This window comes from uncultured Roseobacter sp., assembly GCF_947493125.1.
Taxonomy (GTDB): Bacteria; Pseudomonadota; Alphaproteobacteria; order Rhodobacterales; family Rhodobacteraceae; genus Roseobacter.
In genome coordinates, this window is the sequence record NZ_CANLQB010000001.1 from 441,382 (window position 1) to 497,400 (window position 56,019).

A 56,019-nucleotide genomic window follows, 5' to 3' on the forward strand; every position below is an offset into this window, starting at 1 on the left:
GGACCGAACTGTCCTGCGTCACGTTGAAGAGATCCGTGGTCAGCCCGAGCGTCACATCGGCCCGGAGCCCGGCGCCGAGCGTCCAGCTGCGCAGCCAGTCCGCCTCGGCGCTGGCGCGCGAAACGTCGCGGCCCAGGATATCGTCATCGGAATAACGGTAGTGGCTGTGCGCATTCAGCGCCAGCCGCAATTCACCGCCGAGGCGTTGGGGGAAATAGCGCGCTTCATAGATGCCGTCGGCCACCAGCGTGGGCAATTCCGCGTTCACATCTTCCTCGCGCAGGGACTTGAAGGCGATGAGCCCGCCGGAGATGTATTCATCGCGCCGCGCCCGGCTGATGGTGATGGCGCTGTCGAGCCGGTCCTTCCCGGAATAGTCGTATTGCGTGAGGTAGGAGTCGTCTGTTGTGACCTCGATGTCGAAGGTCAGCTTGAAGTCATTCTCCAGATCGAAACTGCCGTCGGCAAAGACGTAGCCGCGGGTGTCGCCGGGGCGCTCGTCGTCGCGGGAGATGGCGCCGTTGAATTCGATGCGACCCGTGCGGAAGGCCTGCCGGTAGCGCAGCTCCAGCGTGCGGGTGCCCGGCGCGATGTAGGGCGTCACCGTGAGGTCGCGGTCGGGCGCGATATTGATGAAATAGGGGATCTTGATCCCGAAGCCGAATTCCGTGTTCTGCCGGAAGCTTGGAAAGAGAAAGCCGGTGGCACGGTCCACGGTCGGGTCCGGCAGTCGCAATTGCGGAATGTAGAAGACCGGAATGTTGCGGATCAGGAACTGTGCGCCGTCGAAGTAAAGCTGGCGCTCCTCTTTGTCGTGCACGACCCGCCTGGCCCGGATCTGCCAAAGCGGCGGGCTGCCGTCCTCGCAGATCTGGCAGGAGGTGACGGCGGTCTTGTAGAGCTGGCTGTAGCGGCCGTTGACCCGCTGGATCTGTACCGCGGCAAGCTGCAGCTGCTGGTTCAGCACCATGCGCGCGCCGCGCAGCAGGCCGGTGCGCAGCGTGCCGTCGAGCTCGGCCGCGGAGGCCAGCACGGTGATCCCCTCACCGTCTTCCATGGTGATCGGGCCCGTGATCGTGAGCGCGCCGGTGCTGCGGTCATAGCGGATCTCGGAGGCGGTGATCCGCGTGGTGCCCTGGAAGGCCTCCACATTGCCGCGGGCGATCAGCTCTCGATCATTGGCGATGAAGAGCTCATCGGCAATCAGCACCGCCGGGGCGGAGGCGTCATCCTGTGCGGCGGTCAGGGCGGGGGTGAGCAGGCCCAGGGGCCAGATCAGAAACAGGAGGGCGCGCAGCAGGGGTCTCACGTGTCAGCCGTCCTCGGCATGCAGCAGCAGGCCCAGGGCCAGCAGCACCGCGGCGACCGGAGGGGCCCAGGCCGCAAGGTAGATGGGGATCTGGCCGTTTTCACCCAGGATCTGCGCAAAGCTACGAATGAAATACAATCCAAACCCCAAAAGCACCGCCGCGAGCACCGATATCCCGGTGCCCCCGAAGCGGGTATGCCGCATGGTGAAGGCGCTCGCAACAAGAACCATGGACATCAGGAACAGCGGGCGGGCAAGTTCCGATTGGAACCAGACGCGGTGCTGGCGCGAGGAAAACCCGGCCTGATCGAGTTGCGCGATGAATTCGGGAAGGCTCCAGATCGAGATCGCGCTGGGCCGTCCGAAACTGTCGCGAATGCGGTCGAGGGTGAGCGTCGTGGGGATGGTGTATTCGGTGTGATACTCCGCGTTGGCCTCGGCGTTGGTGCCGGCCTGCAGCGGCCAGAGCTTGACGTTGCTCAGCACCCATCCGCCTGCCTCGAGCGTGGCACTTTCGGCAGCGATCCGCTGTACGGGGCCGCCACCGGGCGCGTAGGAGAGGAAGGTCACATCGTAGAGCGTCGAGGCGTCGGCGTTCGACCGCCAGGCGCGGATCACCGTCTGCCCATCGGCGCCGCCCTGGCGCAGCCAGAGCCCTTCGCCGGAGATCGACAGGGTAGAGGCGCCGCCCGTGCGGTAGCTTTCGGAGAGCTCGCTGTAGCGTTTGGAGGTGCCGGCCACGATGGGGTTGAGCATGGTGACCGCAAGCCCTCCGATGATCAGTGCGACGACCACGGGCGCGATCAGGGCGCGCAGGGCCGAGCGGCCCGCGGCGCGTGTTGCCACCAGTTCGGAGGAGCGGGCGAGCCCCACGAACAGCACGATCGTAGCCAGGATCATGATCAGCGGCAGGATCTCGTTCACCGTCTCGGGCGCCTTGAGCAGGGTCAGCCCCACGATGCGCCCGAAGCTGACATCGAGATCGCTGAAATCGCCCGCCTGATCCACCAGGTCGATGAGCGCGACGAGTGAGAACAGCACGAGGGTCAGAACGAGGAAGCTCGTCAGAAAGCGCCGGGCGAAGTAGACATGCAGGATCATGCCGTGGCCTCCCCGGCGGGCTGTGTGCGGCGGCGGCGCCTGCGGGGGCGGGCGACGTACCACAGCATGCCGACAGAGAGCAGCGCGCCGATCACGGTTGGCAGGTAGAGCAGCGGCCACAGGCGCGCGTCGCCCCGCACCGGATTTTGAAATGTGGACCCCAGGCCGTCGATCATCAGCAAGAGCCCGAAGGCCACGACGACCTCGCGCCAGACGCCGAAGCGCGAATAACCGCCCACCAGCAGGGTGGTGAAGCCGATCATCGCCGCCACCACGCAGAACAGCGGCTCGGCGAAGCGGGTGTGGAACTCCTCGGCGATGTCACCGATCCGCTGGCGGGCCTCTTTGGCGAGGGGGTCCCAGGGGGTCATGAGGCGCCATGTCGTGATGTTCTGCGCCCGCTGCACCTGGGAGGCATCGTTGCGGACCAGCGCGCTGATGTCGAAGGAGAAGTCCCGGAACTTGGCGGTTGAGAGGCGGTTGGTCTCGGTGCTGAGCCGCTGCGCCATCCCGTCCAGCATGATCAGCGTCGTGATGTTCTGATTGCGCAGCAGGTAGGCTTCGGCGGCGTTGTAGATCACGCCCTCTTCGGGCTTGCGCCGGTCCGACAGGAAGACGTCGCGGAGCACGCCGTCCTCGGTGATTTCGCGCGCATAAAAGGTCACCGCCTGGGAGGGATGCAGGAAGGTGCCTTCGGTCAGCAGCCGCGAGGTGGCGTTCTGCGAGATCTCGGTCTCGCGCTCGTTGAGTTGCTGCAAGGCGAGGGGCAGCAGGATGTGGTGCAGCATCGAGGCCATCAGGAAGACGATCATGCCGAAGACCAGGACGGGCCGGGCCAGCCGGTATGGGCCGGAGCCCGTCGCCTGCATCACCGTGAGCTCGCTTTCGTTGTTCATGCGGTTGGTGACATAGACCGCGGCGGCAAAGGCGGAGATCGGCAGGATCGTGGTCACCAGCTTGGGCAGGCCAAGCGCGGTGAACTCCAGAAACACCAGGGCCGACTGGCCGTCGCCGATCAGCCGGTCGAAGAGCACGACGGCCTGGTTGATCCAGAAGACGGCGACGAGGACGAGGGAGAAAAACCCAAACAGCACCAGCAGTTGCGACAGCATATATCTGTCGATCTTGCGCACCGGGTCCCCCTTCGGTTTTTGCCTGCTTTGTTATGAGCGACGATAGACCAAACTGCGGGGCTGTAAAACTGCTATCTGGTCTTTGGGCAAGGAGCGCGCTAGGTCGGGGGGACACCCCATTTGGAAAGGCTCTTCTCATGACCACGCCCACTGCCGTCACCTTCAGCGAAACCGATATCGACCGTCTGGGGGATCACGCGGGGCGGATCGGCCTGATCGTCGACGCTGCGGGGCGTCTCGATGTGGCGGGGCGCCGGGTCAACCGGCTTTGCAAGGGGGCGCTGAAGCGGGCGCTGGAGGCGCGGGTCGAGGCCGGGTTCAAGGAGGGCGACAGCCTGACCCTGGCCTATCCGGCGGGGATGGCGGCGGAGGCGGTCGATGTGATCTGCCTCGCGCGCAATGCCGCGGAGATCCCTGCGCGCCATGCGGGCGCTCTGCTTGGACAGAAGCGCGGCAAGGCGGATCTGTTGCTTGTCGCCGGTGCGCTGCGCCGGGCGGCCTGGGTTGTGCAGGGTGCTGTGCTGCGCGACTATTCCTTCCGGGATCACAAGACCTCCGGCGAGGTGCCGGAGGGGGCCATCGAGGTCATGGCGAACGATCCCGCGGCGGTCGAGGAGGCGGTCGCGCCCTTGCTGGCGGTGGCTGACGGAACATTCATGGCCCGCGATCTGGTCAATGAACCGGCGAATATCCTGACCACCACCACGTTCGCCGACCGGCTTACGGAGATGACCGCGCTGGGGCTGAAGGTCGAGGTGCTGGAAGAGGACAAGCTGGAAGAGTTGGGGCTGCGTACACTGCTGGCGGTCGGGCAGGGCTCTGCGAGCCCGTCCAAGGTGGTTGTCATGCAGTGGGACGGCGGTGCGGACGACGCGGCACCGCTGGCGCTTGTCGGCAAGGGGGTGGTTTTCGACACCGGCGGGATCAGTCTGAAGCCGGCGGCGGGCATGGAAGACATGACCATGGATATGGGCGGTGCGGGCACCGTGGCCGGCGTGATGCGGGCACTGGCGCTGCGCAAGGCCAAGGCCAATGTGGTGGGCCTCGTCGGGCTGGTGGAGAACATGCCCTCGGGCACCGCGATCCGGCCCGGCGATGTGGTGAAATCCATGAAGGGCGACACGGTCGAGATCCTCAACACCGATGCGGAGGGGCGTCTCGTGCTCTGCGACGTGATGTGGTATGCGCAGGAGCGGTTCGAGCCCGCCGGTGTGATTGATCTCGCGACGCTGACCGGGGCCATCATTATCGGGCTCGGGCATGAGAACGCAGGTGTCTTTTCCAATGACGACACGCTCTGCAACGCCTTCCTGAAGGCGGCGGACGCCGAGGCGGAGGGCGCCTGGCGCATGCCGCTGGGGCAGGCCTATGACGACATGCTGAAATCGCCCATCGCGGATATGAAGAACATCGGCGGGCGGCCCGGCGGCTCGATCACCGCCGCCCAGTTCCTGCAGCGATTCATCAAGGAGGACATGCCCTGGATCCATCTGGACATCGCCGGGGTGGCCTCGCTCAAGTCCCCCAGCAAGCTGGCGCCCAAGGGGGCCACGGGCTGGGGCGTGCGCGCGCTGGACCGGCTGGTCGCGGATATGTTTGAAAAAGGCTGAGCCCGTGGGCGCGGCGCTCTTTTACCATCTGACCCGGCGGCCGATGGAGCAGACGCTGGCGATGCTGCTGGGAAAGGCGCGGGGCGCGGGCCTGCGGGTCGTTGTGCGAGGCACTGATCTCGCGCGTCTGGGCTGGCTCGACGAAAAGCTCTGGCTGGGTGCGGAAGAAGGGTTTCTGCCGCATGGGCTGGCGGGCGGGCCGCATGACGCGCTGCAGCCCATTCTGCTGACCACGGGGCAGGAGGTACCGAATGGTGCGGCCTGCCTGATGACGGTGGATGGTGCGGCGGTCGACGCGGATGAGGTGGCGCGGATGCAGCGGGTCTGCGTGCTGTTCGACGGCAATGATGCGGCGGCTTTGGAGACGGCGCGGGCGCAGTGGCGCAGGCTCAAGGACGCGGGGGCTGCGGCGCAATACTGGTCGGAGGAGAGCGGGCGCTGGGAGATGAAGGCGGAAACCGGCGGGGCGGTGGCCTGAAGCCCACCGAACCTGCCGGAGGCCGGGCGGTTTGACGCAGGAGTGAGACGCCCGGATGGCCTTTGACGGTCGCGCCGCAGGCAACCAGACTTAGCGCGTGAGTGTCAGTTCCCCGCCTGAAATCTCGATCTTGCCCCAGCGCTGCAGGTAGGTCATGCCGAGAAGGCTTTGCGACATCTCTCCGCTGTTCACAACCGCGGGGATGTTGGTGTCGGTGGCGGGGCCCAGGGTCAGCCTGTCGAGCCGGACGGGGGCGGTGCGCACCTCGCCATTGGCGGTCATGGCGCGGCCCGTGTAGTCCAGCGCATCCGGGTCGAGCCCGGCGGCGGCGGCGTCTTCACGGGTCAGCACCAGCATGGTGGCGCCGGTGTCGAGCACGAAATCGACAGGTGCGCCGTTCACCTCCGTGCGGATGTAATAGTGCCCGTCTGGGCTGCGCGGCACGACGATCTTGCCCTGATCGGCGAAGACGGCCTGCTGCGGCTGCACGGTCTGTCGGATGTCGTCCCAGAGACCATAGGCCGCAATCACACCGAGAAAGATCAGGCCCCAGATGGCGACCTGTTGCAGCAGCTTGTTCGTGGAGAGACGGTTCTGGGCAAAGAACCAGGTACAGACCATCAGCCCCAGAATGATGAGGTAGATCAGCCGGCCGGTGTCGTAACCATCCATGGTGCGCTCCTGCGATTCCTACAGTCAATATAAGCAGGCGCGGGCCGAAATCACCCCGGGCCGGGGCCGAAGCCGAAGGCGCTGAGCCCGTCGAGGACGAATTGCACCGACAGGGCGGCGAGCAGCATGCCGAGCAGGCGGGTCACCACGGTCACGCCGGTTTTGCCGAGCGCGCGTTCGATCAGCCCGCTGGCGAGGAAGAAGGCCAGCACGATCAGCATCACGACCCCTGTGGCGCCGAGTACGTGCAGGGTGCCCTCCAGCCCCGGGCGCTGGCCCATCAGCAGGATCACCGAGGCGATGGCACCTGGCCCCGCGATCAGCGGGATCGCGAGCGGGAAGACGGAGGGGTCATCGTGGTCTTCCTCCTGCTTGTCCTCGCGGCGTTTGGTGCGCCGTTCGAAGAGCATATCCAGGGCCGTGAGGAAAAGCAGAATGCCGCCCGCCACCCGGAAGGCGGGCATGGAGATGCCGATGAAGGCCAGCAGAGCTTCGCCAAAGGCCGCGAAGGCCAGCAGGATGACGATGCCCACTGCCGTTGCGCGCAGGGCGATGCGCCGCCGGGCGGCGTCGGTCATGCCTTGTGTGAGTGCGACGAAGAGCGGCGCGAGGCCGATGGGGTCGATCACCACGAACATGGTCACGAAGGCGGTGATGAAGAAGGCCGTGTCCATGATCAGCAGCAGATCGGGGCGGCGCCCCAACCCTCCGCAGATGCGCGCCCGGACGACATATTGGTCATGCGGCCTCGGCCTTCTCCAGTTTTTCCAGCGCGCTCATCCACAAGGTCTCGGCGCGCTCCAGCGCCTCCATCACTTCGGCGTATTTGCGGTTCCAGACCTCCAGCTCGCCCGCCTTGGTGTCTTCGTAGAGCGCGGGGTCGGCCAACTTTTTGGCCAGCTTGTCGCGCATTTCGTTGAGTTTTTCCACGCGGGCTTCGGACTTGCGCGTTTCGGACCTCAGGGCGAGGAGTTCGTCGCGGCTGGCGCGTTTCGGCTTGGGCGCGGCGGGTGTCTTGGCCGGCTTGTTGGCAGGCTTGTCGGCGCTCAGCAGCATCTTGCGGTAGGCTTCGAGGTCGTCGTCATAGGGCGTCACGGTGCCGTTCGACACCAGCCAGAGCCGGTCGGCCACCATGGAGAGCAGGTGCATGTCGTGGCTGACGAGGATCACGGCGCCGGAATAGGCGGTGAGCGCCTCGACCAGCGCCTCGCGGCTTTCGATGTCGAGGTGGTTGGTGGGCTCGTCGAGGATGAGCAGGTGCGGGGCGTGGAGGGTGGCGAGCAGCAGTGAGAGCCGGGCCTTCTGACCACCCGAGAGGCGGCCCACTTCGGTTTCGGCCTGTTCCGGACCAAGCCCGAAGCCGGCCAGCTGCGCGCGCAGTTTCGACGGCATGACGCCGGGACGGGCGGAGATCATGTGCTGCAGCGGGGTTTCATCGACATGCAGCTCCTCCACCTGATGCTGGGCGAAGAAGCCGATGCGCAGCTTGCGGGACTGCACCGATTTGCCGGCCATCAGCGCGAGGCGGCCCGAGAGCAGCTTGGACAGGGTGGATTTGCCCTGGCCGTTCTTGCCGAGCAGCGCGATGCGGTCGTCCTGGTCGATGCGCAGGTTCAGCCGGCTCAGCACGGGCGTGTCGGCGTACCCTACGGCGCCGCCTTCCAGCGAGATGATCGGGGGCGACAGCTCTTCGGGTTCGGGGAAGCTAAAGACGCGCTTGGCCGCCTGCTCGGGGCTGGCGATCATGTCCATCTTTTCCATCATCTTGAGCCGGGACTGCGCCTGTTTCGCCTTGGAGGCCTTGTAGCGGAAGCGGTCGACGAAGGCCTGCATATGCGCCCGCCGGGCCTGCTGTTTCTTGGCCATGGCGGCCTGCACCGCACGCTGTTCGGCGCGCTGGCGGGCGAACTGATCGTAGGGGCCCTGGTAGAGGGTGAGCTTGCGATCCTCCAGATGCAGGATCGCGCCGACGGCCCGGTTCAAGAGCCCCCGGTCGTGGCTGATGATGATCACGGTATGGGGATATTTGGCGAGATAGGCCTCGAGCCAGAGCGCGCCTTCGAGGTCGAGATAGTTGGTGGGTTCGTCAAGCAGCAGCAGGTCCGGCTGGGCAAAAAGGACGGCGGCAAGCGCCACGCGCATCCGCCATCCGCCCGAAAAGTCGGAACAGGGCTTCTGCTGGTCGGCGTCGTCGAAGCCGAGACCTTTCAGGATGCTGGCCGCGCGGGCCTCTGCGGACCAGGCGTCGATGTCTGCGAGCCGGGTCTGCACCTCGGCGATGCGGGTGGGGTCCGTCGCGGTTTCGGCTTCGGCCAGCAGGGCGGCGCGCTCGGTGTCGGCTTCCAGCACCGTGTCGAGCAGGGAGGTCGCCGAGGACGGCACCTCCTGCGCCACGCCACCGATCCGGGCGCGGCTCGGCAGGGAAAACGCGCCACCATCGAGGGTCAACTCGCCGCGAATGATCCGGAAGAGCGTGGTCTTGCCGGCGCCGTTGCGCCCCACCAGGCCGACCTTGTGGCCATCGGGAATCACGGCGCTCGTCTCCTCAAACAGAGGGCGCCCTTCGACCGCGTAGCTGATGTTGGAAATCCGTAGCATGGGCGGGGTGTGCCGCATCCCCGGCCTTGCGTCAATCGCCGCTTTTCATGCCCGATTGCGCGTGATAGGTGGGCCGCGAAATTCAAGGCGTCAGGGGCTGCGGCCCGGCGCGAAACGACAAGCGGAGACTTCCATGGCCCTCGAGCGGACTTTCTCGATCATCAAACCCGATGCCACGCGGCGCAACCTGACCGGCAAGATCAATGCCAAATTCGAAGAGGCGGGTCTGCGGATCGTGGCGCAGAAGCGCATCCACATGACCAAGGCGCAGGCCGGTGTGTTCTATGCCGTGCATGCGGAGCGGCCGTTCTATGATGAACTGTGCGACTTCATGGCCTCCGCGCCGGTGGTTGTGCAGGTGCTGGAAGGGGAAGGCGCCATTGCCAAGAACCGCGAAGTGATGGGCGCAACCAATCCTGCGGATGCAGCCCCGGGCACGATCCGCGCTGAATTCGCCGAAAGCGTGGGCGAGAATTCCGTGCATGGGTCTGATGCGCCCGAGACGGCGGCGATCGAGATCGCCTATTTCTTCTCGGGGCTTGAATTGGTCGGCTGATGCCAACCGGCTATCGTCTGGAAAGGGGCCTCTGTGCGCAGGGGCCCTTTTTGCATCAGGACGGTGCGCGCACGCCGATCTGATCCATCATCTGTTCGAAGGCATCGCGGTCGGCGTCGAAGGACGAGGATTTGATCGCATCGAATCGTTTGCGAAGGGCCGTCTTCTCGGCGCCCTTGCAGTCGTTCCAGGGCCGGTTCTGCAGCGCCATGACGAGCACATAGTAGCCGATGAAATGCGGCTTCATCCCGGATTGCAGCATCCGCGCATAGGCTGCATCGGCGCCGATCTTGCGCAACTCCTCGGCGGAAGTGATGCCCGCGCGGTTACAGGCCGCCTCATAAGCGGGGCCGAGATTGCGGATTGAGGACACCGGGTTGGACATGGGGCAAGATTATGCCGTCCCGCCCGCCTGTGTCACTCCGCAAACGGCACTAGATGCTGGCGTAGTCCGTGATCGGCGGGGGCGGTGGGGGCGAGGCCTCCTTCTGGCCCTGTTCCTGGGGCTTGGGCGCCGGCTTTGGCTGTTCTTTGGTCATAACACCTATCCTGATTACAAAGCACGACGGGTGCCGCACCTGTCAGCAGCCTGCGAGGCGTTCCTGCCGATGACGCGGCGCCAACATGACCAGAGTAGGGCGTTTGGATTTAAACTTAATGAAGGGAGCGGCGCAGCCCCGCGCGGTGCCGGACGAGGCCGCGCCCGTGCGGCTGCGCGTGCTCAGCTCTCCGGCAGCCGAAGGGGGTTCGCCGGGTCCGTGCTGGTGAGGTGCATTTCTGTGGGCTGCGCGTGCCCGATGCCGGCGTTGAAGATGAACCGCTTGAGCAGTTCGGTCTGGAACTCGAATTCGCGCGCCCGCTCGGAAAAGCCGCGGGGCAGACGCTGTTTCGCGTCAACCTGCGCATATTCCAGATCGTGGCACATGTTCAGCAGCGGCAGGCAGATGTCGGCCAGCACGTTGGTGGCCAGACGTTCGGCATGGTTGGCGTAGGGCTCTTGCAGGCCGATGTTGGACAGAAAGGCGTTGTTCAGCGTGCCCATGAATTCCTTGAACCGGAAGATGGCGTTGCGGACCCCATCCTTGACTTCCATGATCAGGATATGTGCGCCGCAGAGCACCAGCCCCGGCAGTTCCACGAGGAACTCGGGCAGCGACAGAACCTGCGTGCCGTCCGGAACGGAGGCAAGGCATTTGCGCAACGCATGTGCGAGCCGCGGCTCCAGCACATCGTCGATATCGTCGGATCCTTGAAATGAGACACGATTGCGAAACCCGCGCCCCAGCATCTCGGACGAGCGGAACAAAATGGTCTTGTCGTCCTTGACCATGAGGTTGAAGGTCAGGACGCGGTCGGACAAATCGGATGGCAAAGGCACGACGTTTGTATGTTCTGTCATGTCATCTATCCACGAATAGCAATCAATGGCCAAAGGGTGCCGCAAAAAGCGTAGCCAAGTGTAAACGCACCGTACGGTGCCCGTTGCGCATCGGATAGAGAAATAATAGGCACATCGATATCTTTCGGTTGAATCTATGGCACCATCGTTCATAGATTGCAACCAAGGGTTGCTCTTGCGCACTGCTCACCCAGACCGCGCGACGGCGATATGGGTGACCATCGCAGGTGGGAGTGCGGTTTTGGACGGTGCAGACACAGAAGAGTTAACCATTATCGGAATCGGGTCGTCAGCCGGAGGGCTTGAGGCGATCCGCGAGTTGGTTGCGACGCTGCCCACGGATCTGCAGGTGGCCTATGTGGTCGTGCAGCACATGTCGCCGCATCACAAGAGCCTGATGACCGAGCTGGTGGCGCGCCAGACCAGCCTGGTCGTCCGTGATGTGATCCATGGATCGGTTCCGGAGCCGAACGTCATTTACGTCACACCGCCGAAGACAGATGTCGTCTATGAGGACGGCAAGCTCAATCTGGTGGATCCGAGCCACGAGGTGGCCTCGCCCAAGCCGTCCGTGGATCGGTTCCTTTTGAGCCTTGCGGACGGGCATGGAGAGAAATCCATGGCGATCATCCTGTCGGGCACCGGGACCGACGGCGCCTATGGCGTGCAGGCGATTCGCGAGGCCGGCGGCATCACCATCGCGCAGGACACCGAGAGCGCGAAGTACGACGGGATGCCGATGGCGGCGATGCAGACGGGCTGTGTCGATCTGGTTTTGCGCCCCTTCGAGATCGGCACGCATCTGCAGAAGATCCTGACCTCGCCGCGGGACTTCGACGCGTTTCGCCAGGAAGCCTCCGAGAAAAGCCCGGCGTCGGATCTGCTGCAGATCCTGCTGGCGCGCACGCGGGTGGACTTTCGCGAATACAAGCAGACCACCATCAACCGGCGCATCGAGCGGCGGATGATCGCGCTGGGCATCGAAAACCACGAGGAATACACGCAGTTCTGCCGGGTCAATCCAAATGCGGTGGATGCGCTCTTCAAAGACTTGCTGATCTCGGTCACGCGGTTCTTCCGCGACAAGAGCGAGTTCGAAGCGCTCAAGGAGCTGTTGCCGGGCCTGCTGAAGAAGAAGACCAACGCTCCCTTCCGGGTCTGGATTGCGGGCTGTGCGACCGGGGAAGAGGCCTATTCCATCGCGATCCTGCTGTGTGAGGCGCTGGGCGGCGCGAAGGTGCAGCTCAAGGATCATGTGCAGATCTTCGCGACGGACATCGACAAGGAGGCGCTCGAGGTCGCGCGCAAGGGCATCTATGGGATGGCGGCGCTGAACGACATTCCGAAGAACCTCGCGGATCAGTACTTCATTCAGCAGAACGACGGCATCCGGGTGATCGACTCGTTGCGCTCGGCCATCCTGTTTTCGGATCACAACGTCTGCCAGGACCCGCCGTTCCAGAAGGTGGACCTGCTCTGCTGCCGCAACCTGCTGATTTATTTTGGCAATACGCTGCAGCACAAGGTGATGTCGCGATTCCATTACGCGCTGACCGAAAGTTCGCTGATGTTTCTTGGGACGGCGGAGACGGTGGCGGGCTCGGACGAGCTCTTCATCCAGGACAGCCAGTCGGCCCATATCTACCGCCGCCGCTCGATCCGCCGCTCGGAACACACGCCCTTCTCCAATGCCCGTACGGTGCCGCAGTCACGCAAGATCGTGCCTGCCACGACAACGAGCCCCGCGCCCGGCTATTCGACGGATCGGCAGATGTTCGAGGCGCTGGCGCTGGCGCTTGGCAAGAATTCGGTTCTGGTCACCGACGAATACTCCATCGTGCGGATTTACGGCAATGTGAGCCCGTTCATCGAGATGAACGAGTCCAGCAATCTCAAGATGCACATTGACCTCTTGCGCCGTCCGTTCCGGGAAGAAGCGCGCAGCCTCGTCACGCTGGCGCTGAAGAACGGCGAACACCGGTCCGGCGTGCGGCATCTGCTGGCTGAGGACGATGACGCGGAGATCCGGCTGGACGTCTATCCGATCATTGCGCGGGACATCAACGAGCGGGCGGCGCTGGTGGTCTTCAGCGAGGTGCAGGTCGATCGCTCCAAGGGCAAGGAGACCAAGCCCAACGCCGATGGGGAGGCGTTCGAAAGCGACCGCATCCGACTGCTCGAAGACGAGGTGGCGACCACGCGCGAGGCGCTGCAGCAGACCATCGAGGAGCTGGAGACCTCGAACGAAGAGCTGCAATCGCTGAACGAGGAGTTGCAGTCAACCAATGAGGAGCTGCAGGCGACCAACGAGGAGCTCGAAACCTCAAACGAGGAGCTGCAGTCCACCAACGAAGAGCTGATCACCGTCAACGAAGAGTTGCAGGTGACGGCAGCGGAATTGAGCGGTCGAACGGGTGAGCTGATGTCCGTGCTGGAAACCGCGCCCTTGGCCATCATGGTGCTGGACACGGCGCTGCAGATCAGCCAGGCGACCAACGCCGCGGCGGAGATGTTCGGGCTCACGCGGCCTGTGTCCAACCCGCACATCAGCCAATGTGTCTTGCCGGAGAATTGCCCGTCGCTGGCGCCGATCTGCAATGAGACGTTGAAGCTGGGCGAGCCGATCTCGCGGGAATTCACTTCGAGCGGTGCGCGGTACAAGCTGACATGCTCGCCCTTCTTCGACATGCGCGGGCAGATGAAGGGCTCGACCATGGTTGTGTCGGAGTTCCCGGGACTGGCGCAGGAGCTCGATCTGATTCTTGATCATGCAGAGATCTACATGCTTAACCGGGCCTCGGACGGCACCATCCTGCGGATCAGCGAGAAATCCGCCAATGTTCTTGGCACCACGCGGCAGAAGGCGGAAGGCCACAACTTCGCCAAGCTGATCGGCAAGGACGCCGCGAAAGACTATCAGGCGCGCGATGAGGCGCTGATGAAAAGCGAGTCGGGCCGGATCAGCGACGTCAGCGCGCTGGTCTCCCAGGAAGACGGCAAGCGGTACTGGATGAGCACGGAGAATTTCGTCTTTGCCGATCCTTCTCTGAACAGCCGGTCCATCTATTCTGTCGGCACGGATATCACCGAGATCATCGAGGCGCGGGATGCAGCCGAGGAGTCAGTGGTTCAACTCGAACTTCTGCAGAACCTCGCCAAGATCGGGTATTGGTCGCTGGAGGTGGAGACAGGCCAGATCTACTGGTCATCGGAGGTGTGCCGGATCCACGGTGAAGATCCAGGGTTTGCGCCGAAGGATCTCGAAAGCGGCTTGTCGTATTACCACCCCGATGATCGGGACATGGTGATTAAACACGTCGAGAAGGTCTCCAAGAAGGGAGGCGACTTCCATTTCAAGCATCGTCTGATCAACCGTCAGGGCGACACGGTGCCGGTGGAATCCTTCGGGCTGGCGCGTGAGGATCACAACGGCAAGGTGACCAAGATCATCGGTGTTTTCCGGGACCTGCCGAACGAAAGCTGATCTGTGCGCAGCGCTCCTGGTGGCGGCCCCGAGCCTTGGTCGCGCGGGGTCTTTCGCCTTGACCGCCCGATCTGACCTGCGCATGTATAAGCAAAAATCAGATGGGAGATGCGACATGACACTTAGAACAACGGCCAGCGCGCTGGCGTTCCTTTCGATGGCGGGGGTTGCAGCGGCAGATTGCTCTGAGGTGACATTCTCCGACGTGGGTTGGACGGATATCACGGCGACAACCGCCGCCACCACAGTCATTCTGGATGCGCTCGGCTATGAAACCGATATCAAGGTACTGTCTGTTCCGGTGACCTATACCTCCATGGCGCAGGGAGACGTTGACGTGTTCCTGGGCAACTGGATGCCGACGATGGAGGGCGATATCGCACCCTACCGTGAGGCAGGCACAGTAGACACCGTGCGGGAGAATCTGGAGGGCGCGAAATACACGCTCGCCGTCAACAAGGCCGCGCTTGACCTTGGAATCAAAGACTTTTCCGATATCGCGCAACACGCCGATGCGCTCGACAATCAAATCTATGGCATTGAGCCGGGCAATGATGGCAACCGCCTGATCCAGTCGATGATCGACGCCGACGCCTTTGGGTTAAGCGAGTTCGAGGTCAAGGAAAGCTCCGAACAGGGGATGCTGGCGCAGGTCGAGCGTCTGTCGAAGAAGGACGAACCCATTGTCTTTCTTGGCTGGGAGCCGCATCCGATGAATGCCAACTTCGACATGGGCTATCTCACCGGAGGCGATGACTACTTCGGCCCCGATCTGGGCGGCGCAACGGTCTACACCAACACCCGGGCGGGCTATGTCGAAGAGTGCCCGAATGTGGGCAAGCTGCTGACAAATCTCAAGTTCACGCTGGAGATGGAGAACGAAATCATGGGCGCGATCCTTGACGATGGCACCGAGCCCTCCGAAGCCGCCACGGCCTGGCTGACCGCAAATCCAGACGCCTTTGTCGCCTGGCTTGATGGTGTGACCACGCTGGATGGCGGAGATGGCGCCGCCGCGGTAAAGGCGGCCCTCGGCCTCTGACCATCCGACACCACCCCGCGCCAGACCCGGCGCGGGGTTTTTCCGTCTGCGGAGGAGGGTGCCCGTTTTGCTGGATTGGCTCACTGAGACAAAAATACCTGTTGGCCAGAGTGCAGCGGCATTCTTTGATTGGCTCCAGACCAATGGCGCGTGGTTTTTTGATGGGCTTGCGGTGGTGATGGAGTGGATGATCGACGCGATCCTCTGGGTGCTTCAGACACCGCATCCCTTCGTGATCATACTGGCGTTTGTGGCGCTGACCTGGGTGTTGCAGCGCAGCTGGAAAGTCTGCCTTTTTGTGGCGCTCGGGTTTCTCTTCATCCTCAATCAGGACTATTGGGAGGAGATGACGGAGAGCATCACGCTGGTGCTTTCTGCCTGTGTGGTCTGTATGGCCATCGGCGTGCCCATCGGCATTGCCGCAGCCCATCGCCCGCGGCTCTATCAGGCGATGCGGCCGGTGCTGGACCTGATGCAGACCCTGCCCACCTTCGTCTATCTCATCCCTGCGATTGTGTTCTTTGGGATCGGAATGGTCCCGGGGCTGATCGCGACAGTGATTTTTGTGGTGCCGGCCCCCATCCGTCTCACGCATTTGGGGATCAGCACGACGCCCAAGCCGCTCCTGGAGGCCGCAGACGCCTTTGGGGCTACGCCGATGCAGAAACTCTGGAAGGTCGAGCTGCCCTTTGCGTTGCCGCAGATCATGGCGGGGCTGAACCAGACGATCATGTTGTCGCTGTCGATGGTGGTGATCGCGGCTTTGGTGGGGGCGGATGGTCTTGGCGTGCCGGTCGTGCGCGCGCTCAATCAGGTCAATACCGCGCTCGGGTTCGAGAGCGGTTTCATCATCGTGGTTGTGGCGATCATGCTCGACCGGATGCTGCGAGTGGACCGCAAATGACCAGTGCGGTTGAATTCGACAACGTGTCTATCGTGTTCGGGGAAGCCCCCAAGAAGGCACTGCCGGAGATGGATGCGGGCAAATCCCGGACCGAGGTGCAACAGGCCACCAATCAGGTGCTGGGCGTGCATAATTGTTCGCTGGACGTGGCTGCGGGCGAAATCCTGGTGCTCATGGGCCTGTCCGGGTCCGGCAAATCGACGCTCCTGCGTGCGGTGAATGGGCTCAATCCGGTGGTGCGGGGGGCCGTCCGTGTGCATGACGGTGACTGGTCCTGCGACGTGACCCACAGCTCCGCCAATGATCTGCGTCGGGTGCGGCGCGAATGCGTGTCCATGGTGTTTCAGCAATTCGGTCTTCTGCCCTGGCGCACGGTGCGCGAGAACGTCGGGCTCGGGCTCGAACTGGCGGATGTGTCCAAGGCGGAACGTCTGGAGCGAGCCGATCGGCAGTTGGAGCTCGTCGGCCTGTCAGACTGGGCAGACCGCAAGGTTGGAGAGTTGTCGGGCGGGATGCAGCAGCGGGTCGGGCTGGCCCGGGCCTTTGTGACCGAGGCGCCGATTCTGCTCATGGACGAGCCGTTTTCAGCTCTCGACCCGCTGATCCGGAACCGGTTGCAGGACGAGTTGATCGACCTCCAGCGTGATCTGAAGCGCACGATCATCTTCGTCAGCCATGATCTGGACGAGGCGTTCAAACTTGGCGACCGCATCGCCATCATGGAGGGCGGGCGCATTGTGCAATGCGGCACCCCGCAGGAGATTTTCTCCAATCCGGTCAACGACTATGTCGCGGACTTCGTCGCCCACATGAACCCGCTGGGTGTGTTGTCTGCGAGCGACGTGATGGAACCGGCAGGGGACGCGCCTGCGGAACGCGTCGCGGCGGATACTGACGTCGAAACCGTCATGCGCAAGCTGCTTAATGTCGATGGCCCCGTCGGTGTGGAGAAAGAAGGGGCGCTGGTTGGTCAGGTGACGAAAAGCGGAGTGATCGCGCGCATCCTCGATCCGCGCGATACACCTTAGGCTCAGAGGCTAGTCCTGGATGGTCCTCAGCCAGGCCACCAGATCGGCGACCGGTTGGCTGGTCATCACTGGCTGTCCGCTTTCTGTCGCGATGGCGACGCCAGTGCCTTCGAAAAACCAGCCATAGACTGGCATGTCGCTGCCGTGGCTGACCAATGGATCCCTGCCGTCGATCCGCTTGACGACCCGGTAAACCGGGAAGCTGCCTTCGTGCCGTTCGGACAGCGTCGTCAGATCTGCCGGTTGGATCAGCAGAATAGGGGCCATGGGCCCCTTGCCCTCTGCTTCAGCGCCATGACAGGCGGCGCAGTGCAGGCGAAACAGCCGTTCCCCTTCCTCTGTATCCTGGGCCGCCAGTGGTTGGCCAAGGCAAACCGCGAGGGCGAGCAAAAAACGCATATTCAGCTCCTATTTCTGTTTTCCTGCAGCGTAGTGCAGACTGCGTTGGTGCACGTTGACCTACGTCAATACCGCGGCGGGCGACGACGGGGCAATTTCTTAGCTGTCCTAACCTCACAAAACTGTGCCGCTACATTGGTTTTTGGAGGAGGACGTGGAATGGCGCGGAAACGGCGGTAAAACGACGATGTATTGAAGCTGATGCGTGAGATCGAGCTGAAGCTATTCAACGTCTGTCGGGTCGATGATGACCACCCGGCCGTGCAGTGGTCCGCCCGGTGCAAATTCCTTCAAACCGGCAATGTTGCGGATGAGATCACCTTGGCGGTCGAGCACAACCACGCTTTGCTCGCCTGCCGGCACGACCTGAAGATCGTTGGCAATCAGATACTGGAGCGTCTGGGTTTTGCTGTGCCCGCTCCCAGCGACAATATGATGAGGTTCAAAACGCACCGGCTGCGGGACGGTATAGGTGACGGCCTGATCGAAGATAGCCGCAAGGGATGTTCCAGACAGATAGGATTGCACCAATCTGACTGGGTCTTTCTCGTCGGGTTGTGATGGTGTTTTCGGTTGCCTGGTGAACGAGCCAGGATCAGCCGGATTATGCAGCCTAGAAAAGCCTGAGTGGGCGATTGTTGGTATCACGTCGCCGATACCAACAAAACGGTACCAACACTTGTGGGACGTATTGGGACGTCCTAAGACTAACTTATAGCTAAAATATTGATTTTATTCAATCTTATCCGTCGGAAATTGCCTCAGTTTGATTAGTGGTGCGCCCAAGCGGAGCAAGTTCGAACCATATTTTAGGTGATTTTGCGGACTGTGCTGGCGATGAAGAGCAGTCATTTGAGCGACTTGTTCCCGATGACTTGTTTGAGGAGTTAGAGCGTTGGCATGATGTCTTGAAGCCTCATGCCAATGAGTTGCGGGGGCCGCGGCCATGAGCAATGTCCAGACCAAGAACAGCAGACTAAAAAGAGCCGCGCCGCTGTCGCTAAGACTGAGCAAGGCCGAACGTCAGCAGCTTGAGTGCCAGGCTGGTGGCATGGCTCTGGGGGCATACATCAAGTCTATGGTGTTTGCCGATGCGGCTCCCAAATACCGCAAGAGGCAAAAACCACCTGTTGCGGAGCAACAGCTGCTTGCTGAGGTTTTAGCACGGCTGGGACAATCGCGGACTTCCAGCAATCTGAACCAGATTGCCAAACACCTCAATCAGGGCACGCTGGTGCTGGATGACGAGTTGACCGCTGGTCTCAATCGCGCCGTCGCAGAAGTCGCATGGATGCGCATGACCTTGATGCGCGCCCTTGGAATCAAATTGTGATCTTGATCGCCTCACAGCGGTCCGGTGCGCATGCTTTGGCGGATCATCTGATGAACGCCCATGACAACGATCATGTCGAGGTGATCGAGATATCCGGCTTTGTGGCAGATGATCTACATGGGGCGTTCGCAGAAGCCCATGCGATATCGAAAGCCACGCGCTGCACACAATATCTGTTTTCTGTCAGTCTCAATCCGCCCGAAGAGGTGATGGTCACGCATGAAGGCTTTATTGAGGCCGCAGATCGTGTTGCCGAGAGGCTCGGCCTGACCGACCAACCGCGCGCGATTGCAATCCACGAAAAACAAGGCCGTCGCCATGCGCATGTTGTCTTCTCCCGCATTGATGCTGAAACCATGACGGCGATCAATCTGCCCCACTTCAAAGCCAAACTGCGGGATGTCTCGCGGGATCTGTTTTTGGATCATGGGTGGGAGTTGCCACCGGGCTTGAAAACCTATGGCGACAAGGATCCGCTGAACTTTACTTTGCAGGAATGGCAGCAAGCCCAACGGATCGGTATTGATCCAAGAGAGATGAAGCAGCTTTTTCGAGAAGCCTGGGAGCGGTCAGATGATCGAAACTCTCTGACCCGCGCCTTGGCAGACAAGGGCTTGTACCTTACCAAGGGTGATCGGCGCGGTGTCGTTGCTTTGGACATCTCAGGCAATGTCTATGCCCTGTCTCGCTGGGCAGGTGTAAAGGCCAAGGATATCAAAGACCGCGTCGGCGATACATCGCAGCTACCAAGCGTTGCTGACACCGCATCAATGCTTCGGGCCAAGAAGACAGATCAGGTCCGTGATTACATCACACAGATCAAAGATCGGCATGCACAAGATATGCAGCCATTCGTGGATGAACGCGCTGCCATGGTCATGAGCCAACGCGAAGAGCGGAAAGAACTGAATACTAAACAAGAGCAACGGCGCAGGCTTGAAACCAAAGCGCGCATGGATCGTCTCAACAAGGGACTGCGCGGTTTGTTTGATCGTCTGACGGGAGCCCATCGCAGAACCGTCAAGCGGAATGAGCGAGAGGCGTTGAGTTGCGCCCACCGGGATCAGGAGCAACGGGATAGCCTGATCCTGGCACAAATGACTGACCGCAAAGAGCTGCAGGACCGCGCCAAAGCGATCAAGGCGAAGCACAGAAAAGACCGTCAACATCTTGCCAAGACCATCGCAGCCTATATCAGAAGGCCAACTGTGGATCGATCATCCTCTCAGGAGCATGGAATAAGAAGACTACAGGGACCGTCGTTGGATCGGTAATTCACCCGCTTTCACCCGCGCTCTACCCGCGCGGGCGATGCACGTCTTGCTTCATGTGAACAGCACTTGAAACTCTAAATCTGGAGATGTGCTCATGACACGATCACTTCATCACTATGCCCTGTGGGGCACTCAACTGGCCTTTTTACTTGCTGCGGGAGACGCAGCAGCTCAGGGCCTCTTCGACTTCAATACGGTCAACTACCGGTCATGGGAAGAATACCATGGCTGGATGGCTGCATCGCGCTTTGTGCTCATTGCAGGCGCGGTCATATCGGGTTTTGTGCTTGGCTGGTTTTGTTCGCCACAAGCCAAAGCCTTCCGGCTTGTGCTCTTAAGCGTCATCGCGGTTTTTGCCATTGGCTTTGCCGTCTTTACCGATGGAGCCTTGGGCTGGGGGCTTGCATCAACGCTTGCCATCATCGGTTTCTTCTGTGGGTTGGGCTTCTGGTTGGCCCGCGTTGTGGCCCGCATGGCAGAGGTGCCAACGACATTTGGTTCCGCCAAATTGGCGAGTGTGGATCATCTTCAAAGCAAAAACCTGTTTGGTCGGGATGGGATCATTCTCGGTAAGGTTTATGATGGTGAGGACCGTCAACATGACCTGTCTTACAAGGGCAATCGGCATTTGTTCACCCTTGCGCCTACCGGGTCAGGGAAAGGTGTTGGTCCCATCATCTCAAACCTTCTGAACTACACGGGCTCTGTGCTGGTGGTTGATCCCAAGGGTGAGAATTTGATGATTACCGGCAAAGCCCGTGAGGCCATGGGGCAAAGGGTCATTGGCATTGATCCCTGGGATATTGCTGCCACCAAATCGGGCTTCAAACCTGCGCGGATCAATCCCATTGATTGGTGTGATCTGGCTGATCCTGATGCCCCTGAGAATGCCATGCTGCTTGCCGATGCGTTGATTGAGAAGTCTGAGAAGGCCGATCCCTTCTGGGCCGAAGAATCTCAAGCCATCCTGCAAGGTCTGATCCTGCTTGTGGCATTTGATATGGCCTATAATGGCAAGCGCAATCTCGGCACTGTACGGGATTTGATGTTGCTGACAGGCGATGACCAGATTGCTCTATTTGAGCGTATGGCCAACTCGCCGCATGCACTGATTGCCAGTACGGGCGCGCGGTGTCTGCAAAAAGACCCGAAGCTCTTGAGCAATGTCATGACGACACTGCAATCCCAGACCCATATGCTGGATAGCGAGCGTGTGCGGGATGTGCTCTCGGCATCAGACTTCGACTTTGCTGATCTCAAAAACGATCAGGTGTCCATCTATCTGATCCTGCCAGCAGACAGGCTGGAGGCGTTTAGCCGCTTGCTGCGCCTTCTGGTCCAACAGGCCATCACGGTCAATGCGCGCAACATTGATGTGAAGCCCGCAAAGCCGGCCCTCTTCATTCTTGACGAGATGCCAGCCTTGGGACGACTCAAGATGGTGGAGCAGGCCTATGGTCTTATGAGGGGCTTTGGCATGCAAATCTGGGGCATTGCCCAAGATTTGTGCCAGCTTCGCAAAGTCTATGGCGAGGATTATGAGACCCTCATCGCCAATAGTGGAGCCGTGGCGTACTTTGGGTCGCTTGATAATCGCACAACCGAATACTTCTCCAATGCCTGCGGCCAGACGACCGTGTGGAACGTGTCATCCGCGATTGCCTCGGCTGTCAGCTCATCTTCCGGTCAAAGTGGCGGCTCTACCAGTCAGTCCATCACCGACACCGACACAAGGGCAGCATCACAGCGCAAGCTGATCTACCCTGATGAGCTGCGCAGGATGGATGAGGATTTGCAGCTTGTCCTGATCGAAAACGCCGATCCGATCATCGCTGAAAAACTGCGTTGGTATGAAGATGCTGAGCTGAGCCCCAAGGGCGTCAATCTGCATGCGAAAGCTGAACAGACCCCCATGACTGAGGCTTAAGCCATGCAGCTAGTCTCCTCGGCGGCATCGCCGCCGGGGAGCCTTCCATGACCCATCAAATCGATACCAGCTTGTGAGGAGTTATCATCCATGGCTGACGACAAAAGCACACAACCCGCAAAAATCCCCTTCCAAAGATCAGAGAAAGACAAAATCGACTTCAAGCGCGCAGAGGAGCCATCGCAAGAGATGACCAATCCTGATGGATCGCCTCTGCGAAATAAAGATAATGCCCAGCCCGAACTCAAACCGGGATATGCCTACCACTCTCAACAAAATCTTGCGCCTGGGGGTGCCACGGGCATCAGAACCACTCGTGCATCAAAAGCGCCCGAGGCATCTGTAGAAAACGATTCCGATCCCGCGTTCACCATTGAGTTTGTGCCGGATTTTGAAGTACCAGCCCCCGATAATAATCCATCGCAAGAGCAAGCCGGGCTATCCATTGATGGTAGTGGGCGGGATGACGATCTATGGATCAGCGGTCGCATCGTAGATATGCCGGGCTACAGCTTCGACGCCAAACAATATGACGAACCCTCCCGTTTTGGCATTGAGGGCGGCACGATCTCGAAACTAGAAATCCGCAAAGATGATGAGCTGGTTATTCATTATCAGCGCGGCTGGGATATCGAGCCCCAGACAGCCGAGCAAAAGGAGGCGCTGCATCGTATTCGTACAGGTCTTGATGATGGACCTACGAGACGCATTGCCGCGCCTGACCGTGATCCTGGCAACGGGCATGACATCGAGCGGTAGATCAGCTCTGGGATTATTCTCCTAAGGCAGGATGGCAATGATTCATGCTATCCTGCTTTTATGTCTCAAGTCGATTATATGCAGTATTTACAATCCCGTGCACCGGAACACCCAAAGTACAATCCTGTTGCACGGGTCTACAAAAACAGCGTCGGCGCGGACGTGCTGATCCATCTGCCGCAGGGGTATTGGACCTTTGTAGATTGGGCAGAGGCACGGGATGAGATCGACTTTCAGTATTGGGTCATTCACACCGAACAACACCCATACGAAGACTGGTCGCTCTCACAACTCCTGATGTACTGGCTCTGGCTCGATCAATGTCGCCGCCATCGTTATGGACATGCTACTCATACCAATGTGCCGCCAGAAGGCTACGAGACCTATGGCGAAGGCGCGAATGATGGGTGATACCGTCATGAGTTACCATTGCGAATAGGGCACAAAAATGACTACAACTGACTAATAATGGATAGCAGTGTTAATCAAGTTGTAGCAAGCGCTGCTAGCCGGTGCTCTTCAATGCTTCGGAAAGGTACAAATTTGAAACAGCCAATACATTCACAAAGGCAAATTCACCTGACTTAAGGGGTTAGCTTCTTTGAAGCCATGACGCTCACTGAGCCCTCAACACACTCTACCGAGGGAAGAGACTTTGAACTGGGATTTACTTCTTCAGCAAAAAGACCATAGTAAACTGCTCCTGCGATGATCCCAAAAGCGCCTACCACCGAACTGATCTTCAATGACTTTAAGCAAGGTTCGCTGGTTGAATATGATGAATAATGGCTATGAAACATGAATAAAACCCTCGTTAAAAATCGTAAAAAAATGGATCATAGTATTGTGGCATTATTTTTGTCAAGAACTATTGGTTTAATTATTACGATTGTCTTCTTTGCTTTAGCAGTTTGGTTTACAAATCTAGATCTAAGTGATGGTGTATCTATAGCTTTCATTGCCTTTGTTTTAGGACTTTTAGTTGATAGATTAAGCGGCTTGGGAGCGGAACTTATAGAGCAAGATAAAGCAGAGAAGCGCTTTGCAGAAATTCAAAAAGGCATTACAAACTCATTCAATATTGAAAAACTTTCATCTGATGAGGAGGCATTGACGTATTTGGCGGATCGACTAGTATCTGCTGTCAACGTTGAAAATACCTTTGTTGGATCTAGTGAAAACCTAAAAAGTAGACTACACACTGATCACTCAGTAATAGATTTGTATTCTATTTTCTTTAACTCAAAGGGTCAAACATGGATCGACATTGTTAGTATAAATGAGCTCAGCAGCAATCGATTTAATAAAATACCGGTGCCATCGATTGAGGGAATTAGTCATAAAGTTATTTTACTGAGACATAACGTGCCGACATTGAACTTCATTCTTGTTGACTACGGTCGGTCAGAGAAAGAAGTCATTTTTGGTTGGTCCTACGCATCGTCCATGCGAAACAAGGAGCTATTTCGGTCACAAGATGCGGAGCTTGTTGATCTCTTTCAGAACTATTTTAACGCACTACAGAGTTATAAGTCGGAAGAATTTCTAATAAACTACGATGGTGGAAAAACTCTTCGAGCGCGACTTTCAAATAGGCGGAAAGCCGATAGAGGAGGTCACTGGGTAACGATTGGATATGACAGAAGCGGGATAATATCTCTGGCGAGATTTGATATATCCTTTCAGGGTAGAGAGGTGAGTATCCAAGGGCTGGCGTATTGGAAGACGAAGTATGCTGATAGAGAACAGAAGTTTGGTATTGAAATGATAAACCATGACAAACGAAATGTGACCTACTCCGCGGAACGCATATTCCTTGAGTACGGGAATCCTGCGTCCAATAGGAAAGGCATTTGCGTTTACAACTTTTTTAAGGACGATGGCCAGATTGGGAATCTTCCCGAAGAGCGGCTGGAGGGGTACCTTCATGACGACGGCTTCAGTGAACGAGTTCAGATATTGGGTATCAAGGTCTACCCTTCAGCAACGCAAACAGCATCGAGCAACGATGAGTATATCTTGAAGTACCGGGACGAGTTGAATGATCTGTCGACCCTCATTGGTTACCAAATAGATTGGGAATCCTTTGGCCTAGAGATCGGCGGTACCACTTAACTAGTGCCTAGCGGATTGCCGTGGGCTTCGGCCTTCCCACATGCACGCCCCTGGCTTTTGCGGCCTTCATGCCCGCCTTGGTGCGCTCCGAAATCAGACTGCGCTCATACTCAGCGAAGACGGCCAACTGACCGAAAATCATCCGACCAACCGCCGTTGAAGTGTCGATGCCCTGGGTGATCGCATGGAAGTGAACGCCACGATGTTGCAGCTCTTCAAGGATGGAGAGCAGATGGATGGTTGAACGGCCCAAGCGGTCAAGCTTCCAGACTGTCAGTGTGTCGCCAGCTTCTAGGGCCTTCATCATCTGATCTAAGGCCGGTCTGGCAGTCTTGGCCCCCGAAACACCATGATCTGTGTAGATGATAGCGCAACCTGCTGCTTTCAGAGCATCAATCTGTAAGGCTTCTGACTGATCGGCATCCGATACGCGGACATAGCCAACCTGGCGTCCCGTATTCTGGTCTTGGTTCGATATCATGTTCCCATGGTGGTGAGGCCGTTTGTCGCGGCAAGAGCTAGGTTTCAGCTGTTTATCGACTTGCATGAAAGGGGTCCCTTTTGAGCCAGTCGATGCGCAGGTTGCAGGTGATCCGGTGTGCCCGAATTTCTTGTGGATAATCAATGATGCGATAAGGCCAATCAGACCTCCTAGCCATCTTAGAAAAGGGACCCCTTTTGGGAGTCGCCCATGCGCTTTTACCAGAGACAAGGAGCGTCATGTTACTCTCGCCACTTCACAAACTCGGCCCCGTTCTCGCTGTCATTGCCGCCCTAGGCTCGTCGGCATCCGCCCAAGAGGCAGAGAAGCCTCTGCTACAGAATTTGCCTTCTGCCTTTGAAGGCTTTGGCTGGCGCATCAGCAATGTCCCTTTGGACGTTGATTTCTCCACTGCGATGCAAACAGCCAATCCAACGCTTCGATTGAAGCTACGCAGATGGACCGCCCAGTACGGTCGAGGCAATGTCTCACCCGTAGACGAGTTTGAAGCCATTGGCTTTAACATCACTGATGTGCAGGGTGTCAAAGACCGCACAACTGTGACGCCAACGCATTGGCATAGCGGTCAGATGATCTGGAGGGTTGATAAAACGGTCAAATCCAACAAGCCCGAGTTGATGCCCACCGCGACCGACTTGGAGGCTGCCATCATCGCGGAGTTTGGGCCTGATCCAGTTGATAGCCAGAAAGATTTCGGGGCACGGGGCTTGGGTAAAGGGTCATACAAGATCCTGGCCTATCCGGTCAAAGATAGTGCGCGGTTTAGCGGGCCATGCTTTGATCCCACCACGTCGCTGTACAGATCGACGGCGAAGCCTCAGGAGAAGTATCAGGTTGTCAAAGACATGGAGGACAAAATCGAAAATGGCGGATACTGCGAAGCTGTCTTGATGGTTCTCTATGCCGAGGGGCGTATGGGGCGTCTGTCGGAATACCGGATTGTTGCGCGGGACTTTCTGATGGAGGCTAAGAACATGATCCATGATTTGGAAATCCGTGTGCGCTTGCTGGAAGCGGAGCGGAACAATCTTCCTTCTGTCCAGCCGAAACTATAAGGGCATACATCAAGACGAGACGGCCATGCTCCAAGCATGGCCGTTTTTTTGCTGTCACTCTCAAAACAGTGAGAGCTGTCGTGTGTCTTCGATATGCTTCTGCCATGCTTCGGACTGGGCTGACCTGTCCAGCCATGCCGTAACCTGTTCAGTTATCGTGCCTTCTGCGGCCTCCATTGTCCCGATAGGATGAAAGTGCGACTTGTAGCCCGTCTCCGTGATTGGCAAAGGGGCACGCTTGGGGTGAAGACTGCGCAACTCAAGATGTGCAGTCACGTTCCATTTCTTGGGCGTATAGATTACTTCAATCTCAATACCCTGCCATGTGAGGTGATATGTCTCTACGCTCATGCTGCCACCTCCAGCACGTTTGTGCTTTTTTGCTTGGCGGTTAGATAGCGTGTGACGCCTGCAAGACGCTGTTCAGCATGGCGGCAGTAGCGAGCATTCAACTCTATACCGATAGCGTTGCGACCATTGAGGGTGGCGGCAACGACGCTCGTGCCTGAGCCCAAGAACGGGTCTAAGACAGTATCTCCTGGCCTCGAAAAGCTGCGGATAAGGGGTGCGATTACCTCAACGGACTTTTCTGTTGGGTGGTTCTTATTGCCTGTATAGTGCCATTCCTGCACGTCATTCAGCGGGTTTGTCCGTGGTGCTGGTCTGCCTTTTGTGAGAACCCACGCGCTTTCATGGCAGTATCCAACATGCTTGGCTTTGGATGTATAGGGCTTGGCAAAGATGATGTGACCTCCCACACGAAACCCAGCCGCCTCCCAAGCCGCCGAGAATTGGGCAATGGCGTTCCAGCCACAGAACAACAGGCAATAGCTATCTTGTTTTAAGACGCGATAGAGTTCGGGAAACACACCAAGCACGGCTTCGGGGTTGGTATCATTGGTGATACTGCGCCCATCGCGATCACGGTATTTACAAAGATATGGCGGGTCTGTGACCACCAGATCGACGCTTTCATCCTTGAAGGTCTTAAGTGTTTCAACGGCTTCGCCGCAAATGATGTTCTGATAAGTCATGGTCTTGTTCCTCTTCTTTCTTCTTTGGTTTGACGTGTTGCGCATGCAACCGTCTGGCCTCCGCCGAGGAACGGGGGTGCAAGGATCAAAGGCAGGCTCAGCCTGGGACCAGAGCCACGCGCAAGCTGCACAAATCGAAGATGCGGAAGCGAGCATGGCGAGGACCCACCCTTTGATCCGCGCCAGGGGCAGTCGCCCCAAGTCTGGCTTTAAGCTCTTTCGACTGTTTTTCTTGGGGGATGTCGAAGCTTGACAGAAGAGGCATCTTTAAAGCCTCAATGAAATCTGCACATCAGCGAAACGAACGGTAAGAGAGCGAATCATGCGAATTAGTGATCTACCGCGGCCTGTGACCGCCTCAAAGGCTGATTGGCTTCCAGGTACGACTTGGCTGGGCTTTACACCACAAGGCAAAGGACCAAATGCCGAGTCTCAGTGTGAAAGTACTGTTCAGAGGCAAATGGAAAAAGGCTACGTACTAGAACGCATTACGCAATCCTTCGAGGAACCGAACCCCGGATTCGAGAATGATCCGCGCATCATCCAGGAACGGATCGAGCACGAGACTTTGAAGGACTCTCTCGTCGCAGTTCATAAGCTACGCCACTCAATGCGACCGCTCGAACAGATAGTCGGGAAGGATGAGTTCGATCGCTTGCAAAACATGTGGTCTTCCGACAACGAGCGGCGTCGCTGGGCAGTCGCATTTCCAATAGTTGAAACATACGAAATTATAGATAGGCCGAAAGCAAAAGATGTATTCACAAAGGAAGTCTTCCGGCGAATTTACCAAACTCAGTCAGCAACACTAAGACCTCTGGACGACGAAGCGCGGGCCGCTATCGCCAAACTCAAGATAAAGCGCATGGACGCGCCAAACGCTTGGATTGCGATAGATGACGAAATCATGATGGCTGAGCTGTCAAACTTATCGCCTCGAGATCAGCGGCAGATGGAGCGCGACCTTTTTGGCGCTCTCGAAGGCGAGACCGAGGAACGGCGAGGGAAGATTATCAAAAGGGCGACATGGCTCGCTAATCGGTTTGCGAAAGAAAGGAAGAGGCACGGACTGCTGATTTGTGATGAGTGCAAGTTCGATCCGTCGATGCGCAATGATCTCGTTGGGGTTCCTGCGCGCTCCTGCTTTGATGTTCATCACAAGAATCCGTTGGCCGAAGGTGAACGGTACACCACAATCGATGACTTTGCGCTTCTGTGCCCGACTTGTCACCGCTTGGAACACCTCCGGCTAAAGCTTTCGAAAAACAATGGTTTGCGCAAGTCCTCTAAACATCATCAAACCTAGCGGCGCAGTCGATGGACTATTTTTGGGGAAACCAAGAATATCCGCCGAACAATCCACAAGAGTTGTGCTTGGATGTACAGGAATTCAGGGCCGGTTGACAAAGTGCGATACGCAAGGGTTGCGCTTTGCCTAGAAGCCTTTCCAAAAGGTTCTTAGTAGGTCGGTTCGCTAGGTCGACGCTCGAAGGCATCCAACTTACGGGAAGCGACGCAACTTTATGAATTATATGAATTTTTTCTTCCCATCGCGCGAAAGTTGTGCGATAACCTAGGGTAGTCAAAATTAGGTAAACGAGGGGTATGATGGACGAATTTGAGCAAGAACCATTTGTAGACGCTATATTACAAGAAAACCCGGAACCACGGTGTCCGGTGCTATTGCTTCTGGATACCTCGTACTCGATGAGCGGTGCCCCAATCTCGCAATTAAATGAGGGCCTGGCGACGCTGCGCCAAGATTTGCTTTCAGATTCACTTGCTTCAAAACGTGTAGAATTGGCAATGGTGACATTTGGCCCAGTGGAAACGCGGTGTGAGTTTGCAACAGTAGACAATTTTTATCCGGAGACGTTGGAAGTCGGCGGCTCTACCCCCATGGGTGAAGCAATCGTCACAGGGCTGGAAATGTTGCGCGCGAGAAAAGATCACATCAGGTCAAACGGCCTGAAGATTTTCAGGCCCTGGGTGTTCCTGATAACTGATGGAGCCCCAACTGATAGCTGGAGTGAAGCAATGCGCCGCGTACATCAAGGAGAAGAGCGCAAAGAGTTCATGTTCTATGCTGTCGGGGTCGAAGACGCAGATATGAACATTCTTGGCCAGATCGCGACGCGCCAACCGCTTAAGCTGAAAGGACTGGCCTTCAAAGAACTTTTCCAATGGCTATCCAGTTCTCTCAGTGCCGTGTCACAATCGAATCCCGGCGATGCCGTGCCGCTTTCAAATCCGACAGCCCCTGATGGATGGGCTGTCGCGGATTAAATTTGTGGCTTGGCGGTGGGCCGCCGCATCGAAAATTGGCACGTCCCACATTCGGAACGGTGAAAGACTTCAAGACGCATATGCCGTTTCGGTAGCAGGAGACGATAGTGTCTTTGCTATCGTCTCGGACGGCGCTGGAAGCGCTGAATTCGGTGCTCATGGGGCTTGGCTTGTATGTCGCATGCTGTCGTTTTATGCGCGGGATTGGTTACGTGACAACAGGCATCCACCAAGTGATGAAGTGCTTCTGGATTGGATTGACAATATTCGAGACAGAATAACGATGATTGCCGAGAGGCGCGGCAGCAAACCGCGCCAGTTTGCGGCGACTCTAGCGGCAGTGATTTCAACTCCGGTAGAAACTCTAACCCTGCATATTGGAGATAGCGCAGTCGTTGGTCGTCGATGCGGGGAATGGGACGTTCTCTGTTGGCCAGAGAACGGTGAGTACGCCTCAACGACATTCTTTGTAACCGATGATCCGGAGCCGCGCCTCAACATCCAGCGATTTACACCCGAACATGATGCGTTTGCTCTGTTCTCGGATGGCATCGGCGATTTGGCGCTATCGCATGTCGATCAGTCAGCATCGCCGCAGTTTTTCAATCCGATGTTGCGTCCCGTGGACAACGCTGACGCTAAAGGGCGATTGCCTGAGTTATCCCTGAAACTGGGTAACTATCTTGCCGGACCTGATATCTGCGAAAGAACCGACGATGATAAAACACTCATCCTCATTTCGGGGGCATGACGATGCAGGACATCATGATCGGAAAGGATCGTGCGTCTGTTGCTGAGCTGATCGGCAAAGGCGGTGAAGGCGAAGTCTATGCGATCAAAGGACGGGCAGGATTGGCCGTCAAAATCTATAAAGCGAATTTGCGCCCTAAGCGCGAAAACAAGGTGCGGGCAATGGTCGGCGAAGGTCTTGCCGTCCAGACTGAGCTGATCGCTTATCCTGGCGATATCGTGACAGACAGGAAGGGCAGCTTCCTCGGCTTCGTCATGCGGCTCGTATCGGGCTATCGACCGCTACACGAACTCTATAGTCCTAAATCACGGCTGCGTTTTTTTCCAAAGGCGGACTATCGTTTCGTGATCCACGTCGCATCGAACGTTGCACGCGCTGTCGGTAAGGTCCATCAAACAGGATGCGTCATTGGTGACTTGAACCATTCGGGCATTCTCGTCGCAAGAGATGCGACGGTCGCACTAATTGATGCGGATAGTTTCCAGTTTAGTTTGAACGGCACCTCTTATCCGTGCGTCGTCGGGGTGCCGGACTTCACTCCGCCCGAACTTCACGGAAAGAAACTTGCGACGGTTGAGCGGACGATTGAGCACGACAATTTCGGCTTGGCGGTAGCGATCTTTCAACTGCTGTTCATGGGCAAGCACCCATACGCCGGAATTCGCAAGGGCAGCGAGACCTCAATTGGTGAGGACATTGCCCAAAACCGCTTTGCTTACTCGTTAGTGCGGCAGGCGCAGACGCAGACTAAACCGCCTCCTGGGGCTTTGGCACTCGATCTCTTTATGGGCACGATTGGCGATGCATTCGAAAATGCCTTTGGTCTAGCACCGAGCGCTCGTCCGAGTGCAAGCGACTGGATTCAGGTTCTGTCGAAGCTGGAAGCCTCGTTGAACCGCTGCAGTAGTGTAAGATCGCATTATTATCCGAGCACTGCGAAGAGTTGTGTGTGGTGTAAATTGTCAGCTCAAAGCGGTCTGGATATGTTTCCAGACTTCTCGGCAGTTGCACCGAATATATCGACTGACTCACAAGGCACGGAGCAAGCCATTCGCGAGATACTGGCATTCCGTTTTCCCGTGACTGGAGATTTGCTTCCAGCAGTCAGCGTTCGCGACATCAGTCCATCCTTGCGCGAAGCGCGAAACGGCAAGCGTGGGCATATGCTTCTTGGCCTGCTTATGATTGGCGGAGCGGTTGCAGGATTTATTGTTGCCGCGCCAGTATGGTTCGTCTGGATAGGCTTGGCGTTTTGGGGGTGGTCATTCGTCAGTGATCGCGAAGTATCGTCGGGTCCATTCCTTAAGGCCTTCAAGGACGCTGACGAGCGTGTTCAACAGGAGCTGGACGGCTTCTTGCAACGGAATGGCCTGACCGAAGTTGTAAAAGTTCGCGGCGATTTGGATGACGCTATCTCAGCCTATAAAGGGCATGACGATGCATTGGCCCGCCAGGTGATGATTTTGAAATCCAACAGAGAGGCCCGTCAACGTCAGGCATTTCTCGATCAGTTTTCGGTACGGCGCGCCAATATCTCAGGGATTGGCCCGGCGAAGACCGCAACGCTGATTTCTTTCGGCATCGAAACCGCAGGCGACGTCAAGCGTTCGTCGGTTTTGCAAGTACCCGGTTTTGGCGAGGTCATGACTGGGAAACTGATGGCATGGCGAAAAGCGCATGAGTCCCGCTTCAGATATAATCGCGCTCCGAATGCGCAGGACATAGCCGATGAAAAAGCGCTGCGAGGGCGGTTCATGGCTGAGAAAGCCAAGCTTGAAGCGACGATCAGAAACGGACTTGGCACATTGAGGAATGCCCGTGCCAAGATTGACGCGCTGCCAGCCCGGACGAAGAATGATCCTGCACTTTTGAATGCTTTGAAGGTACGTGGGCAGGCTGAGCGCGACTTGATTGAACTGTCCGCACCCGTCCCACCATCCACCGTTTCGCTGGCTCTAGCGACCTCCACGCGCCAACAGCAAAACCCACAGGGTTACACCAAGCCAGCACAGCAGAACACCGTCCGGACGCCCGGTGTTCCAAGCTGCCCAAGATGCAATTCGGCAATGAGGCGACGCTCTGGACGGTACGGAAAATTCTGGGGTTGCTCGAGATATCCAAGCTGTAAGGGAACAAGAAAAATCTGAGGAATATTCTGTCGGGTCAAGGGTCTTGGGCGCAGGAATGCTCCCAGGGCGATGGGGGTATCGGGGGAGAGCGCCATCACCCTGGTCGAGTTCAACGTCGAAACGCTGACGGCATCCAACCCGCGCAGGGGTTGGTCTCCATGAAATGGTCTGGGGTCAAGGGGGCAGGAACGCCACCCTGCCTATGGGGTGTTGGGGAGAGATGGCTTCTTCCTGACGAGTGGGATTGCAAAGGGGCCGGCGATACGCCCCTTGCTCCATGGTTCGGGTCCAGGGTGGAGAGGGATGTCTCCAAGCTCCTGGTCGGGATCAAACACCGATGATGTTTGTATGCTGGCTTCTTGGCTCAATGCCGAGATGCCAGCATGTGCTTGGGGGATAGAACGGGGGAGCGCACACGCAGTGTGAAAGCGTCCCCCTTCTCAAGATGTACGGTACTACCGCACACATCTTGCAGTGAACGCGAAGCTAGATGTTGTCTCTAGATGACCTGTTGCCGGGATAGCAGCATCGGATCATTGACCTTTGTCTGGTTGCCTGCAACCCTTGGCTGAATTTGAATGAGATGGTGATTGGGTAATGATGGATTTTCGCATTTGGCTGGCGTCAGCCGCTTTTCTAGTGTCGGCATGTGCCGCAACCACTCCGGCTTCTATCGCACCGCTGGTGGAAAACGCATCAACGACTGAGCTGTGGCGGGAGCATCGCAATCCCTCCCTGTCACCGCTTCAATTGGCCTTCGTTGAAGCCGAGTTAGCATCGCGCGGCCAAACCAGTTCTGGTCGATCTTACATTGGCCAGAGAACCGCAAGCGCCTTTGGCAAAGCGCTATATGCAAGGGGCAATGCGGCTGCCACCTCAGCCGATCTAGCCAACTGCTCAGACTTTGGATCGTCGTGGCAGGCACAGCGGTTCTTCTTGGACGCTGGTGGTCCGCTCAGTGATCCGCATGATCTAGACCGTGACGGTGATGGTTTGGCCTGCGAATGGGGAACGACCCTTCGAAGCAGCGCGCGGAAAGCAACGACTGTGAGAACGCCTGTGCGCACCCGTCGTACGTACAGCTCTCGATGCTATGTGGGGCCACGTGGTGGCACTTACACGATCACGGCCAGCGGTCGGAAGAACTACGGCGGATGTTAGAACAGGCTCTGACTGACGCTCTCACACAATATGAAGAAACCATGGGTGAAGCTTTTCCTGTGGTGCCTAGACTTGTCGTTGTGGCGGATACAGCGTTTTGGGCCGCGGCAGAGCTTGAAGGCGAGGCCTTGGTGATCTCAGTGAGTACAGGCATCGTTGATACGCTTTCCGATCTATGGGGCCGTGCCTTTGCGGATGATGACTTCTGCAATGGGGTTGGGCAACCCATAGAAAGCACAGCAAGTGAGATGATCTATCTCGGTCTGATTTGGCTATTGTTGCATGAGTTACACCACTATCAGATGGGGCACTTTGCATTCACGGGGAGGTTGTCTCTAACCGAGGCCAACGCACCTAAAAGCTATGGCATCGCCACCCGTGAGAACGCGCAACTGGCAACACTCCACGCAATCGCACCTAACGACTGGGCTTTGGTCGAACCCTGTTTAGAAATGCAGGCAGATCATGACGCTATGGAAATGCTACTGGATGCCTACTCGCCAGATGGGTGGAAATTGATCCGTAACAGGGCAGCGGCCATAGCTGCCATAATGATGCTGATCGAACGGGAAGAGGCAAAACGAAGAGTTGAGCATGTCTCCCATCCAAAAGCTGCAACACGGATATTCCAGCTTCTAGGTCATGTGATGGAGATGCCCTTGATTCAATCCATACTAGCGCAGCAGCGGCCCGATCTGAACATCGACCCCACCCTACCGACTGACGACGAACAGGGGCGCTTCAATCGCGAGGTTGTCATTCCTTGCTTCTTCGATGCGGTCAATTTGGCAAGGATTGCTGCTGCCGAAACAATTCGCAGTGATCTGGGCGAGGCACAGGATTTCATTGGCGATATGCAGACTGCTAAGCTAGCTGATCCAAGTCAGTTTGATCAGTTCGTTACTGTCGGTGCAAAGCAATGGGGTGAATTGATAGCTGTAAACAGTCTGATCACCAGAGAGTATCGTTAGCAACTTGGATTATCGTGGTATCATGCGAACCTTGTCGAAAGCACCTTTATTGCAACTGTGCATAATCAACCAGATTTACTCGACCAAGAATGCTGTGGCTGGCATACTTGTTTGGATAGAAGCAAGTATTTTCACATTGGGAGGTATCCATGGGTTGGAAAGGAACAATGCGGTCACTTGCTGCAACCGCGCGCCGCATGGAAAAAGAAGCAGAGCGTAAACATAAACAGCAGCTAAAGGAACGGATAGCAGCCGACGCCAGCGATGCGGTATCCGATTGGGAAAGATACATCGACAACTTGTTGTCGGTTCATACCAATCTGACACGTCGCATCGACTGGCATCGCATGATAGATAAACCGGCGCCTAAACAGCCACAGACCAAGAGCAGACATAGTGATCGAGCAATGGCTGCGATGGTGGGCTTCAAGCCAGGTATGTTTGACTTCTTGACAGGCGGAACCAAGAAGAAAAAGAGCATTCTTGAACAGAATCTGAAGGCTGCAACAGAAAAGGACCGTATTGAGAACGAGCGCATTCTTCGAAAGTACGATGAAGATGTTGCAGAGTGGGAAAATGATCGTAGCTTAGCAAAACGTCTTGTTGACGGCGATATCCTTGCAATGCGCGAGGTTATTTCTGAACTTAAGTCTCTGAGTGAAAACGACCTTATTGGATCATCAGTAGAGTTTTCCATTTACGAGAATTCAGTGCTCGCAAGGCCACAAGTGCATTCCGATGAGGTAGTACCAAGCATGCGTCGCAAGCAACTTGCAAGTGGTAAACTTTCTGAAACCAAAATGCCTGTTGGTCAGTTCAACGAATTGTATCAGGATTATGTTGCCAGCGTTGCTTTAAAGGTAGCGGGTGACCTGTTCCAGGTTTTACCCATAGATGAGGTCTATGTTACGTGTGAAGGTGAGATGCTGAACACAGCCACTGGGCATAAAGCACCGACACCAATCTTATCAGTGCAGTTTGTACGCAAGACCTTTGAGACGCTTAACTTGTCCAACATCGATCCGTCTGATTCAATGATAAACTTCAACCATAAGATGAATTTTTCAAAGACCAAGGGATTTACGTCGATTACTCCTCTCATGGAACCATTTGAAGAGTAAGCCGAGACCCTAATCATGCCAGTTTGTGGGAGCGGCAGAGCATAAAATTTGACTACAAAATATAAGTAGAAAGCATTGGTGAATCATGGGTCAAGCAAAACACTTGATGATGGAAATGGAAGAAGCTCTCTGGGAACCAGCGGAAGCATTTTTCCATTGCCCTGTTTGCGGCAAAGAGGTCGACGGGGAAGTTGAGCTACCCGTAGTATACGAAGAAAGCGACGAATATCATTTTCCTGTCAGTGTTTTCTGTTTTGAATGTCAAAATAGGTTCGACGGTTGGGTCAGGACGGATTGGGATAACTGCCGGATAAAGTTAGACGACTATCCACAGATAGATGTGACGGCTGCATCAGTGCAGGGTTATCCAGATCAAGACAGCTATGACTACGACTACTATGAGTGGCTAGCAGAACAAGAGCCGCTCAGTCGCACCATTCGTGAAGCATTCGAACGAACAGTTTCTGATATTCGGGCTCTTGCTGATGGTGTTTCGGTTGATCCAAAATCCCAAATGTTGGCCCGTATGCTGCTTTCTCAGAGTATTACAGCATTGGAGGTTTTCTTAGCTGACTCACTCATGGTTACCGTAGCGAACAGCACAGTGGGCCAGGATCGCTTATTCAGAGCAAAAAGCCTCGGTATCGGCACCATCAAGTTTGAACTCAAAGACGCTATAGGCTTCGAGTTTTTTGCTCGGGAGAAGCTGCTTGAGCATCTCCGGGCAGTTTCGTTTCATAACTTAAAAAAAGTCGATGGCTTATTCCGAACTGGCATTGGGGTTCAGGTTTTGACCGAAGGTGACGAGTTGGACGCTATAACCGCTGCAATAAGAATTAGACACGACTGCGTCCATCGAAATGGGATGGATCGAGACACAGGTCAAGTTCACCAGATAAGCAAAGAAGAGCTGCTAGACCTAACCAAAGCTCTGCAAAATCTAGTGACAGCATTGGATAGAAAAATAGAGAAATATGAGGAAATGCAGTCAAAAGATTGAATCACGTCCGTTGACTCTTGCTAGCCTTCAGTTTTTGCTGCCGCGAAGAGCAATTGAGCAACTTGGCAAGAATTGCTGGCTCCGAGACGATCCGTAGTGATCTTGGTGAGGCGCAGGAGGCCTTTTCTACGCGCTTCTCGCTCAATGAGAGTCAACCTACATGTCGGCGTGCAACGCTGGGGGGCCGTTGCCGAAGAAAAATTTGACAGCAGCATACCAGCCTACCCAACCATCCTCACACTCATATGATGGAGATGGCGTTCGACGTCGCCATGAACCCAGATAATCAACTGATCGACGGCAGTCGGGATGTCGCGTGTTGGCGCAGAGACTATCACAAACTCATGCAGCCCTTCGGGGCCATTTTCGGAAAGTGGATCGATCTGACCGCTTGGAAGCCGTGGCAGTCGGTTGATCCCTTGCTGGATGATAGCAACTGCAGATCGATCAGGGGCTAGTTCCAATACGCCCCATCTGTCGTCAATGCCTTGCAAGGCGATGGCGTGGCCATTGATGGCACTATTGAGTTGCAGACAAAAGCGTTGTCCAAGCTTGAGCGTATCATCGGCGGTCTGGAGCGCGCTGTCCCGTTGGACGATTCCCATGGTAGATGGCACAAGCTGGATTGTTAAATGACCTTTGATGGCGTGTTCATCCAAATATTGCCGCCACCGTTTGGTCGGTGTGTCGGGGAATATCTGCGGCGATATCCTATGAGCCAAACTAAAGTGATGCTTGATCAACCATTGATGTGTCAGCATGGCAAAGGTCTTGTCGATCTGGCCTTTGCGCATGTTTCTTGCGTAGTCTTTGCCGTGAGGAATGGGATATCCCACCGCGTCATCCATGATCAGTTCTGGTGTTTTTCGCGGATCAAGATCGGCTAGTGCTTTAAGGATCGGGTAAAGTTGCGCCTTGTGGCTCGCATTTGTCGGATCAAAACTCATATCTCAGTGCAAGCTTTCACTAGTGCCAAGATCGCGATTTGATCTGTCGCGACCTTTCCCGGCCATCCTCAGTCCCTTTCGTGCCATAACGAAAGCGCTTAGGTTAGCTCCAAACGGATACCACGCCCAACAGCTTTAGCGGCACGCGCAAGGATACCCAGCGTAACCCCATCATGATCCGGGTCAAGCAGACGATTTAGTTGTGATCGGCTGGTATCAAGACGTTTTGCCATTTCCACTTTAGAAATACCCTGATCCTTCATGGCCTCAGCCAGTTGAAACGCAAGGACACGCTTCACGGCTACTTCGGTTGTTTCCTCGTAAGTGCCCTGATCCTTCAGGAAGTCATCGAATGACTCTCCTGCACGTCCTTTTTCAATTTTGTCTGTCATCTCAAACCTCTCATTCTCTTCATTGCGGTGTCCAAATCTGCTTTGGGCGTCTTTTGTGTCTTCTTGATAAACCCATGTAGAAGGATCATCTCCCCTTCATGAGCGCAGAATAAAACACGTGCGATATTGCCCTTCTTCAGATTTGTCCTCACTTCCCAAAGCCCTTTGTGGCTGCTAATTGCACGGCACAGCGGCATACCAATAGGCCAACCAAACTCTGCGGTTCGAATGTCGTCTCCAACCTTTTTTCGATCATCATCTGATAGACCCAACAACCACTCGCGTACTGGCATTCTGCCGCTCTCCGATGAAAAAAATCGGGCTGGCAGCCGTTTTTTATCGTTCATTCCTAAATGTACCATAAAAGGTACACTCTGTCAAAGTTTTCCGTATACCTGTTTCTACCCGCTCATTACCCAAGATTGCCATCAGCTTGCCACGATAAGAACAGGCTAAGCGTATGGGATTAATAAATTTTCTCTTGCGTGATTGAGAGAAGTAGTGGATGATGTTCTATATTTGTTCTAACTGCGACTGTGCAACTAAAGCACCGCGAAAAGAACGCATCACCCAGACATTTGAAAAGGAAACAAGCGCATGTCCCGTTCGCCCGATAGTCATGACTCCCCGCCACCTAGTTCGCACACCCCCATGGAAGAGGCACTTCAACGTCCCAGCCTGTGCATTGACTGGGAAGTCTATGCCGCCATGCTCGAAGAGAGCAACATGCCCTTGGATCAGCAGAAGGAGTTGATCGAAACACTCTGGTCGATTGTCGTGGCCTTCGTTGATCTCGGCTTTGATCTCAACCCTGTCACCCAAATCTGTGGAGAAGATGACGATGTTTTGAGTGATGATCCTCCAGATATTGTATCCTTGATGCAGGCAGAGATGATCGGACAGGAGGAGCTATGAACGCACAGAACCAACAATCCATTGTAACCAAGCCAACCAAGGCGGTGATCTATACGCGTGTGTCTGGGGCGAAACAGGTGCGTGAGGGCGATGGCCTGGCCTCTCAAGAAAACCGCTGCCGCGAATATGCCACCTACAAGGACTATGATGTCGTTGAGGTGTTCAGTGATGATATGTCAGGCAAGTTCGAACGCCGACCAGCGATGGATCGGATGCTGGCGTTTCTGAGATTGCATCCCAGAAACAGCATTGTTGTCATCATTGACGATATCAGCCGCTTTGCCCGCAATGTGCAGGCCCATATCAAGCTGCGTGAAACACTGGCCGAGGCTGGTGGTATCCTGGAAAGCCCATCGATTGAGTTTGGCGAGGATAGTGACTCACGACTGGTGGAGCACATGCTGGCCTCTGTGGCGCAGCATCAGCGTGAGAAGAACGCCGAGCAAACTTCCAATCGCATGAAGGGGCGGATGATGAATGGCTATGCCGTCTTTGCTGCTCCCATCGGCTACAAATACAAGAAGACAGGTGCACACGGGAAACTCCTGACCCGTGATGAGCCCTTGGCGTCGATCATCCAGGAAGGTCTGGAGGGTTATGCCTCTGGACGGATTGCGTCGCAGGCCGAGCTGAAACGTTTCTTTGAATCGCAAGCCCTCTTTCCCAAAGACCTACCTAACGGTCAAATCCGACAGCAGAAGGTCAGCGATATCATCAGCCGTGTTGTATATGCGGGCTATGTCGAGCATCTGCCCTGGGGCATCACACGCCGTAAGGGCCATCATGAGCCGATCATCTCATTGTCCACCTATGAAGCCATCCAGCAGCGCAAGGCAGCAAGACCTCTGGCACCAGCCCGCAAGGACATCAATCGTGACTTTCCCCTCCGTGGCTTTGTGACCTGTGCCTGCTGTGACAAGCCAATGACAGCTGCTTGGGCCAAGAGCAGAACTGGCAAGCGGCATCCCTATTACTTCTGTCAGACGCGCGGCTGCGACTATCGCCGCAAGTCGATCCGCCGCGCAGATATCGAAGGGCGCTTTGAGGATATCCTCAAAACCCTCCAGCCTAGCCAGAACCTGTTTGAGATCGTCAAAGCCATGCTCAAGCAAGCCTGGGAGATGCGTCTCGACCAGCAGGGCCAGCAAAAGGCAGTGATCGCCAAGCAGATCAAAGCTATCGACAAGGATGTGTCCAAGACCCTCGATAAGATCATGGGCAGCAGCAACAAAACCGTGATTGCTGCCTTTGAAAAACGCATTGAAGAGTTGGAAAGACAGAAGACTGTTCTGATGGAAAAAGCCACTCAATCGGGCAAGCCAAAGAAGAGCTTCGCAGAAATTATCGAACCACCCCTGAGCTTCCTGGCAAACCCCTGGAATCTCTATCAAAACGGGTCATTCGCCATGAAGAGACTGGTGGTGAAACTGGCCTTTAGCGGCCCCTTGGCATACGACCACAAGAGCGGCTATCGAACCGCGCAACCCTCTGGGATATTTAGCTTTTTGAGTGATTTTCACCTAAAAAGTGAAATGGTGCCCCCACACGGACTCGAACCGCGGACCTACTGATTACAAATCAGTTGCTCTACCAGCTGAGCTATAGGGGCGTTGATCGGTCGTTTAGTTATTTTGACCGCAACACGCAAGATGGAAATTTACCCTTAGCTTTGGGTTTGAACAAGGTGGATCGCCGGGGTAGCTTGCCGAGACGCTCTCTCAACCGCATGGGCCTTATGCAGCTGCTCTTTCACACAGGCGCGCACTTCACAGAGGAAGAGCGATTGATGCGAAGCCTGCTGAAGAACAAGGACCTGTTCAGCGCGTATGGTGTGGCCGTGCCCGGGCCGGGAAAGTATCGCAAGCTTTTGCGGCAGACCATGGACGCGCTGGATGTCAGTGAGCCGGCGGAGAACGCCCGGGAGGTGCTGCTGGATGCAATTCTCGACAATGCCTCGGCAGACCGGGTAATCCTGTCCAACAGCCATTTCTTCGGGCCCCCGCGCACGGCATTGCAGCAGGGTGTAATCTATCCCCGGGCGCCAACCCGGATGCTGCAGATGGCCAACATTTTTCAGACCGACGAGATCGAGCTCTTCATGGCGCTGAAGAACCCGGCCACTTTTCTGCCGGCGGTCCGTGATCGCGCGCAGCCGGGCGACCCGACGGACTTCATGGACGGCATGGATCCGCGGGCGGTGCGGTGGTCGGATACGCTGGTGCGCATTCGAGACGCCGTGCCGAGGATTTCAGTCACGGTGTGGTGCAGTGAAGATTCGCCGCTGATCTGGCCCGAGGTCATTCGCGAGATGGGACGAATCGAACATGGTGATGAGATCGTGGGCGGCTATGACCTGCTTGCGGACATCATGGCGCCGGAAGGCATGTCGCTCTTTCAGGCCTTTGTTGAAAAACATCCCGACATGAGCGAGGCGCAGCGACGGCGCGCTATGGTGGCCTTTCTGGAAAAGTTCGCCGTCGACGATGCGATCGAAGAAGAGTTGGACATGCCGGGTTGGACCGAGCAGCTTGTCGATGAGATGACCGAGATCTACGACGATGATGTCTTCGACATCGCGCGGATGCCGGGCGTTCAGGTGATCGAGCCCTAGTCCATTTTTCTGTCCTGCACTGCCCCGGGGTCCTCAGAGCAGAATGGCCTGACCTGTCCGGGCGGACTCCTGAGCGGCCTGTCCCATCTGCACCGCTCGCAGACCGTCGTCAAAAGAGACGTCCGGTGTTGTGAGGTTGCCGCGCACGACGTCCAGAAACCGTTGATGCTGGTAGAAGGTGGAGCCATTGTGGTCTCCTGCGGCCAGCAGGTCGGGATCAACCGGAACAGCTCTCAATTGAGGCCGCTTCGGATTGCGTGGGCTGATCTCGACCATGGGCGTGGGCGCAGGTCCGAGATCGTCGGGCCAAAATCGCGTCGGCCCCGGGACGAACGCTTCTATCTTTCCCGCAGGGCCCATCGCGGCGATGGTCTCCTGATAGCGCGCGCCTTCGGCGAACATGCACAGCTCCAGCATCGCCCGCGCGCCGCCTTCAAAATCCACGATCACAAAGCCGTTGTCGAGTATGTCGGGACCGGCGCCATCGTAGCATTCATCCAGGTGGTTCACCGATTGTGCGGCACTCGCCATCACCCGGATGGGCTCCATTTTGATCATCAACCGCATCAGATCGAAGAAGTGGCAGCACTTCTCGACGAACGTGCCGCCCGTTTGCGCGTTGAACCGGTTCCAGTTGCCGACCTTGTTCAGGAACGGAAAGCGATGCTCGCGGATCGTCAGCATCTTGATGCCGCCGGTGACCTGCTCGACCTCGTCCAACAGTGCCGCGATGGGCGGCATATACCGATACTCCATCGCCACCCAGATCGGCGCCGGGTAGGTGGCGGCACAGGCTGTCAGAGCTGGAATATCCGCCGGATCCGTCAGCAGCGGTTTTTCCATCAGCAAGGGCAGGGGGCGGGCGGCCGCAATCTGGGTCATTTGCGCCGCGTGGCAGTGGTTGGGGCTGGTCACCACAAGGCAATCCACCGCGTCATCCCGCACCAGGTCTTCCAAACTGTCGGCAAACCGGGCCTGCGGGGCAATCTCGGCGGCGGTGGCGCGCATCGCCGCATCCGGCTCGAAGATCGCCGTCACGGCGGTGTCCGGCAGCAGCGCGATATTTTTCAGGTGCTCTTGCCCCATCATGCCGCAGCCGATCAGGCCGTAGCGGGTGGTCTGTCCCATGGTCGTGTCCCTATTTGAGCCGCTGTACGTAGACGGATTTGCCCGTATCGAACCAAGTGCGGGAAAATTCAATAGGCTCCGGCCCCGCAGCCCAGCTGAACCGCTCGATAAAGCCGCAAGGCGTGCCTGCGGCGCCGAAATCATCCGGCGTCCAGCGTGGCAGGGTGCCGATGCTCACACGGTCTTCGGCGCGGGTGATCCAAAAACCAAGCCGCTTGAGGTAGGTCTGGTAGAGAGATTCGGCCAGCATATCGACACTGAGAGCCCCGGCATCGCCATCCAGCCAGATCTCCTCCACCGCAATTGGTACGTCATTGAGGTAGCGACGGCGGCGAATACGCGTGGCCTGCGCGCTGGTTCCGAATGTGGGCAGGTCGCCAGGCTTAGCCATACCGCGCAGGTCGATGACATCCGCTGTCGGCAGACCGCCGCCGGACAACAGCTCCAGCCGGAACATAGCATAGACACCCGCCGCCTTGCCCGGTTTGCGGATGTAGTTGCCCGAGCCCTGCACACGCTCCAGCAGGCCCTTGTGTTCCAGATCAGCCAGCGCCTTGCGCAGCGTGCCGATGGAGGTGCCCAGCTCAACCGCCATCTGGCGTTCGGGCGGCAGTCGCTCCCCCTCCAACAACCGCCCCGCGTCGATATCGCGGATCAGCAGCTCACTGAGCTGGATGTATTTGGGCAGCGTGGTGCCACGGGCAGGCGGGGTGGTCATGGGGTGAGCGGGTGTCGGTTGAGAATTGATACACTATTGATCTACTATTTCGCGACTGCTATGCAAGATGAAAATACGTGCCCGCAAATTGAAAGGACCCTCATGACCGTTGTGCCCGTCACCTCCGCCGATCTTGATGCGGCGGAAGTCTCCTGGTTCGCCGCCCTCTGTTCGGACGACTACCAGTTTCTGGGCGTGCCGGATGGGGATCTGCGCTCGTCCTGGGCGCATTGCTCCGAGATCGTGAAGACGGCCGAGCGTCAGGGCTTCCGCAACATCCTCTGCCCGTCGTCGTACCAGGTGGGGCAGGACACGCTGAGCTTTGTCGCAGGCTGCGCACCGATCACCGACAAGATCAACCTGCTGGCTGCCGTGCGCTGCGGCGAGATGCAGCCCATCATGCTGGCGCGCACCATCGCGACGCTCGACCACATGCTGCAGGGGCGGCTGACGGTGAATATTATCAGCTCCGATTTCCCGGGCGAGAAGGCCGACAGCGACTACCGCTATCAGCGCTCGCGTGAGGTGGTCGAGATCCTCAAGCAGGCCTGGACACGGGATGAGATCGACCATGAGGGGGAGGTCTACAGCTTCAAGGGGCTGACCACGGACCCGGCGAAACCCTATCAGACGGGCGGGCCGCTGCTCTATTTTGGGGGGTATTCCCCCGCCGCGCTCGACCTTTGTGCCGAGCATTGCGACGTCTACCTGATGTGGCCGGAACCCAAAGAGGCTATCGCAGGCCGGATGCAGGCCGTGCACGACCGCGCCGCTGATAAAGGGCGTACGCTCGACTATGGTCTGCGCGTGCATATGATCGTGCGCGACACCGAGGCCGAGGCCAAGGAATACGCCGATTACATCGTCTCCAAGCTGGATGATGAATATGGTCGCAAGATCCGCGAACGGGCGCTCGATGCAACGTCGCTGGGCGTGTCTCACCAATCGAAGAACCGCGATATTGCCGATGAGTTCGGGTATGTGGAGCCGCATCTTTGGACAGGTGTGGGGCGGGCACGGTCTGGTTGCGGGGCGGCGTTGGTGGGCTCTGCCGATCAGGTGTTGTCGGAAATCGAAGCCTACCAAAAGATGGGCATCCGAGCGTTTATCTTCTCAGGCTATCCTCACATCGACGAGGCCGAACACTTCGGTCGCGTTGTGATGCCGCATCTGAAAACCTGCTCTCTGCCGGAGGCCTATGGCCGCGTGCCACAAGCGGCGCCTGCCACACCCCTCGCTGCGGGGGAGCGTCGCTGATGGACCGGATTGCCCTCTCTGACACACTGGAATTCAGTCGCATCGTCTATGGCATGTGGCGGTTGGCCGATGATAGCGACACCTCGCCCGCGCATGTGCGTGCCAAGATCGACGCTTGCCTGGCGCAAGGCATCACCACGATGGATCAGGCCGATATCTACGGCGGCTATGTTGCCGAAGAGGTGCTGGGCGCGGCGCTCAAGGAAAGCCCGGGCCTGCGCGATCAGCTTGAGATCGTGACCAAATGCGACATCGTCGCACCCATCGGCAAATACGCCGACCGCCGGGTCAAATACTATGATACCTCGGCGGCGCATATTCAGGCCAGCGTCGAGGCCTCACTGACCTATATGGGGATCGAGCAGATTGATCTGCTGCTCATTCATCGACCCGATCCGATGATGGATGCGGCAGAGACGGGTGGCGCGCTCGACGCGCTGATCGCAAGCGGTAAAGTCAAGGCGGCGGGGGTGTCGAACTTCCGCCCGTGGGACTGGGACCTGCTGCAATGGAGCATGGCCAACAAGCTCGTGACCAACCAGATCGAGATCAGCTTGGCTGCGCGGGACTGTTTCACCAACGGCGATTTGGCGCATCTGCAGCAGCATCACATCAGCCCGATGGCGTGGTCCCCGCTGGGCGGCGGCAGCCTGATGACCGACGACAGCCGCGTCGCTGTGCAACTGGATGCCGTGGCGCACGCGCAAGGTGTGGATCGCGCAGCGGTCGCTGTGGCCTGGCTGCTGGCACATCCGGCGGGCATCCTGCCGGTGATGGGCACCAACACGCTGTCGCGGATCGCGACCTTCTCAGACGCCTTCAAGGTCGAGATGGACCGGCAGACCTGGTTCGAGCTTTACGAGGCCGCAAGCGGTCAGGAGGTGCCATGATGGCGGACGGAACGCGACAGATGACCAAACTCCACAGCTTTGTGCCTGGCCCGGAGACCAAGCTGCAACTGCGTGCCGCCTTTGGACAGTTCGGCACCGGCGTGACGGTGGTGACGGCCCAGACGGCGGACGGCCCGATTGGCATGACGGCGAATTCCTTTTCCAGCGTCTCGCTGGACCCAGCGCTTGTTCTGTGGTGCCCGGCCAAATCATCCAGCCGCTATCCGCATTTCGCGGCCGCAGAGCATTTTGCGATTCACCTGATGGGCGCCGAGCACGAACACATCGCCATGGGATTTGCCAAATCCGCGCACGCCTTTGACGGGCTGGATGTGACGCACAATGCGCATGGTGTCCCGCTGCTGGGCAACTGCCTCGCGCGCTTTGAATGCACCACCCACCAGATCCATGACGCAGGCGACCACGCAATTGTTGTGGGCCGCCTGCGCTCAGCCGCGTTCCGGGAGGGGAATGCGCTGATTTTTTGCCAAGGCCGTTTCGGACGGTTTGACAATCCGGCCTAAAAGGCCAACGAATGAAGCGTGTGGGGAAAACCCGCACGTCGTGACCCGGAATACCCGGGCACAAGGGAGGAGGCTCCGGAATGGGAGCATTGCTGGCGGTGATGACACCGCTCCGGCTGGTTAATGAGGTCGTGCTCAAGCTGGGCAGGGGCCTTGGGGTGGTGGCAGTGGCGCTTATGGTCACCGCAATCCTCATTCAGGTGTTCTACCGCTATGTGCTAAACAACGCGCTGCCCTGGCCGGATGAGGCGGCTCGCTTTTGCATGCTGTGGATGACCGGGCTGATGGCGCCTACGGCGTTTCGGCGCGGCGGCTTTGTGGCCATTGACACGGTTGTGCGGTTGCTGCCGGAGCGTTTGGGCGCGTTGATCTCGCTGATCCTGCTGTTTCTCAGCCTTGGCGTGTTGATTGTCGCCGCGCAGATTGGCTGGTCGGAAGTTACCGGATTTGCGGGGAAATTCGCAACTGCCGCGCTGTACTTGCCCACAGACCTGAGCTTTAAGAGCTGGTTCCGCGTGCCGCGCAGCTGGATGATGGCCTCGCTGCTCTTCGGGGTGATCGTGCTGATTTCGGTAAACGTCGAGCTGATCCTGCGCGCGCTGGTGAAGATGATGGGCGGTGCAGATCAGCTGCCCGCGATCACTCTGGAAGAACAGGTAGGGGCAGAATAATGCTGGTCTGGTTCCTGCCGCTCTTTTTGCTGTTTCTGATGATTGGCCTGCCGGTGTTCTTCGGCCTGCTGGCCGCGCCCGGCATTCTGCTCTGGCTGAACGGGCAGGAGCGCGACATCACGCTGCTCTATCGTAATCTCTACAACGGGATGGACAGCTTCCCGCTGATGGCGATCCCTTTCTTCATGCTGGCGGGAGAGCTGATGAACCGCGGCGGCATCACCATGCGGCTGGTGGAGTTTTCCCAGGCCATGATGGGTCATTTCCGTGGCGGTCTCGCGCATGTGAACATCTTGTCGTCTATGCTCTTTGCGGGCCTGTCAGGCTCGGCTGTGGCTGATACCTCTGCCCTTGGCTCCATGCTGATCCCCGCGATGGAAAAGCACGGCTACACCCGCCGCTTTGCCGCTGCCATCACTGCGGCCAGTTCCGTGATCGGGCCGATCATTCCGCCGTCGGGCATCATGATCATCTATGCCTACGTGATGGGTGAGAGCGTCGCGGCCCTCTTCCTTGCAGGCATCGTGCCGGGTGTGATGGTGGGCCTGGGCCTGATGCTGATGGTGAAGTTCCAGGCCGACAAATACAACTTCCCGGTCGCCACCAAAAAGCACTCCTGGGGTGAGCGTGGGCAAGCCAGCCTCAAGGCGTTTTTTCCGCTGCTGACCCCGGTGATCATCCTGGGCGGCATCCTTGCGGGTGTCTTCACACCGACCGAAGCGGCTGCGGTCGCTGTGGCCTATGCTCTGATCATCGGGCTTTTTGTCATGCGCACGCTGAAATTCAGCGACTTGCCGGATGTGCTGAACCGCGCGGGGATTACCTCTGCCGTGGTGTTGCTGCTCGTGGGCGCTGCGATGGCCTTCAAGACCGTCGTCAGCCTCAGCCACGCGCCGGAGACCATGGCGGAGTTCGTGTTGAGCCTCACGAGCAACCCGCTGATCCTGCTGTTCCTGATCAACCTGCTGCTGTTCATCGTGGGCATGTTCCTCGATGCGGGCCCTGCGATCATCATTCTTGGCCCGATCCTCGGCCCGATCTTTGTGAGCCTCGGGGTCGATCCGATCCACTTTGCGATCATCATGAGCGTGAACCTGACCGTCGGGCTGGCCACGCCGCCCATGGGGCTGGTGCTGTTCGTCGCCTCGTCGGTGTCGGGTGAACGGGTCGAGACCATCTCCAAGGCGATCCTGCCGTTCCTGGCGGTTGAGATCCTCGTGATCTTCCTGATCACCTACATACCGGCCATCTCCATAACGGTCCCGCGCCTGACGGGTTTTGCAAACTAAACGACATCCAATGGGAGGAAAAACATGATCAAAAACACCCTCAAATCGCTGACCGTGGCGGCCATGCTGGCCGGGTCCGCGATGGCGGCAGCGGCGCAGGACTATACGCTGCGGGCCACGGCCAATTCCAACGAGAACGATGAAGACTACGACGGCCTCGTGGTCTTCAAGAACTACGTCGAAGCGGCCTCCAACGGCGCCATCGCGGTGGAGCTTTTCATTGGCACCCAGCTGTGCGGCAATGGTGCGGAGTGCCTGCAGGGCGTGGCGGACGGCACCATTGATATCTTTGTCTCCACGTCGGGCGGTGCCTCGGGCATTTTCCCCTATGTTCAGGTGCTCGACCTGCCGTATCTGATGGCGGATGACCGAATTGCGGAGCACGTGTTGTCGGGCGATTTCACCCGCAAGATGCGCGACATGGCGCTGGAAGATTCCGGCGATTCGATCCGCCTGATGACCATTGGCAACACCGGCGGCTGGCGCAACTTTGCCAACACCAAGCGCCGCATTGCGGAACCATCGGACATGGAAGGCCTGAAAATCCGCACCGTGGTCGCCGACCTGCCGCAAGAGCTGGTGAAAGCGCTGGGTGCTGCGCCTACGCCGATCCCATGGCCGGAGCTGTTTACGTCCTTCCAGACCGGTGTGGTCGAAGGCTCCAAGAACGGCATCACCGACATCATGGGCATGAAATTCCCCGACGCGGGCCTGAAATATGTCACCCTCGACGGTCACGCCTATATGGGCGCGTTGTGGTGGATGAACAACGCGCGCTTCCTCGAGATGCCCGAGGATATGCGCCGGGTGGTGGTCGACGGGTTCTACGCCCTGCAGCAGGCGACCTTTGCCTCCCCCAAGCGCAAATCCATCGAGGCTTACGAGCAGTTCGTGGCCGAGGGTGGCGATCTCTACGTGCCGACGCCGGAGCAGAAAGAGGCGTTCAAGGACGGTGCGGCGCCGGTGTTTGACTGGTTCAAGGCCAATGTCGCGCGTGGGGAGGAAATCTTCGATGCCCTGACAACAGCCGTCGCCGAAGCCGAGGAAGAGATCGGCGCGGCACGTGCGGCGGATCTGAACTGATCCTCTGGTGGGGCGGTCCATCTGGCTGCCCCATCGTCACCGAAACGGGTACATCCAGACCTTGTAATCCGCGACCAGCTCATGCGCCTTTTCGATCTCCTCCCGGGTCATCTTCTTCACGACCTCTTCGAGGCTGATCGCCGCGTCCGGATCACCACCGATGGCCGACAGCGTGTACCACATGTAGGCGCGCACGAGGTCCGGGGCGGGCATCCCGCGACCGACCTCATAGTACCAGCCGACCCCCGATTGCGCCCCCGGATGCCCCTTCATCGCCGAGCGCAGGTACCACTCGAACGCGCGCATGTCGTCCCGCGATACACCAAGGCCCATGGCATACATCACACCGATCAGCTCTTCGGCTTCCGCATTGCCCGAGCGCGCCGCCGGCCAGAGCGCCGCGTAGGCCGCCTCAAAGCGGCCCTCTTCCATCATGTCGCGCGCCTCTTCAATTTCTGCAAGGGCAGGGCCAGCCAGAAGTGCAAAGGCAAAACATATGGCGCGCATGGGTTCCTGTTCTCCTGTGTTGCGAGCGTCGCCGCCGCCGGTGATCTGCCCCGGCCCCTGACCGCCGATGATTTTCTAAGCTTCGACAGGGATCAGGCCGCGTTGGGCCAGTCCTTGTTCTACGATACCATCCTGTCGGGCAATCGGAATATCTCTTGCGCGCATTGCCATCATCCGAAGTTCGGCACCGGCGATGGGTTGAGCCTTGGCATCGGGGAAGGCGGGCAGGGACTGGGGCCGGACCGGACACCCGGCATAGGCCTTGCGCGCATCGCCAAGCGCATTCCACGCAATGCGCCGGGGCTGTGGAACCTCGGCGGGCGCGATCTGACGGTCATGTTTCATGACGGGCGGTTGAGCAAATCTGAGCTATTCGGCAACGGGTTCAATTCGCCTGCAGAGGAGTGGCTGCCGCAGGGGTTGAATTCGTTGCTGGCCGCGCAGGCACTCTTTCCGCTTGTGGCTCAGTTCGAGATGGCCGGAAACCCGGGTGAGAACGAGATCATCGGTGCTGTGCACGACCGGATCGACGCTGCTTGGCCCATCCTCGCCAAACGGGTGCGTACGGCAGGGGGGTATGGCGCGCGCTTCGTCGCCGCCTTCGATCACATCGATGCCCCCGAAGAGGTGACCATCGTCGAGATCGCCAATGCTCTGGCCGCCTTCATGGCACTGGAATGGACCAGCTTTGACAGCCTGTTTGATCAGTATATTGGAGGGGACCACGCCGCACTGACAGCAGACCAACACGCGGGCATGCAGCTGTTCTATGGCAAAGCGGAGTGCGCCAGCTGTCATTCTGGCCCTCTCATGAGCGATCAGAAATTCCACGCGCTGGGGCTGCCCGCCTTCGGTCCCGGACGCACGCGCTTGTTCGATCCTTACGCGCGCGACGTGGGGCGGATGGGCGAAAGCAACCGGCTGGAAGATTCATATGCCTTCCGCACACCCATGTTGCGCAATGTGGCGCTTACCGCGCCTTACGGCCACAACGGGGCTTTTGCCACGCTGGAGGGCATCGTGCGCCAACACCTCGACCCGGCGCGGTCGCGGGCCGACTGGCGACCGGAGGATGCGAAGTTGCCGGATGTGCCGTGGTTGGAGGCGGGAGACTTCGTGATCCAGTCGGATGCACGCGAAATGGCGCGTCAGGCGCGCGTGGTACCCGGAAAGAGACCGGATCTGAACGATGAAGAAGTCGCGCAGATCGTGGCCTTCCTCAAGAGCCTTACGGGCACTCACAGCGTGACCGACCCACTCTTCGGCGTGCCGGAGTGGTTTACCCCCTAAGCGCCTTTGCCAGCGCGTGATAGGAGGCTTTGGGCGTGCGATCCAACGTTTTGAAATCCACGTGGATCAGGCCGAAGCGTTTCTCATAGCCGAGCGCCCATTCGTAATTGTCCATGAGCGACCAGAAGGTATAGCCTTTGAGGGGAACACCCTCGGCCATTGCCTGTTGCGCGGCGGAGATGTGGGCATTCAGGTACTCAATACGTGCGTCATCCCGCACACCCGCCTCGTCCGGGTTTGCCATGCCGTTTTCGGTGACGTAGAGCGGCAAACCCTTGGTGTAGGTCTCATGTACCCAAGTCAGAAAGTGGTGCAGGCCCTCGGGATAGATTTCCCACCCCATCTGCGTCTTCGGCAGCGGCCCATTGACTTCCTGATGCGCGGGCCACGGGCCGTCTGTCGGCGCAATGCGCTTGCAGGTATAGTAGTTCAGCCCGCACCAATCGAGCGGCTGGCCGATCAGCTCGAAGTCATCCTCCCAACCCTTGGGCATATGCGGAGCGAGGCCTTCCATGACATCCTCAGGGTACGCGCCCTTGAAGAGGCCGCCGAGGAAGAAGCGGTTGTAGTAGCCATCATAGAGCTTGGCGGCCCTTGCCGCCTCGGGCGAGTCATCCGTAGGGTGAGCATATTCGAAGTTGCAGACAGCGCCGAGGTTTGACACGCCGAGCGCGCGCATCGCCTGGATCGCCCGGCCATGCCCGGTCAGCACATGGTGCATCGCGTGAGCGGTCGCACGGATATCGCGCAGACCGGGCGCGTGATGCCCCATGAAATGCGACAACCAGCCGACGCACCAGGGCTCATTGATCGGGGCCGCGCTGAACACCCGGTCGCCGATGCGCTGCATGATGACCGTGGTGTAGTCTGCCAGCCAGTGCGAGATATCCGGGTTTCGCCAGCCGCCCAGATCGGCCAGTGGCACGGGCAGCTCCCAGTGATAGAGCGTGACCATGGGGTTCAGGCCGCGCGCAAGCAGCCCGTCAACGAGCCGGTCATAGAAGTCGAGGCCCTCCTGGTTTGGCGTGCCGCGCCCTTCGGGCAGCACCCGCGCCCAACTGGTCGAAAACCGGTAGGCATCGAGCCCCAGCGCTTGCATCAGGTCCAGGTCCTCTTCCCAGCGATGATAATGATCGCAGGCGACCGCACCGTGCTCGGCACGCACTACATTGCCTGGCGTCGCGGCGAAGGTATCCCAATGAGTCTGGCCCGCACCACCGAAGCTGTGCCCTTCGATCTGGTAGCTGGAGGTGGCGGCGGCAAACTGGAAGCCATCGGGGAAATCCGATCTCTTGAAATTCATCATGCGTCCTTTTGGGGGCAGGGGCCGGTCGAGGGGCCGATCACGAGCTCTGCGTCCCACAGCTCGGTTCGCAACTCTTGGTCGGGCCGCGCGATCTGGTCAATGAGCAGTTCGGCGCACCGGCGGCCCGCCGCGCGCACAGAGGAGCGGATCGCCGTGAAAACAGGCACCGTTTGGCCGTTTGGCAAATAGGAAATCTCATCGTCAAAACACAGGACCGAGATATCCTGGCCCATCACCAGACCGCGCTCCTGAAGGGCGCGGCGAATGCCGAGGGCGGAGACAATAGACGAGGCGACGAAGGCCGTGGCTGGATCCGTCTGATCGAGCATCTCATGCGTGGCGGTATACCCGTAGGGCTCACTCATCTCGTTGGATCGCATCAGATCCGCATCCGGCGCGACACCAGCCTGTCGAACAGCCGCGAGATAGCCCTCGCGCCGTCTCTGCGCGAAGTCCATGCGCTCTTCCCCGTTGATCAGCCCGATCCGGCGATGTCCAAGATCCAGAAGGTGCCGCGTGCCGGTCTCAATTGCGCGAGTGTTGTTCACGTCGAGCCAGGAGTACGGTGTTTTCACCTCCGAGGCGCGACCATGCACCAGGAACGGGATCTCCAACTCACTGAGGAAGTCGATCCGCGGATCATCGCGTGCGGGAGAATGCACGATTATGCCGTCCACGGCCCCTTTCTCGGCCACACCGCGATAAGCGCTGAATTCGTCTTCATCCCGGACCAGCGACAGGCTCATATTGTAGCCGTGCTGCGCGTAAACCTCCCCAGCGCCCGCGATAAAGTCGGCGAAGACGATGTTGACCATCTCGTTCTGCTTGGAGAACGGAATGATGTGGCCGATCGCCATGGACCGACCGGTGGCAAGGGTCTGGGCGCGGACGTTGGGACGATAATTGTATTGCTTGGCTGCGGCCGTAACCCGCCTGCGGGTCTGTTCACTGACCTCTGGATACCCGTTCAAGGCGCGGCTGACGGTGGTCTGCGACAGGTTCAACCGCTCCGATAGCTCTCGTAAGTTCATAAGACCCGCGGTCCCATTTTTGGTCTCAAACAGCGATCAGCCTAGGCACAGCCGCGGGGCAGGTCAAAGCGGAAACGGCCAGTGCCCAGCAGGACATTCGCAGCGCCTTGAAAAGTGGTGCAGAAACCCAACCTCGAGTTGACACATTTGATACCTTCCTCCAGTTTTCAGCCATCCAAAGCGCTTTGGAGTGATTCTTTGCGCATAAAAAATGATCAAGACGATGCCAAAACAGGCATTGCTACGGGAGGATCTCATGAAGGCACGTTTTTACGCGGGTGCTGCAGCACTGGCTCTTTTTGCGGGATTGGCGCACGCAGATGGGCATCAGCCGTTTGCCGTGGGCGAGGGCGACTTTAGCTGGGACAGCTACAATGAGTTTGCGGATAAGTATGATTTGAGCGGTCAGACGGTGGAGATCACCGGACCGTGGACCGGGGACGAAAAGGAAAAGGTCGACAAGGCGTTCTCCTACTTCACCAGTGCCACTGGCGCGACGGTGAACTACTCGGGTTCGGACAGCTTCGAACAGGACATCGTGATTTCTGCGCGCTCGGGCTCTGCGCCCAACCTCGCGGTTTTCCCGCAACCCGGACTGGCAGCCGATATGGCGAGCCAGGGCCTGCTGACGCCGTTGCCCGACGGAACCGCCGATTGGGTGCGTGACAACTATGCTGCCGGTCAGTCGTGGGTCGATCTGGGGACATACGCCGATGAAAACGGCGAGGACCAAATGTACGGCCTCTTCTACCGGGTCGATGTGAAGTCGCTGGTCTGGTATTCGCCCGAAGCCTTTGACGAAGCCGGCTATGACATCCCCGAGACGATGGAAGAGCTGAAAGAACTGACCGATCTGATCGTGGAAGAAGGCGGCACGCCTTGGTGCATCGGCCTGGGATCCGGAGCCGCGACCGGCTGGCCGGCGACGGATTGGGTCGAAGAGATGATGCTGCGCACGCAATCCCCGGCGGACTACGACGCCTGGGTCGCCAACGAGATGAAGTTCGATGATCCCAAGGTGATCGCGGCGATCGAGGAATTCGGTGCCTTCGCGCGCAATGACGATTACGTGGACGGTGGCGCATCTGCCGTGGCCAATACGGATTTCCGCGACAGCCCGACCGGCCTCTTCGACATCCCGCCGAAATGCTACATGCACCGTCAGGCGTCGTTCATCCCAGCGTTCTTCCCCGAAGGCACCGTGGTGGGAGAGGACGTGGATTTCTTCTACTTCCCCGCCTATGCCGAAAAGGATCTCGGCAAGCCGGTGTTGGGCGCGGGCACGCTCTTTGCCATCACCAACCCGTCGGAGGCGGCAAATGCCTTCATCGAATTCCTGAAGCTGCCGGTCGCACATGAGCTCTGGATGGCGCAGGGCGGATTCCTGACGGCACATGCTGGTGTGAACACCGAGACGTATCTCGAGGACAGCCTCAAGGCGCAGGGTGACATTCTGCTAAATGCAACGACCTTTCGCTTTGACGCCTCCGATCTGATGCCCGGTGAGATCGGCGCGGGCGCCTTCTGGACCGGTATGGTAGACTACACCACTGGCGCCAGCGCCGAAGATGTCGCCAAAGGCATCCAAGAGCGCTGGGATACGATCCAGTAAGCCTCTTGCACCTGGGTCCGGCGGTGTGCGCCGCCGGATCAAACCCGCACATGCGTCTTGGGAGGGATTGCCATGTCACCGCTGCTTCAGGGCATCATCACAGTTATCGTCGGGGTCGGCGGATGCGTCGGGTACTTCTTTCTGTCCAATCTGATCCTCGACAAGGTCATCTTTCCCCCGCGGGCGGATAATCCGGGACGGAACATCAATCGCGCCAATCTGGTGCGCCCGTGGCTCTTCCTTTTCCCGGCGATGGCGGCATTGGGGCTCTATCTGGTCTATCCGGTGGTGGGGTCCTTCTACCGCTCGCTCTACAACCGCTCGGGCGATGAGTTCATCGGTTTTGGCAACTACACCACGATGTTTGCGGACAACGGCTTTCAGATCGCTTTCTTTAATAACATGCTCTGGGTGCTCGTCGTGCCCGCCGCCGCGACCTTCTTTGGCCTGCTGGTGGCGCAGCTGACCGACCGGCTCAAATGGGGGAACATCGCGAAATCGCTGATCTTCATGCCCATGGCGATCTCCTTCGTGGGCGCCTCACTGATCTGGAAATTCGTCTATGCGAACAACGCCGACATCGGGCTGATCAACGCGATCCGCGACTTCTTTGGCGCGTCGGAGCCGCTGGATGTGCTGCAGGTGCGCTTCTGGAACAACTTTTTCCTGATGTTCATTCTGGTTTGGATTCAGACCGGCTTTGCCATGGTGATCCTC

55 protein-coding genes and 1 tRNA gene (2 of these 56 cut by a window edge) are annotated in these 56,019 nt (G+C 58.0%); 34 read left to right on the top strand and 22 right to left on the bottom strand.

Features of this window, described 5'->3' with window-relative positions:
- The 3 genes in view from lptD to lptF are tightly spaced (at most 3 nt apart) and all read right to left on the bottom strand, a layout consistent with a single transcriptional unit that may run on beyond the window.
- Positions 1–1,309, bottom strand: the 5' portion of a protein-coding gene (lptD, locus tag Q1A71_RS02235) for an LPS assembly protein LptD (protein WP_299671269.1). Its footprint begins 827 nt before the window's first position; only the first 1,309 of its 2,136 coding nucleotides appear in the window; the start codon lies at positions 1,307–1,309; the stop codon falls past the left edge of the window.
- A gap of 3 nt (positions 1,310–1,312) precedes the next feature.
- Positions 1,313–2,410, bottom strand: coding sequence for an LPS export ABC transporter permease LptG (gene lptG, locus Q1A71_RS02240; protein ID WP_299671272.1), 1,098 nt, complete (start codon positions 2,408–2,410; stop codon positions 1,313–1,315).
- The gene (gene lptF / locus Q1A71_RS02245) at positions 2,407–3,543 is read right to left on the bottom strand and encodes an LPS export ABC transporter permease LptF (RefSeq protein WP_299671275.1); all 1,137 of its coding nucleotides are present in this window, start codon (positions 3,541–3,543) and stop codon (positions 2,407–2,409) included. Before lptF ends, lptG begins: the two co-directional genes overlap by 4 nt.
- A gap of 137 nt (positions 3,544–3,680) precedes the next feature.
- Here lptF and Q1A71_RS02250 point away from each other — a divergent pair, with 137 nt between their 5' ends.
- Both Q1A71_RS02250 and Q1A71_RS02255 read left to right on the top strand, forming a co-directional pair.
- Positions 3,681–5,153 carry a leucyl aminopeptidase gene (locus tag Q1A71_RS02250; protein WP_299671278.1) on the top strand — a complete coding sequence of 491 codons (1,473 nt, stop codon included), beginning with the start codon at positions 3,681–3,683 and terminating at the stop codon, positions 5,151–5,153.
- 4 nt (positions 5,154–5,157) lie between these two features.
- Positions 5,158–5,631: a DNA polymerase III subunit chi gene (locus Q1A71_RS02255; protein WP_299671951.1), complete on the top strand. Its 474-nt coding sequence runs from the start codon at positions 5,158–5,160 to the stop codon at positions 5,629–5,631.
- Positions 5,632–5,721: 90 nt separating this feature from the next.
- On the opposite strand, the gene Q1A71_RS02260 is transcribed toward Q1A71_RS02255, so the two are convergent.
- From Q1A71_RS02260 to Q1A71_RS02270, 3 genes are all read right to left on the bottom strand, one after another.
- Positions 5,722–6,303, bottom strand: coding sequence for a TIGR02281 family clan AA aspartic protease (locus Q1A71_RS02260; protein ID WP_299671281.1), 582 nt, complete (start codon positions 6,301–6,303; stop codon positions 5,722–5,724).
- Between the two features lie 50 nt (positions 6,304–6,353).
- Positions 6,354–6,977 (bottom strand): MarC family protein, encoded by a 624-nt coding sequence (locus Q1A71_RS02265; RefSeq protein ID WP_299671953.1) that lies wholly within the window; start codon positions 6,975–6,977, stop codon positions 6,354–6,356.
- Between the two features lie 64 nt (positions 6,978–7,041).
- Entirely contained in the window at positions 7,042–8,901 is a 1,860-nt protein-coding gene (locus Q1A71_RS02270) for an ABC-F family ATP-binding cassette domain-containing protein (protein ID WP_299671283.1), read from the bottom strand.
- 133 nt (positions 8,902–9,034) lie between these two features.
- Between Q1A71_RS02270 and ndk the strand changes: the two genes are divergently transcribed.
- Positions 9,035–9,457, top strand: coding sequence for a nucleoside-diphosphate kinase (gene ndk, locus Q1A71_RS02275; RefSeq protein ID WP_299671286.1), 423 nt, complete (start codon positions 9,035–9,037; stop codon positions 9,455–9,457).
- A gap of 55 nt (positions 9,458–9,512) precedes the next feature.
- Here the strand turns inward: ndk and Q1A71_RS02280 are convergent, their stop codons facing one another.
- The gene (locus Q1A71_RS02280; RefSeq protein ID WP_299671289.1) at positions 9,513–9,842 is read right to left on the bottom strand and encodes a TfoX/Sxy family protein; all 330 of its coding nucleotides are present in this window, start codon (positions 9,840–9,842) and stop codon (positions 9,513–9,515) included.
- Positions 9,843–10,178: 336 nt separating this feature from the next.
- Positions 10,179–10,856: a hypothetical protein gene (locus tag Q1A71_RS02285; protein WP_299671291.1), complete on the bottom strand. Its 678-nt coding sequence runs from the start codon at positions 10,854–10,856 to the stop codon at positions 10,179–10,181.
- A 241-nt stretch (positions 10,857–11,097) separates the two neighbouring features.
- On the opposite strand from Q1A71_RS02285, the gene Q1A71_RS02290 reads away from it, so the two are divergent.
- The 4 genes from Q1A71_RS02290 (at position 11,098) to choV (ending at position 17,314) form a co-directional block, all read left to right on the top strand.
- Positions 11,098–14,340, top strand: a complete 3,243-nt coding sequence (locus tag Q1A71_RS02290) for a chemotaxis protein CheB (RefSeq protein ID WP_299671293.1) — start codon at positions 11,098–11,100, stop codon at positions 14,338–14,340.
- 115 nt (positions 14,341–14,455) lie between these two features.
- Positions 14,456–15,382 (top strand): choline ABC transporter substrate-binding protein, encoded by a 927-nt coding sequence (locus Q1A71_RS02295; protein ID WP_299671295.1) that lies wholly within the window; start codon positions 14,456–14,458, stop codon positions 15,380–15,382.
- Positions 15,383–15,452: 70 nt separating this feature from the next.
- Entirely contained in the window at positions 15,453–16,286 is an 834-nt protein-coding gene (gene choW / locus Q1A71_RS02300; protein ID WP_299671955.1) for a choline ABC transporter permease subunit, read from the top strand.
- Complete coding sequence (gene choV, locus Q1A71_RS02305; RefSeq protein ID WP_299671297.1) at positions 16,283–17,314, top strand: choline ABC transporter ATP-binding protein; 1,032 nt, start codon at positions 16,283–16,285, stop codon at positions 17,312–17,314. Before choW ends, choV begins: the two co-directional genes overlap by 4 nt.
- Before the next feature lie 9 nt (positions 17,315–17,323).
- Here choV and Q1A71_RS02310 read toward each other — a convergent pair whose 3' ends face one another.
- Both Q1A71_RS02310 and Q1A71_RS02315 read right to left on the bottom strand, forming a co-directional pair.
- The gene (locus Q1A71_RS02310) at positions 17,324–17,713 is read right to left on the bottom strand and encodes a cytochrome c (protein WP_299671299.1); all 390 of its coding nucleotides are present in this window, start codon (positions 17,711–17,713) and stop codon (positions 17,324–17,326) included.
- 222 nt (positions 17,714–17,935) lie between these two features.
- The gene (locus Q1A71_RS02315) at positions 17,936–18,244 is read right to left on the bottom strand and encodes a hypothetical protein (RefSeq protein WP_299671302.1); all 309 of its coding nucleotides are present in this window, start codon (positions 18,242–18,244) and stop codon (positions 17,936–17,938) included.
- Between the two features lie 415 nt (positions 18,245–18,659).
- Here Q1A71_RS02315 and Q1A71_RS02320 point away from each other — a divergent pair, with 415 nt between their 5' ends.
- From Q1A71_RS02320 to Q1A71_RS02345, 6 genes are all read left to right on the top strand, one after another.
- The gene (locus tag Q1A71_RS02320) at positions 18,660–19,046 is read left to right on the top strand and encodes a hypothetical protein (protein ID WP_299671304.1); all 387 of its coding nucleotides are present in this window, start codon (positions 18,660–18,662) and stop codon (positions 19,044–19,046) included.
- Entirely contained in the window at positions 19,001–20,320 is a 1,320-nt protein-coding gene (locus tag Q1A71_RS02325; protein WP_299671306.1) for a relaxase/mobilization nuclease domain-containing protein, read from the top strand. Before Q1A71_RS02320 ends, Q1A71_RS02325 begins: the two co-directional genes overlap by 46 nt.
- 94 nt (positions 20,321–20,414) lie before the next feature.
- Positions 20,415–22,247, top strand: coding sequence for a type IV secretory system conjugative DNA transfer family protein (locus tag Q1A71_RS02330; RefSeq protein ID WP_299671308.1), 1,833 nt, complete (start codon positions 20,415–20,417; stop codon positions 22,245–22,247).
- Positions 22,248–22,337: 90 nt separating this feature from the next.
- Complete coding sequence (locus tag Q1A71_RS02335) at positions 22,338–23,006, top strand: hypothetical protein (RefSeq protein WP_299671310.1); 669 nt, start codon at positions 22,338–22,340, stop codon at positions 23,004–23,006.
- A gap of 78 nt (positions 23,007–23,084) precedes the next feature.
- Positions 23,085–23,417, top strand: a complete 333-nt coding sequence (locus tag Q1A71_RS02340) for a hypothetical protein (RefSeq protein WP_299671312.1) — start codon at positions 23,085–23,087, stop codon at positions 23,415–23,417.
- A gap of 387 nt (positions 23,418–23,804) precedes the next feature.
- Positions 23,805–25,121: a hypothetical protein gene (locus Q1A71_RS02345; protein WP_299671314.1), complete on the top strand. Its 1,317-nt coding sequence runs from the start codon at positions 23,805–23,807 to the stop codon at positions 25,119–25,121.
- A 7-nt stretch (positions 25,122–25,128) separates the two neighbouring features.
- On the opposite strand, the gene Q1A71_RS02350 is transcribed toward Q1A71_RS02345, so the two are convergent.
- Positions 25,129–25,668 (bottom strand): recombinase family protein, encoded by a 540-nt coding sequence (locus tag Q1A71_RS02350; RefSeq protein ID WP_299671316.1) that lies wholly within the window; start codon positions 25,666–25,668, stop codon positions 25,129–25,131.
- Between the two features lie 173 nt (positions 25,669–25,841).
- Between Q1A71_RS02350 and Q1A71_RS02355 the strand changes: the two genes are divergently transcribed.
- Positions 25,842–26,678 (top strand): hypothetical protein, encoded by an 837-nt coding sequence (locus Q1A71_RS02355; RefSeq protein WP_299671318.1) that lies wholly within the window; start codon positions 25,842–25,844, stop codon positions 26,676–26,678.
- A gap of 60 nt (positions 26,679–26,738) precedes the next feature.
- Here the strand turns inward: Q1A71_RS02355 and Q1A71_RS02360 are convergent, their stop codons facing one another.
- Both Q1A71_RS02360 and Q1A71_RS02365 read right to left on the bottom strand, forming a co-directional pair.
- On the bottom strand, positions 26,739–27,029 hold the full coding sequence (locus tag Q1A71_RS02360) for a hypothetical protein (RefSeq protein WP_299671320.1): 291 nt from the start codon (positions 27,027–27,029) through the stop codon (positions 26,739–26,741).
- Positions 27,026–27,712 carry a DNA methyltransferase gene (locus Q1A71_RS02365; RefSeq protein WP_299671322.1) on the bottom strand — a complete coding sequence of 229 codons (687 nt, stop codon included), beginning with the start codon at positions 27,710–27,712 and terminating at the stop codon, positions 27,026–27,028. Before Q1A71_RS02365 ends, Q1A71_RS02360 begins: the two co-directional genes overlap by 4 nt.
- A 322-nt stretch (positions 27,713–28,034) precedes the next feature.
- On the opposite strand from Q1A71_RS02365, the gene Q1A71_RS02370 reads away from it, so the two are divergent.
- The 8 genes from Q1A71_RS02370 (at position 28,035) to Q1A71_RS02405 (ending at position 37,131) form a co-directional block, all read left to right on the top strand.
- Positions 28,035–29,018, top strand: coding sequence for an HNH endonuclease (locus Q1A71_RS02370; RefSeq protein WP_299671324.1), 984 nt, complete (start codon positions 28,035–28,037; stop codon positions 29,016–29,018).
- Between the two features lie 302 nt (positions 29,019–29,320).
- Positions 29,321–29,998 carry a VWA domain-containing protein gene (locus tag Q1A71_RS02375; RefSeq protein WP_299671326.1) on the top strand — a complete coding sequence of 226 codons (678 nt, stop codon included), beginning with the start codon at positions 29,321–29,323 and terminating at the stop codon, positions 29,996–29,998.
- The gene (locus tag Q1A71_RS02380; RefSeq protein WP_299671328.1) at positions 29,976–30,749 is read left to right on the top strand and encodes a PP2C family serine/threonine-protein phosphatase; all 774 of its coding nucleotides are present in this window, start codon (positions 29,976–29,978) and stop codon (positions 30,747–30,749) included. The genes Q1A71_RS02375 and Q1A71_RS02380 overlap by 23 nt, the downstream gene beginning before the upstream one ends.
- 2 nt (positions 30,750–30,751) lie before the next feature.
- Complete coding sequence (locus Q1A71_RS02385) at positions 30,752–32,896, top strand: topoisomerase DNA-binding C4 zinc finger domain-containing protein (protein WP_299671331.1); 2,145 nt, start codon at positions 30,752–30,754, stop codon at positions 32,894–32,896.
- A gap of 582 nt (positions 32,897–33,478) precedes the next feature.
- Entirely contained in the window at positions 33,479–34,039 is a 561-nt protein-coding gene (locus Q1A71_RS02390; protein ID WP_299671957.1) for an excalibur calcium-binding domain-containing protein, read from the top strand.
- Positions 34,033–35,010, top strand: a complete 978-nt coding sequence (locus Q1A71_RS02395) for a hypothetical protein (RefSeq protein WP_299671333.1) — start codon at positions 34,033–34,035, stop codon at positions 35,008–35,010. Before Q1A71_RS02390 ends, Q1A71_RS02395 begins: the two co-directional genes overlap by 7 nt.
- 149 nt (positions 35,011–35,159) lie before the next feature.
- Positions 35,160–36,131, top strand: coding sequence for a hypothetical protein (locus tag Q1A71_RS02400; protein ID WP_299671336.1), 972 nt, complete (start codon positions 35,160–35,162; stop codon positions 36,129–36,131).
- A gap of 85 nt (positions 36,132–36,216) precedes the next feature.
- Entirely contained in the window at positions 36,217–37,131 is a 915-nt protein-coding gene (locus tag Q1A71_RS02405; protein ID WP_299671338.1) for a hypothetical protein, read from the top strand.
- A 221-nt stretch (positions 37,132–37,352) separates the two neighbouring features.
- Here Q1A71_RS02405 and Q1A71_RS02410 read toward each other — a convergent pair whose 3' ends face one another.
- The 3 genes from Q1A71_RS02410 to Q1A71_RS02420 form a co-directional block, all read right to left on the bottom strand.
- Positions 37,353–38,078, bottom strand: coding sequence for a hypothetical protein (locus Q1A71_RS02410; RefSeq protein WP_299671341.1), 726 nt, complete (start codon positions 38,076–38,078; stop codon positions 37,353–37,355).
- Positions 38,079–38,176: 98 nt separating this feature from the next.
- Positions 38,177–38,470, bottom strand: coding sequence for a helix-turn-helix transcriptional regulator (locus tag Q1A71_RS02415; RefSeq protein ID WP_299671343.1), 294 nt, complete (start codon positions 38,468–38,470; stop codon positions 38,177–38,179).
- Positions 38,467–38,817 carry a type II toxin-antitoxin system RelE/ParE family toxin gene (locus Q1A71_RS02420; RefSeq protein ID WP_299671346.1) on the bottom strand — a complete coding sequence of 117 codons (351 nt, stop codon included), beginning with the start codon at positions 38,815–38,817 and terminating at the stop codon, positions 38,467–38,469. The genes Q1A71_RS02415 and Q1A71_RS02420 overlap by 4 nt, the downstream gene beginning before the upstream one ends.
- 304 nt (positions 38,818–39,121) lie before the next feature.
- Between Q1A71_RS02420 and Q1A71_RS02425 the strand changes: the two genes are divergently transcribed.
- Positions 39,122–39,385 (top strand): hypothetical protein, encoded by a 264-nt coding sequence (locus tag Q1A71_RS02425; RefSeq protein WP_299671349.1) that lies wholly within the window; start codon positions 39,122–39,124, stop codon positions 39,383–39,385.
- Complete coding sequence (locus Q1A71_RS02430; RefSeq protein ID WP_299671959.1) at positions 39,382–40,956, top strand: recombinase family protein; 1,575 nt, start codon at positions 39,382–39,384, stop codon at positions 40,954–40,956. Before Q1A71_RS02425 ends, Q1A71_RS02430 begins: the two co-directional genes overlap by 4 nt.
- Here the strand turns inward: Q1A71_RS02430 and Q1A71_RS02435 are convergent.
- Positions 40,919–40,994 (bottom strand) — tRNA-Thr (locus Q1A71_RS02435). The two genes, Q1A71_RS02430 and Q1A71_RS02435, sit on opposite strands and share 38 nt — an antisense overlap.
- Positions 40,995–41,171: 177 nt before the next feature.
- Here Q1A71_RS02435 and Q1A71_RS02440 point away from each other — a divergent pair.
- Positions 41,172–41,996 carry a hypothetical protein gene (locus Q1A71_RS02440; protein WP_299671352.1) on the top strand — a complete coding sequence of 275 codons (825 nt, stop codon included), beginning with the start codon at positions 41,172–41,174 and terminating at the stop codon, positions 41,994–41,996.
- Positions 41,997–42,029: 33 nt separating this feature from the next.
- On the opposite strand, the gene Q1A71_RS02445 is transcribed toward Q1A71_RS02440, so the two are convergent.
- Both Q1A71_RS02445 and Q1A71_RS02450 read right to left on the bottom strand, forming a co-directional pair.
- A complete protein-coding gene (locus Q1A71_RS02445; protein WP_299671355.1) occupies positions 42,030–43,124 on the bottom strand; it encodes a Gfo/Idh/MocA family oxidoreductase in 1,095 nt (364 codons plus the stop codon).
- Between the two features lie 10 nt (positions 43,125–43,134).
- Positions 43,135–43,842 carry a GntR family transcriptional regulator gene (locus Q1A71_RS02450; RefSeq protein ID WP_299671357.1) on the bottom strand — a complete coding sequence of 236 codons (708 nt, stop codon included), beginning with the start codon at positions 43,840–43,842 and terminating at the stop codon, positions 43,135–43,137.
- 102 nt (positions 43,843–43,944) lie between these two features.
- Here Q1A71_RS02450 and Q1A71_RS02455 point away from each other — a divergent pair, with 102 nt between their 5' ends.
- From Q1A71_RS02455 to dctP, 6 genes are all read left to right on the top strand, one after another.
- Entirely contained in the window at positions 43,945–45,099 is a 1,155-nt protein-coding gene (locus Q1A71_RS02455; protein WP_299671359.1) for an LLM class flavin-dependent oxidoreductase, read from the top strand.
- Entirely contained in the window at positions 45,099–45,989 is an 891-nt protein-coding gene (locus Q1A71_RS02460) for an aldo/keto reductase (RefSeq protein ID WP_299671362.1), read from the top strand. The genes Q1A71_RS02455 and Q1A71_RS02460 overlap by 1 nt, the downstream gene beginning before the upstream one ends.
- Before the next feature lie 20 nt (positions 45,990–46,009).
- Positions 46,010–46,513 carry a flavin reductase family protein gene (locus Q1A71_RS02465; protein WP_299671364.1) on the top strand — a complete coding sequence of 168 codons (504 nt, stop codon included), beginning with the start codon at positions 46,010–46,012 and terminating at the stop codon, positions 46,511–46,513.
- Between the two features lie 80 nt (positions 46,514–46,593).
- Positions 46,594–47,184, top strand: a complete 591-nt coding sequence (locus Q1A71_RS02470) for a TRAP transporter small permease subunit (RefSeq protein WP_299671367.1) — start codon at positions 46,594–46,596, stop codon at positions 47,182–47,184.
- Positions 47,184–48,473: a TRAP transporter large permease gene (locus Q1A71_RS02475; RefSeq protein ID WP_299671369.1), complete on the top strand. Its 1,290-nt coding sequence runs from the start codon at positions 47,184–47,186 to the stop codon at positions 48,471–48,473. The genes Q1A71_RS02470 and Q1A71_RS02475 overlap by 1 nt, the downstream gene beginning before the upstream one ends.
- Positions 48,474–48,497: 24 nt before the next feature.
- Positions 48,498–49,556: a TRAP transporter substrate-binding protein DctP gene (gene dctP, locus Q1A71_RS02480; protein WP_299671372.1), complete on the top strand. Its 1,059-nt coding sequence runs from the start codon at positions 48,498–48,500 to the stop codon at positions 49,554–49,556.
- A 36-nt stretch (positions 49,557–49,592) separates the two neighbouring features.
- Here the strand turns inward: dctP and Q1A71_RS02485 are convergent, their stop codons facing one another.
- Positions 49,593–50,063 carry a tetratricopeptide repeat protein gene (locus Q1A71_RS02485; protein ID WP_299671375.1) on the bottom strand — a complete coding sequence of 157 codons (471 nt, stop codon included), beginning with the start codon at positions 50,061–50,063 and terminating at the stop codon, positions 49,593–49,595.
- Between the two features lie 102 nt (positions 50,064–50,165).
- On the opposite strand from Q1A71_RS02485, the gene Q1A71_RS02490 reads away from it, so the two are divergent.
- Entirely contained in the window at positions 50,166–51,353 is a 1,188-nt protein-coding gene (locus Q1A71_RS02490) for a cytochrome c peroxidase (protein ID WP_366140210.1), read from the top strand.
- Here the strand turns inward: Q1A71_RS02490 and Q1A71_RS02495 are convergent.
- Positions 51,343–52,656 carry a GH1 family beta-glucosidase gene (locus tag Q1A71_RS02495; RefSeq protein ID WP_299671377.1) on the bottom strand — a complete coding sequence of 438 codons (1,314 nt, stop codon included), beginning with the start codon at positions 52,654–52,656 and terminating at the stop codon, positions 51,343–51,345. The genes Q1A71_RS02490 and Q1A71_RS02495 overlap by 11 nt on opposite strands.
- Positions 52,656–53,690, bottom strand: coding sequence for a substrate-binding domain-containing protein (locus tag Q1A71_RS02500; RefSeq protein ID WP_299671380.1), 1,035 nt, complete (start codon positions 53,688–53,690; stop codon positions 52,656–52,658). Before Q1A71_RS02500 ends, Q1A71_RS02495 begins: the two co-directional genes overlap by 1 nt.
- A 256-nt stretch (positions 53,691–53,946) precedes the next feature.
- On the opposite strand from Q1A71_RS02500, the gene Q1A71_RS02505 reads away from it, so the two are divergent.
- Both Q1A71_RS02505 and Q1A71_RS02510 read left to right on the top strand, forming a co-directional pair.
- Positions 53,947–55,302, top strand: coding sequence for an ABC transporter substrate-binding protein (locus Q1A71_RS02505; RefSeq protein ID WP_299671383.1), 1,356 nt, complete (start codon positions 53,947–53,949; stop codon positions 55,300–55,302).
- A 72-nt stretch (positions 55,303–55,374) separates the two neighbouring features.
- A protein-coding gene (locus Q1A71_RS02510; protein WP_299671386.1) for a sugar ABC transporter permease crosses the window boundary here: on the top strand, positions 55,375–56,019 show its 5' portion. 336 nt of this gene lie beyond the right edge of the window; the window shows 645 of its 981 coding nt (coding positions 1–645); the start codon lies at positions 55,375–55,377; its stop codon lies beyond the right edge, outside the window.

Excerpts from the sequence above, each read along its gene's own strand:
- Q1A71_RS02390 (WP_299671957.1), top strand. The coding sequence starts at position 33,479 with ATGGATTTTCGCATTTGGCTGGCGTCAGCCGCTTTTCTAGTGTCGGCA.
- Q1A71_RS02375 (WP_299671326.1), top strand. The coding sequence starts at position 29,321 with ATGGACGAATTTGAGCAAGAACCATTTGTAGACGCTATATTACAAGAA.
- Q1A71_RS02395 (WP_299671333.1), top strand. The coding sequence starts at position 34,033 with ATGTTAGAACAGGCTCTGACTGACGCTCTCACACAATATGAAGAAACC.
- Q1A71_RS02265 (WP_299671953.1), bottom strand. The coding sequence starts at position 6,977 with ATGGACACGGCCTTCTTCATCACCGCCTTCGTGACCATGTTCGTGGTG.
- Q1A71_RS02430 (WP_299671959.1), top strand. The coding sequence starts at position 39,382 with ATGAACGCACAGAACCAACAATCCATTGTAACCAAGCCAACCAAGGCG.
- Q1A71_RS02310 (WP_299671299.1), bottom strand. The coding sequence starts at position 17,713 with ATGCGTTTTTTGCTCGCCCTCGCGGTTTGCCTTGGCCAACCACTGGCG.
- Q1A71_RS02285 (WP_299671291.1), bottom strand. The coding sequence starts at position 10,856 with ATGACAGAACATACAAACGTCGTGCCTTTGCCATCCGATTTGTCCGAC.
- Q1A71_RS02460 (WP_299671362.1), top strand. The coding sequence starts at position 45,099 with ATGGACCGGATTGCCCTCTCTGACACACTGGAATTCAGTCGCATCGTC.
- Q1A71_RS02330 (WP_299671308.1), top strand. The coding sequence starts at position 20,415 with ATGACACGATCACTTCATCACTATGCCCTGTGGGGCACTCAACTGGCC.
- Q1A71_RS02340 (WP_299671312.1), top strand. The coding sequence starts at position 23,085 with ATGCAGTATTTACAATCCCGTGCACCGGAACACCCAAAGTACAATCCT.
- Q1A71_RS02400 (WP_299671336.1), top strand. The coding sequence starts at position 35,160 with ATGGGTTGGAAAGGAACAATGCGGTCACTTGCTGCAACCGCGCGCCGC.
- Q1A71_RS02415 (WP_299671343.1), bottom strand. The coding sequence starts at position 38,470 with ATGACAGACAAAATTGAAAAAGGACGTGCAGGAGAGTCATTCGATGAC.
- Q1A71_RS02405 (WP_299671338.1), top strand. The coding sequence starts at position 36,217 with ATGGGTCAAGCAAAACACTTGATGATGGAAATGGAAGAAGCTCTCTGG.
- Q1A71_RS02360 (WP_299671320.1), bottom strand. The coding sequence starts at position 27,029 with ATGAGCGTAGAGACATATCACCTCACATGGCAGGGTATTGAGATTGAA.
- Q1A71_RS02280 (WP_299671289.1), bottom strand. The coding sequence starts at position 9,842 with ATGTCCAACCCGGTGTCCTCAATCCGCAATCTCGGCCCCGCTTATGAG.
- Q1A71_RS02445 (WP_299671355.1), bottom strand. The coding sequence starts at position 43,124 with ATGGGACAGACCACCCGCTACGGCCTGATCGGCTGCGGCATGATGGGG.
- dctP (WP_299671372.1), top strand. The coding sequence starts at position 48,498 with ATGATCAAAAACACCCTCAAATCGCTGACCGTGGCGGCCATGCTGGCC.
- Q1A71_RS02320 (WP_299671304.1), top strand. The coding sequence starts at position 18,660 with ATGAGCAATGTCCAGACCAAGAACAGCAGACTAAAAAGAGCCGCGCCG.
- Q1A71_RS02270 (WP_299671283.1), bottom strand. The coding sequence starts at position 8,901 with ATGCTACGGATTTCCAACATCAGCTACGCGGTCGAAGGGCGCCCTCTG.
- Q1A71_RS02355 (WP_299671318.1), top strand. The coding sequence starts at position 25,842 with ATGTTACTCTCGCCACTTCACAAACTCGGCCCCGTTCTCGCTGTCATT.
- Q1A71_RS02420 (WP_299671346.1), bottom strand. The coding sequence starts at position 38,817 with ATGAACGATAAAAAACGGCTGCCAGCCCGATTTTTTTCATCGGAGAGC.
- Q1A71_RS02295 (WP_299671295.1), top strand. The coding sequence starts at position 14,456 with ATGACACTTAGAACAACGGCCAGCGCGCTGGCGTTCCTTTCGATGGCG.
- ndk (WP_299671286.1), top strand. The coding sequence starts at position 9,035 with ATGGCCCTCGAGCGGACTTTCTCGATCATCAAACCCGATGCCACGCGG.
- Q1A71_RS02325 (WP_299671306.1), top strand. The coding sequence starts at position 19,001 with ATGGATGCGCATGACCTTGATGCGCGCCCTTGGAATCAAATTGTGATC.
- Q1A71_RS02465 (WP_299671364.1), top strand. The coding sequence starts at position 46,010 with ATGACCAAACTCCACAGCTTTGTGCCTGGCCCGGAGACCAAGCTGCAA.
- Q1A71_RS02335 (WP_299671310.1), top strand. The coding sequence starts at position 22,338 with ATGGCTGACGACAAAAGCACACAACCCGCAAAAATCCCCTTCCAAAGA.
- Q1A71_RS02440 (WP_299671352.1), top strand. The coding sequence starts at position 41,172 with ATGCGAAGCCTGCTGAAGAACAAGGACCTGTTCAGCGCGTATGGTGTG.
- Q1A71_RS02425 (WP_299671349.1), top strand. The coding sequence starts at position 39,122 with ATGGAAGAGGCACTTCAACGTCCCAGCCTGTGCATTGACTGGGAAGTC.
- lptG (WP_299671272.1), bottom strand. The coding sequence starts at position 2,410 with ATGATCCTGCATGTCTACTTCGCCCGGCGCTTTCTGACGAGCTTCCTC.
- Q1A71_RS02370 (WP_299671324.1), top strand. The coding sequence starts at position 28,035 with ATGCGAATTAGTGATCTACCGCGGCCTGTGACCGCCTCAAAGGCTGAT.
- Q1A71_RS02260 (WP_299671281.1), bottom strand. The coding sequence starts at position 6,303 with ATGGATGGTTACGACACCGGCCGGCTGATCTACCTCATCATTCTGGGG.
- Q1A71_RS02455 (WP_299671359.1), top strand. The coding sequence starts at position 43,945 with ATGACCGTTGTGCCCGTCACCTCCGCCGATCTTGATGCGGCGGAAGTC.
- Q1A71_RS02470 (WP_299671367.1), top strand. The coding sequence starts at position 46,594 with ATGGGAGCATTGCTGGCGGTGATGACACCGCTCCGGCTGGTTAATGAG.
- Q1A71_RS02365 (WP_299671322.1), bottom strand. The coding sequence starts at position 27,712 with ATGACTTATCAGAACATCATTTGCGGCGAAGCCGTTGAAACACTTAAG.
- Q1A71_RS02345 (WP_299671314.1), top strand. The coding sequence starts at position 23,805 with ATGAATAAAACCCTCGTTAAAAATCGTAAAAAAATGGATCATAGTATT.
- Q1A71_RS02385 (WP_299671331.1), top strand. The coding sequence starts at position 30,752 with ATGCAGGACATCATGATCGGAAAGGATCGTGCGTCTGTTGCTGAGCTG.
- Q1A71_RS02475 (WP_299671369.1), top strand. The coding sequence starts at position 47,184 with ATGCTGGTCTGGTTCCTGCCGCTCTTTTTGCTGTTTCTGATGATTGGC.
- choV (WP_299671297.1), top strand. The coding sequence starts at position 16,283 with ATGACCAGTGCGGTTGAATTCGACAACGTGTCTATCGTGTTCGGGGAA.
- Q1A71_RS02450 (WP_299671357.1), bottom strand. The coding sequence starts at position 43,842 with ATGACCACCCCGCCTGCCCGTGGCACCACGCTGCCCAAATACATCCAG.
- Q1A71_RS02410 (WP_299671341.1), bottom strand. The coding sequence starts at position 38,078 with ATGAGTTTTGATCCGACAAATGCGAGCCACAAGGCGCAACTTTACCCG.
- Q1A71_RS02350 (WP_299671316.1), bottom strand. The coding sequence starts at position 25,668 with ATGCAAGTCGATAAACAGCTGAAACCTAGCTCTTGCCGCGACAAACGG.
- Q1A71_RS02500 (WP_299671380.1), bottom strand. The coding sequence starts at position 53,690 with ATGAACTTACGAGAGCTATCGGAGCGGTTGAACCTGTCGCAGACCACC.
- Q1A71_RS02250 (WP_299671278.1), top strand. The coding sequence starts at position 3,681 with ATGACCACGCCCACTGCCGTCACCTTCAGCGAAACCGATATCGACCGT.
- Q1A71_RS02495 (WP_299671377.1), bottom strand. The coding sequence starts at position 52,656 with ATGAATTTCAAGAGATCGGATTTCCCCGATGGCTTCCAGTTTGCCGCC.
- Q1A71_RS02485 (WP_299671375.1), bottom strand. The coding sequence starts at position 50,063 with ATGCGCGCCATATGTTTTGCCTTTGCACTTCTGGCTGGCCCTGCCCTT.
- Q1A71_RS02505 (WP_299671383.1), top strand. The coding sequence starts at position 53,947 with ATGAAGGCACGTTTTTACGCGGGTGCTGCAGCACTGGCTCTTTTTGCG.
- Q1A71_RS02380 (WP_299671328.1), top strand. The coding sequence starts at position 29,976 with ATGGATGGGCTGTCGCGGATTAAATTTGTGGCTTGGCGGTGGGCCGCC.